This is a genomic window from Nocardia sp. NPDC005978, assembly GCF_040614455.1.
Taxonomy (GTDB): domain Bacteria; phylum Actinomycetota; class Actinomycetes; order Mycobacteriales; family Mycobacteriaceae; genus Nocardia.
The window spans coordinates 1-57671 of record NZ_JBEXUS010000002.1 but is presented as its reverse complement, the minus strand read 5'-3'; the positions used below and the strand labels follow the sequence as shown (position 1 = coordinate 57671).

General features: G+C 66.5%; 41 protein-coding genes (1 of these 41 running past the window's edge). 25 read left to right on the top strand and 16 right to left on the bottom strand.

Annotated elements, in window-relative coordinates:
* The 5 genes from ABZ319_RS01315 to ABZ319_RS01295 form a co-directional block, all read right to left on the bottom strand.
* Positions 1-370: the 5' end (the start) of a long-chain fatty acid--CoA ligase gene (locus ABZ319_RS01315; RefSeq protein ID WP_354984281.1), read on the bottom strand. The gene continues 1514 nt to the left of window position 1, outside the view; 370 of the gene's 1884 nt are visible here — the first part of the coding sequence; the start codon lies at positions 368-370; its stop codon lies beyond the left edge, outside the window.
* A 169-nt stretch (positions 371-539) separates the two neighbouring features.
* The gene (locus tag ABZ319_RS01310; RefSeq protein ID WP_354984280.1) at positions 540-1229 is read right to left on the bottom strand and encodes a TetR/AcrR family transcriptional regulator C-terminal domain-containing protein; all 690 of its coding nucleotides are present in this window, start codon (positions 1227-1229) and stop codon (positions 540-542) included.
* A 6-nt stretch (positions 1230-1235) separates the two neighbouring features.
* Complete coding sequence (locus ABZ319_RS01305) at positions 1236-2297, bottom strand: dihydrodipicolinate reductase (protein ID WP_354984279.1); 1062 nt, start codon at positions 2295-2297, stop codon at positions 1236-1238.
* A gap of 87 nt (positions 2298-2384) precedes the next feature.
* Entirely contained in the window at positions 2385-3074 is a 690-nt protein-coding gene (locus tag ABZ319_RS01300; RefSeq protein ID WP_354984278.1) for a TetR/AcrR family transcriptional regulator, read from the bottom strand.
* A gap of 195 nt (positions 3075-3269) precedes the next feature.
* The gene (locus ABZ319_RS01295; RefSeq protein ID WP_354984277.1) at positions 3270-3920 is read right to left on the bottom strand and encodes a helix-turn-helix domain-containing protein; all 651 of its coding nucleotides are present in this window, start codon (positions 3918-3920) and stop codon (positions 3270-3272) included.
* Positions 3921-4060: 140 nt separating this feature from the next.
* Between ABZ319_RS01295 and ABZ319_RS01290 the strand changes: the two genes are divergently transcribed.
* Positions 4061-4990, top strand: coding sequence for a zinc-binding dehydrogenase (locus ABZ319_RS01290; protein WP_354984276.1), 930 nt, complete (start codon positions 4061-4063; stop codon positions 4988-4990).
* A 462-nt stretch (positions 4991-5452) separates the two neighbouring features.
* Here the strand turns inward: ABZ319_RS01290 and ABZ319_RS01285 are convergent, their stop codons facing one another.
* The gene (locus tag ABZ319_RS01285) at positions 5453-6109 is read right to left on the bottom strand and encodes a helix-turn-helix domain-containing protein (RefSeq protein WP_354984275.1); all 657 of its coding nucleotides are present in this window, start codon (positions 6107-6109) and stop codon (positions 5453-5455) included.
* Between the two features lie 127 nt (positions 6110-6236).
* Here ABZ319_RS01285 and ABZ319_RS01280 point away from each other — a divergent pair, with 127 nt between their 5' ends.
* Positions 6237-7262 (top strand): hypothetical protein, encoded by a 1026-nt coding sequence (locus ABZ319_RS01280; RefSeq protein WP_354984274.1) that lies wholly within the window; start codon positions 6237-6239, stop codon positions 7260-7262.
* Positions 7263-7305: 43 nt separating this feature from the next.
* On the opposite strand, the gene ABZ319_RS01275 is transcribed toward ABZ319_RS01280, so the two are convergent.
* Positions 7306-7797: a dethiobiotin synthetase gene (locus tag ABZ319_RS01275; RefSeq protein WP_354984273.1), complete on the bottom strand. Its 492-nt coding sequence runs from the start codon at positions 7795-7797 to the stop codon at positions 7306-7308.
* Positions 7798-7937: 140 nt separating this feature from the next.
* Between ABZ319_RS01275 and ABZ319_RS01270 the strand changes: the two genes are divergently transcribed.
* Positions 7938-8600 (top strand): DUF6585 family protein, encoded by a 663-nt coding sequence (locus ABZ319_RS01270; protein ID WP_354984272.1) that lies wholly within the window; start codon positions 7938-7940, stop codon positions 8598-8600.
* Between the two features lie 93 nt (positions 8601-8693).
* Positions 8694-9167 carry a GNAT family N-acetyltransferase gene (locus ABZ319_RS01265; protein ID WP_354984271.1) on the top strand — a complete coding sequence of 158 codons (474 nt, stop codon included), beginning with the start codon at positions 8694-8696 and terminating at the stop codon, positions 9165-9167.
* Positions 9168-9217: 50 nt separating this feature from the next.
* Here the strand turns inward: ABZ319_RS01265 and ABZ319_RS01260 are convergent, their stop codons facing one another.
* A complete protein-coding gene (locus tag ABZ319_RS01260) occupies positions 9218-10162 on the bottom strand; it encodes an SDR family NAD(P)-dependent oxidoreductase (protein ID WP_354984270.1) in 945 nt (314 codons plus the stop codon).
* A gap of 211 nt (positions 10163-10373) precedes the next feature.
* Between ABZ319_RS01260 and ABZ319_RS01255 the strand changes: the two genes are divergently transcribed.
* Positions 10374-11552: a PLP-dependent transferase gene (locus ABZ319_RS01255; protein WP_354984269.1), complete on the top strand. Its 1179-nt coding sequence runs from the start codon at positions 10374-10376 to the stop codon at positions 11550-11552.
* Between the two features lie 144 nt (positions 11553-11696).
* Here the strand turns inward: ABZ319_RS01255 and ABZ319_RS01250 are convergent, their stop codons facing one another.
* From ABZ319_RS01250 to ABZ319_RS01235, 4 genes are all read right to left on the bottom strand, one after another.
* Positions 11697-12818 (bottom strand): class I SAM-dependent methyltransferase, encoded by a 1122-nt coding sequence (locus ABZ319_RS01250; RefSeq protein WP_354984268.1) that lies wholly within the window; start codon positions 12816-12818, stop codon positions 11697-11699.
* Between the two features lie 1070 nt (positions 12819-13888).
* Positions 13889-15199 carry a TerD family protein gene (locus tag ABZ319_RS01245; RefSeq protein WP_354984267.1) on the bottom strand — a complete coding sequence of 437 codons (1311 nt, stop codon included), beginning with the start codon at positions 15197-15199 and terminating at the stop codon, positions 13889-13891.
* 145 nt (positions 15200-15344) lie between these two features.
* Positions 15345-16166: a mycofactocin-coupled SDR family oxidoreductase gene (locus ABZ319_RS01240; protein WP_354984266.1), complete on the bottom strand. Its 822-nt coding sequence runs from the start codon at positions 16164-16166 to the stop codon at positions 15345-15347.
* On the bottom strand, positions 16163-17203 hold the full coding sequence (locus ABZ319_RS01235; protein WP_354984265.1) for an NAD-dependent epimerase/dehydratase family protein: 1041 nt from the start codon (positions 17201-17203) through the stop codon (positions 16163-16165). The genes ABZ319_RS01240 and ABZ319_RS01235 overlap by 4 nt, the downstream gene beginning before the upstream one ends.
* A 226-nt stretch (positions 17204-17429) precedes the next feature.
* Here ABZ319_RS01235 and ABZ319_RS01230 point away from each other — a divergent pair, with 226 nt between their 5' ends.
* Positions 17430-18341 (top strand): MerR family transcriptional regulator, encoded by a 912-nt coding sequence (locus ABZ319_RS01230; protein ID WP_354984264.1) that lies wholly within the window; start codon positions 17430-17432, stop codon positions 18339-18341.
* A gap of 98 nt (positions 18342-18439) precedes the next feature.
* Positions 18440-18745 (top strand): hypothetical protein, encoded by a 306-nt coding sequence (locus tag ABZ319_RS01225; protein WP_354984263.1) that lies wholly within the window; start codon positions 18440-18442, stop codon positions 18743-18745.
* 78 nt (positions 18746-18823) lie between these two features.
* On the opposite strand, the gene ABZ319_RS01220 is transcribed toward ABZ319_RS01225, so the two are convergent.
* Positions 18824-19564, bottom strand: a complete 741-nt coding sequence (locus ABZ319_RS01220; RefSeq protein WP_354984262.1) for a TetR/AcrR family transcriptional regulator — start codon at positions 19562-19564, stop codon at positions 18824-18826.
* 60 nt (positions 19565-19624) lie between these two features.
* Positions 19625-21193, bottom strand: a complete 1569-nt coding sequence (locus ABZ319_RS01215; RefSeq protein WP_354984261.1) for an MFS transporter — start codon at positions 21191-21193, stop codon at positions 19625-19627.
* A gap of 147 nt (positions 21194-21340) precedes the next feature.
* On the opposite strand from ABZ319_RS01215, the gene ABZ319_RS01210 reads away from it, so the two are divergent.
* From ABZ319_RS01210 to ABZ319_RS01135, 16 genes are all read left to right on the top strand, one after another.
* Positions 21341-22489: an AraC family transcriptional regulator ligand-binding domain-containing protein gene (locus ABZ319_RS01210; protein WP_354984260.1), complete on the top strand. Its 1149-nt coding sequence runs from the start codon at positions 21341-21343 to the stop codon at positions 22487-22489.
* Positions 22490-22766: 277 nt separating this feature from the next.
* Entirely contained in the window at positions 22767-23699 is a 933-nt protein-coding gene (locus tag ABZ319_RS01205) for a hypothetical protein (protein WP_354984259.1), read from the top strand.
* Between the two features lie 460 nt (positions 23700-24159).
* A complete protein-coding gene (locus tag ABZ319_RS01200; protein WP_354984258.1) occupies positions 24160-25809 on the top strand; it encodes an aldehyde dehydrogenase family protein in 1650 nt (549 codons plus the stop codon).
* Between the two features lie 12 nt (positions 25810-25821).
* Positions 25822-26952, top strand: coding sequence for an acyl-CoA dehydrogenase family protein (locus ABZ319_RS01195; protein WP_354984257.1), 1131 nt, complete (start codon positions 25822-25824; stop codon positions 26950-26952).
* A gap of 19 nt (positions 26953-26971) precedes the next feature.
* Positions 26972-28255 (top strand): aminotransferase class III-fold pyridoxal phosphate-dependent enzyme, encoded by a 1284-nt coding sequence (locus tag ABZ319_RS01190; RefSeq protein WP_354984256.1) that lies wholly within the window; start codon positions 26972-26974, stop codon positions 28253-28255.
* A 3-nt stretch (positions 28256-28258) separates the two neighbouring features.
* Positions 28259-28735 carry an SRPBCC family protein gene (locus ABZ319_RS01185; protein ID WP_354984255.1) on the top strand — a complete coding sequence of 159 codons (477 nt, stop codon included), beginning with the start codon at positions 28259-28261 and terminating at the stop codon, positions 28733-28735.
* 9 nt (positions 28736-28744) lie between these two features.
* The gene (locus ABZ319_RS01180) at positions 28745-29341 is read left to right on the top strand and encodes a hypothetical protein (RefSeq protein WP_354984254.1); all 597 of its coding nucleotides are present in this window, start codon (positions 28745-28747) and stop codon (positions 29339-29341) included.
* Entirely contained in the window at positions 29331-35642 is a 6312-nt protein-coding gene (locus ABZ319_RS01175) for a type I polyketide synthase (RefSeq protein ID WP_354984253.1), read from the top strand. Before ABZ319_RS01180 ends, ABZ319_RS01175 begins: the two co-directional genes overlap by 11 nt.
* A gap of 94 nt (positions 35643-35736) precedes the next feature.
* Entirely contained in the window at positions 35737-40920 is a 5184-nt protein-coding gene (locus ABZ319_RS01170) for a type I polyketide synthase (RefSeq protein ID WP_354984252.1), read from the top strand.
* 124 nt (positions 40921-41044) lie between these two features.
* Positions 41045-47377, top strand: a complete 6333-nt coding sequence (locus ABZ319_RS01165) for a type I polyketide synthase (protein ID WP_354984251.1) — start codon at positions 41045-41047, stop codon at positions 47375-47377.
* A gap of 27 nt (positions 47378-47404) precedes the next feature.
* A complete protein-coding gene (locus ABZ319_RS01160; RefSeq protein ID WP_354984250.1) occupies positions 47405-47821 on the top strand; it encodes an SCP2 sterol-binding domain-containing protein in 417 nt (138 codons plus the stop codon).
* 27 nt (positions 47822-47848) lie between these two features.
* On the top strand, positions 47849-48442 hold the full coding sequence (locus ABZ319_RS01155; RefSeq protein WP_354984249.1) for a cytochrome c oxidase subunit 3: 594 nt from the start codon (positions 47849-47851) through the stop codon (positions 48440-48442).
* Between the two features lie 11 nt (positions 48443-48453).
* The gene (locus ABZ319_RS01150; RefSeq protein ID WP_354984248.1) at positions 48454-48747 is read left to right on the top strand and encodes a hypothetical protein; all 294 of its coding nucleotides are present in this window, start codon (positions 48454-48456) and stop codon (positions 48745-48747) included.
* A gap of 64 nt (positions 48748-48811) precedes the next feature.
* Positions 48812-49642 (top strand): hypothetical protein, encoded by an 831-nt coding sequence (locus tag ABZ319_RS01145; RefSeq protein WP_354984247.1) that lies wholly within the window; start codon positions 48812-48814, stop codon positions 49640-49642.
* Positions 49643-51049: a flavin monoamine oxidase family protein gene (locus ABZ319_RS01140; protein WP_354984246.1), complete on the top strand. Its 1407-nt coding sequence runs from the start codon at positions 49643-49645 to the stop codon at positions 51047-51049.
* A gap of 236 nt (positions 51050-51285) precedes the next feature.
* Positions 51286-53640, top strand: a complete 2355-nt coding sequence (locus tag ABZ319_RS01135) for an arylsulfatase (protein WP_354984245.1) — start codon at positions 51286-51288, stop codon at positions 53638-53640.
* Positions 53641-53680: 40 nt separating this feature from the next.
* Here the strand turns inward: ABZ319_RS01135 and ABZ319_RS01130 are convergent, their stop codons facing one another.
* Together ABZ319_RS01130 and ABZ319_RS01125 are read right to left on the bottom strand one after the other, a co-directional pair.
* Positions 53681-54688 carry a DUF2156 domain-containing protein gene (locus tag ABZ319_RS01130; RefSeq protein ID WP_354984244.1) on the bottom strand — a complete coding sequence of 336 codons (1008 nt, stop codon included), beginning with the start codon at positions 54686-54688 and terminating at the stop codon, positions 53681-53683.
* Between the two features lie 3 nt (positions 54689-54691).
* Complete coding sequence (locus ABZ319_RS01125; RefSeq protein ID WP_354984243.1) at positions 54692-55552, bottom strand: class I SAM-dependent methyltransferase; 861 nt, start codon at positions 55550-55552, stop codon at positions 54692-54694.
* A 194-nt stretch (positions 55553-55746) separates the two neighbouring features.
* Between ABZ319_RS01125 and ABZ319_RS01120 the strand changes: the two genes are divergently transcribed.
* Both ABZ319_RS01120 and ABZ319_RS01115 read left to right on the top strand, forming a co-directional pair.
* Positions 55747-57207: a SidA/IucD/PvdA family monooxygenase gene (locus ABZ319_RS01120; RefSeq protein WP_354984430.1), complete on the top strand. Its 1461-nt coding sequence runs from the start codon at positions 55747-55749 to the stop codon at positions 57205-57207.
* Positions 57208-57376: 169 nt separating this feature from the next.
* On the top strand, positions 57377-57538 hold the full coding sequence (locus ABZ319_RS01115; protein ID WP_354984242.1) for a hypothetical protein: 162 nt from the start codon (positions 57377-57379) through the stop codon (positions 57536-57538).
* Positions 57539-57671 lie beyond the last annotated feature (133 nt).

The following is a 57671-nucleotide window of genomic DNA, read 5'->3' as shown; positions in this document are numbered from 1 at the left end:
TGACGATGACCCTGTTCCCGGCGTTCGCGCAGACGTAGGCGATCTGCTCCGGCGGCAGGGTGTTGTAGATGGAGAAGGGGGTGGCTCCCACGTGCAGCGCGGCGGTGTCGATCAGATGGAACTCCGGGCGATTGGTCAGCATGATCGCCACCGTGTCGCCGAATCCGACACCGAGCGTTGACAATCCGGCGGCGATTCGCCGTACGCAATGTCCGTACTGCTGCCAGGTGAACTCGCGGCCACCGCCGGGGATGCGCAGTGCGACCGCCTCGGGCCGGATCGACAGTGTTGCCTGGAACGCGGCCGGGAGTGTCCACACGGTGTGTCCCCGCGCATGCTCGAACCCGAAGAATTCGCTGATGTGGTGCATCGATGCCCCTCGGTCCGCAACCTGCTCACTACAGAATCAACGGTAACGTGCTAGTTGCCACCGAGGTGCTGGAATGCGAGATTTCTAGGGCGATTACCAGCAAAGATGTGCGGGTTCCGTTCAGGTCGATGTGATCTCGCACATCTACATGCCGGGAATGCAGGATAACTTAGTTGTCCGCGTGCGACGGTTGGCTCCGGTCGCCACGGCCCAGCTCGGTTTCGAGGGCGGTGATGACCAGCGTCAGTTCGAAGTCGAATTGCCCGTCGGGGAGCGGCTGCGTGCTGCGGGTGTTCGCCACCCGGGACAGCAGCGAAAACTGTTCGTGCGCGGTGTCGTTCAAGGCTCGGAGAATGTCTCCGGCCTGCTGCGTGCCCGAGCCCGGGGCCGCGTTGTGCGTTTCGTGCGCTGCGGCCTGGGCCAGCCGGGCGACCAGTGTGATGGTTCGCCCGGCGTCGTCGACGGCGAGACCGGCGTCGACCAGCGCACGAAGGGTTTGCTCGATGATCCCCAGAGCCGCCATGTCGGTCATGCCCTCGAATCGGGCGTAGGAGATCAGGGCGCCGACGCTGAGGAAAGCCTCCCGCATCGCACGGGCACAGGATCGCAGCACGCCGCGCCAGTCGGGATCGGAGCGCAGATCCACTCGGCGGAAAGCGGATTCGAACGCGTCGAGGGCGACGAGTTCGAGCAGGCCGTGCCGATCGCTGACGTAGTAGTTCAGCGCCTTGCGGTCCACCCCGAGCGCGTTCGCGACCGCCTGCATGGTGACGGCTTCCGGCGCCAGCCCGCGCGCGGCCGCGAGAATCCGCTCGCGGTCGATCTTGTTCGGGCGTCCCCTACCGCGGGATTCGGTCACGAACGGTCATTGTGCCCGCACTATCCCGCGCGGCAGGGGCAGGGGTAGATCGACGTAGGTGACGATGCCCGGTTCGGCCCGCACGACCGCGGGGATCGCGTGGATGGGCGGCATCGCCGTCATGATGTGCCCGAGAACCATGAAGTCGGCGATGGTTTCGGCCTCGAAGTCCGCGGGCGGCAGGAATCCGACGGTCATGTTCACGGTGGGGCGGCCGTCGACGGTGATCTTCCAGCCGTCGCCGTCGAGTTTCCAGTCGGGGTCCAGGGTCTGGCCCTTGCGCCAGCGCACGGTGAGCTCGACGACGGTCGCGTCACCGACGCGTCCCTGCCAGTTCACGAATACCCCGGCGACGCAGCCCTTCTCGATGGTCCACGAGCCGAGGTCCAGATCCGCTGTGGTCTGGGCGTATTCGGCGACGCAGCGCACCTCGTCGAGCTCGGTGCCGAGCGCGGCGGCGACCAGACGCACGGCTTCACCGAAGATCGCCGTCCCGTGTTCGGCGGCGGCGGCGAGGCTGGGATCGTCCATCCGACGGCCGAATCCGACGGGCCGCTCGGTCGCGGGGGAGTCGTAGAAGGTGGTGTCCGCGGACTCGGCGATGGTTATCTTGTCGATCCGGTCGCAGGCGGTGCCCGCGACGATGGCGAGCAGTTGGGCGAACCCCGGGCTGACTCCGGAGCCGAACATCGTCGACCCGCCCTGTTCGCAGGCCCGCTCGATGCGCTCGCGGTCGGCCGCCAGGTTGTGCCCGGTGATGAACGAGGCCGTCGACACCACGTTCACGCCCGCCGACAGGATCGACACCAGCTCCTCGGTGTCGGACCACATCGGGTTGTAGACAACGCAATCGGGTTTCAGCGCGAGCAGCGCGTCGACGTCGTCGGTGACGACCACGCCCGCGGTCGGCCCGCCGACGAGCTCGCCGACGTCGCGTCCCACCTTGTCGGGCGACCAGGCGAAGCAGCCGACGAGTTCGAGATCGGGGTGCGCGAGCAGCGCCCGCGCGGAACTGGTGCCGACATTTCCCGTCGTCCACTGGACGATCCGATAGGGAGTCGATGACATGGGGAACCTCATTCGCTCGGCGGCCGGGACCGCCGGCCGAACTCCTGCCTACACCCGAATCGAACTCGCCCGCAGGCTTTTCGGCGATTATTCCCCCATAGGGAAAAATACCTCCGCCTGCGCGGACTCCTCGCCGGCCCGCAACGGCACCGCCGCCAACCCGCCCCAGCACAGGGTGACGACACCGGCCACGGCATCGGCTTTGGGCATGCTCCGCCCGGTGTCGAGCCAGTAGCGCGCCGCGAACTGGCTGGCCCCGACCAGCCCCGACGCCATCAGATGCGCCTGCACGGGGGAGAGGTCGGAGTCGTGCGCGATCGCGGCGGTCACCGCGTTGACGCACGCGTCCGTGGCTCGCCCGATCCGCCACTGCACGGACGGCTCGTTCGACAGGTCGGGATCGAGCACGAGCCGGAATCCGGCCGGTTGCTGGTCGGCGAAGTCGAAGTAGGCCTGCACGGCAGCCTGCACGCGGTACCGGTTGGTCGCGTTGGAGTACAGCGCCCGCTCCACCGACTGCGTCAGGTTGTCGATGTGTTCCTGCAGCACGACCAGATACAGCTCGAGCTTCCCCGAGAACTGCCGATACACAATGGGTTTGCTCCACCCCGCCAACGCCGCGATGTCGGTCATGGTGGCGGCGTGATACCCGGCGGAGTCGAAAAGCGTACTGGCTGCGCTGATCACCTGCTGCCTCCGCAACGCCCGCCGCATCCGGGCCGCGGTCCCCCGCGAAGGCGGCACTTCCTCGTGGTGGTCCACCAGCTCAGCCGTCATGTTTCGACCTCCGTCGCGAGATACCCGTTTCCGGGGAACGTTCCCCGAGGCGTAAGGAGGAGCGACGTTGATCTCGATCGCCGGTACGTGCGTTCTTCATTGTAGAAAGGCGAACAGTATTGGCAACGTGAGCGAAATCGCTTGAACTACAACCGTCTTTGAGGTTTGGCTGCGGGTGGCTTCAGTATGGGTGAATCACCGCGGGTTTGCTGGAGACCGTGGGTTGGGTGTCATGGTCAGTGCCTGCGGCACGGCTGTGAATGCGGCATCCAGTTCGGCCGCGAGGGTTGACGTGCCCGGCCGGGTGCTCCAGGTGTCGAGTGCGCGGTGGAAGGCCGCGACGAGGATATCGAGAGCCAGGCGGGGACGCTGGTCGGTGCCCGGGTCGAGGTCGTAGCGTTCGGTCAGGATCGTCAGGGCATCCCCGATGGTGCGGTCGCAGAATTGCAGGTTGTGTGCGGCCATGGCCGGGGTGGCCGCGGCGAGGAGGTGACTCCGGGCAGCGCGATCGGCCCAGTCGGCGGTGCTCACCCGGTCGAGTGCGGCGAGCAACGCGTCCTGTAGGGCCTGTAGCAGAGAGCCCGTGGCGGGTTCGCGGTCGGCGATTTCGGTCAGGAAGACGGCCCACAGGTCCTGCAGGGGCGCCATGGCGACGTCTTCTTTGCTGGTGAAGTTTCGGAAGAAGGTTCGCTTGGAAACCTCGACGGTGTCGCAGAGTTCGTCGAGGGTGGTGTTGTCGAAACCGCGGGCGGTGAACAACTCCAGCGCGGTGTCGATCAGTGCCTTCCGCGTGCGTAGTTTCTTGCGTTCGCGCAGCGGCAGCCGGTCGGTCGCAGCATCAGCCATGGTCACCAGCCTAGCCAACATCGGCCGGTTAGCGGCTATTGCCTATTGACAGCTTTTGCCACTGAGTGGCACATTGTGGTTCGTCGTCGCTCCCGACGGTGTCCGTCCACATCGTTCCGCTGTTCGAAAGGCGTTGTCGCATGCGCGCACTGGTTGTCGATCACTCTGCTGAGTCCGGTTTGCGGGTCGCGGAGGTACCCGACCCGGAGCCGGCGCCGAATCAGGCACTGGTGCGCGTCACCGCTACCTCGCTCAACGACGGTGAAATCCGCTTCGTGCTGGCCAATGCCCCGGCGGGGGCGGTGCTGGGCTGGGACGCGGCCGGGTTCGTCGAACGTGCCGCCGCCGATGGATCGGGCCCGGGTGTCGGGACGCCCGTGGTCACTATCGGTCCGGCGGGGGCGTGGGCGCAGCTGCGCGCGGTCGACACCGACCTGCTCGGGGTGGTCCCCGACGGCGCGGATCTGGGGGAGATGAGCACGATTCCCGTGGCGGGCGCGACCGCGCTGCGGGCGCTGCACCGCCTCGGCCCGATCCTGGGCAGGCGGGTACTGATCACCGGGGCGACCGGCGGGGTAGGTCGTTTCGCCGTGCAACTCGCCCGGCTCGGCGGGGCGTACGTGATCGCCACGACCGGCGACCCCGTCCGGCACGGCGATGCCCTGCGCGCGCTCGGCGCAGACGAGATCCTGTCGGGCCCCGCCGATGTGGCGGCTCCGGTCGACGGGGTGCTGGATCTGGTCGGCGGCGACCAACTCGTGGACTCCTACCGGCATTTGACCCAGGACGGCACGGTGGTCGCGATCGGTCACGCGGCCGGTCAGGACGAAACCTTCAGGTTCGGAACGTTTTTCGGCGATCAGGGCCGCCACAACCGCTCCATCACCTCGTTCTTCCTGCTGTCGTGCACGAACCTGTCCCCGGATCTGAGCTGGCTGGCCCACCGGGTCGCCGCCGGAACCCTGGATGCGGGCATCTCCTGGCGCGGGGACTGGACGCGGGTAGGTGAGGCGGCCGAGGCGCTGCTGTCCCGCCGGCTACATGGCAAAGCGGTCCTCGACCTGAGCTGACCGGTAGGTCACGCCCCACCCACTCACCTGCCTGCCCGGCCGCTGTGCCAACACGATGGCGCCCGGATCGTCACGTGGCGCTTTGTCCGACGTGTTGGACATGGGCCGAAGTCGTTGGGATCGGGCATGACAAACGGCCCGCCACATATCGTTTCGTTTAATACGTCATTCCAACACGTAACAAACGAAACGAAAGTCAGGAAAGTGCGAAATGATCAGGCGGTCTCTGACCGCCGATAACCAAACGTTATCGGCGGTCAGAGGTGTGGCGTGCCGGTGTCCCGCAGCCGGGTTTCAGCGAGGGGCGGAGTGCCTTTCAAAGATGGCTCGCTCGTGCAGAACCCTCGGCGCCACAGCGCGTTTGAGCTGCGGATGCCGGGCGCGGTAGGGCCTCCGCCTATGCGGCCGACATCCAGCCGTTCCCGGCGAGTGATTCCCTGCGGCCGTGTGTGCGGCCGCGGATCAGTCCCGGTGAGAGACCTCTTCCTGGCATCTGGATTGTCGTGGCGCCGCCTTCTCGGCCGCGTCGAGTGCTGGCACGAGTGGGGCGAGCGCGGCGCGAAGCAGGTCGGGCAGCGAGCCGGACACGACGACGAAGCCCACGGTGGCGGGCATGCGTGCCGGCGGCTGTAGCCATTGTTCGAGTGCGACACGGATGGCGGCGGTAACGCTGGCTGCGAGCACGCAGGCGGTGAGTTCGTCGAGAGCGCCGAGACGCGCGCCGATCGCGGCGGTGAGGGGTTTCGCGATCGTATCGGTGGCGCTGAGGAATACCGCGCGCAGTGCCGAGTGTGTGGTGATCAGCAGTAGAGCGTCGCGACGCTCGTCGCCCGGGTCGGCGTAGTGCGAGACGATCGCCTCGATGACGGTGTCCGCGAGGCGGATCTGCGTGGGCTGAGCCGCTACCGCCGAGGCGACTCGCGCCTCTCGCTCAGCGGTGACGGCGGCGACGATCGCCTGCTCGCGGCTCGAGAAGTAGTTGTTGTAGGTCCGAGGTGAGACCCCTGCCGCCTCGGCGATGTCCTCGACCCGCACGTTGTCCGGCCCGTGTTCCAGGGCCAACCGCAGCGCTGCCTCCCGCAGCGCCTCGCGAGTGGCCTGCTTCTTGCGCTCGCGCAATCCCGCCGATCTCGTCGTCACGATCCGATCGTGCCACAGAAAATGCGTCTACGAAAAATTGCGTGCACGCAAGTTTGTGGCCTAGTGTGGCGTCGACCGAACCTGATCGACGGAAGGGACCACGCGTATGCGCGGCAAGGGGATGACCTATGACACCGGCTTTCTCTCGAACGGCCAGGCGTCACGGAAGGAATTCGACCTCGAGATCGTCCGGCGGGAGCTGGCCATCATTCGAGATGATCTGCACTGCAATGCCGTTCAGATCGTCGGCGGTGATGCCGACCGGCTGGAACTGGCAGCCCGGTGCGCTGCGGAATTGGGACTCGAGGTGTGGTTCTCGCCCTACCCCCTGGAACTGTCGAATGCGCAGATCCTGTCCCTGTTCGCCGACTGTGCGCGGCGGGCCGAGCGGTTGCGGCTGACCGGGGCCGAGGTTGTGTTCGTCACCGGCGTCGAACTGAGCCTGATGAACCCGGAGTTCCTGCCCGGGGACACCGTCTGGGAGCGGCTGGAGTCCCTGCTCGGCAATCCGTATGCCCGCAACGAGCGACTCGGCGAGCTGGTCGCTCGGCTCGACGACTTCCTCGGTGAGGCCGTCAGAATGGTGCGTGAGCACTTCGGAGGCCGAATCACCTATTGCGCCATACCGTTCGAGCGGATCGATTGGACACCGTTCGACATCATGTCGATCGAGCTCATCCGCTCCGCCGAGGTCGCCGATCAGTTCGGAGCGGGCGTGCGCGAGCTGGTCGCGCAGGGAAAACCGCTGGCGATCACTGGATTCGGCACGGCCACCTGGCAAGGCGCCGCCGATGTGGCCCCACGCAGCAACGAGATCGTCGAATACGACCCCGCGACCGGTGCCGCGGTCCGGTTGAGCGGCGACTACACCCGCGACGAGGCCGGGCAGGCCGCCTACCTGAGCGAGCTGCTGGAGATATTCGACAACGAAGGCGTCGACAGCACTTTCGTGTTCCTGTTCGCGTTGCACAGTCACCCCCACCGCCCCGACGGCGATCCCCGCGACGACCTCGACCGCGCCAGTCTGGGCATCGTCAAGGTGCTCGAAGACCGCCGCGGCACCACCTACCCGGATATGAGTTGGGAACCCAAAGAGGCATTCGCCGCCGTCGCCTCCTGCTACGCCGGCTAGCCGCGCTCGGGGTTCGGTGCTCCGCCGTCGCCTGAGGGCGGGATCAGAGGCGACGGCCCGCGCGTGTGAGCGCTTCGGTGACAGCTGCTTCCGGGGAGTCCGCCACCACGGCGGCCTCCATCGGATTGCCGTCGGCGTCGAGGATCTGCCAGCCGCCGATGGTCACGATCGGTATGCCGCCGCGCCGGTTCGCCAGCGCGAGTTCGGACAGTGTTCCCCAACTGCCGCCGACGACTATGACCGCGTCACCGGAGTTGACGATGATCGCGTTGCGGGCCTCACCGATGCCCGTGTACAGGACCGCGGACAGGCCGGCGCAGATGCTGCCGGAGTCGGTGTCGGGGCGGATCCCGATCACCAATCCACCGGCGGCGAAAGCGCCTTCGGCGACCGCGGCCATCACACCTCGGCCGCCTCCGCACAGGACGGTGACGCCGTGTTCGGTCAGTAGCCGGCCGATCTCGCGGGCGTTCTCGGCGTCGGCGGGTGTGCAGTCACGCGGGCCGCACACGGCAACCTGGATCGGCATTGTCATCTGGTCGGTCTCGCTTTCTCCCGGCGTACACAACGCTCCGGCTCACCTCCGGTGTCGGGCGCCGGCGAACGAGGTTGTGCCAATACGATGGCATTTCGAGTCGAGGGAGGGGACCTTATATGCCACGCCTACCTGAACCTGTGCCGGCGGAAGTGGCCGAGTTGGCCGAGCAGCACCGGCTGGGGCTGCTCATCGACGCTTTCGTCGTCGCGCGCGACCGAAAGTCGTTGGGGCGGGACAAGGACCTGGGGAACCGGGTGTACGCCTACGGGCCGGGGTTGATTCGGAAGATGGCGGGGCAGCCGCTGTACGTGATGCGCTGGGCGGAATTCAACCGGGTCGAGCAGAGCGTCACCCATCACCACACCAACTCGGCGTACAACGGGACCTCCTTTCGCTATGTCCTGCACAGTCCCGGCGGGGGATACGCGAACTTCAGCGACTGGTACAAGGATCCACAGCACAGCTCGATCGACCCGTTCCACAACGATGTGCGGTACGTGACGTATCTGCGGGAGGGGATCGCGGGCATCTGGCGTCAGCAGATCATGGATTCGCTGAGCGCGATCGAGCGTGGACAGACCCTGACATTCGGCGCCGTGAGCCTGGACTCGGGTGGAATCCGCACCCAGAAGAAGGGGAAGCTGGCGTGGTCCGACTTCAGGGACATCTCCCTGGACAAGGCCTACGTGGTGATCGAGAAGCGCGGCAAACTGCTGCCGTGGGCGATGGTTCCGTACGCGCTGGCGCCCGAGGCCACGCTGATCGTCACCCTGGCAAAGCATTTGGCCCCGAACCGCTGACGCCGTGACCATGTCACCCGAAGCCCGCTTCGCTCTCCCCGCCGGCGGGGAGAGCCCGACCGGTCACACCAACGACGTGCAGGTCGTGCCATCGTGATCATCGAACCGCTGTCCGTCGACCGCATCGGCCAGGTCATCGACCTCATGGGAACCGGTGCGCCCTACATCACGCCCCGTACCTATTCCGACTATTGGCTGTACGCGACATTGTTCTCGGCCACCTGCCCGGTCGCCGTCGCCGAGAACACGATCGCCGGCGCGATCATCGCGTTCCGCAGCCAAGACGATCCCGCCGACATCTACCTCCAAGACGTCATCACCCACCCCGGCCACCGCCGCCGCGGCGTCACCCGCCTCCTGCTCGAAACCGTTCGCGCCCAAGGCAAGAAGTGGGGCTGCCGCCGCCTCTTCCTGACGTCCGACCCCGGCAACATCACCGCCCACGCCACGTGGACCACGCTCGGGTTCACCAACGTCCCCGGCGACCACGTCATGAACGGGATCTCGGTCGTCACCGACTACAAGGGGCCGGGCAGGTCCCGCGCGGTCTACGAGTCACCGGTGTAGCCACGACCCCGAAAAGCGGTGCCGGTGCCCCTATCCAATTGAGCCCGACCTCATCCCTTCAGCACATCGCCGTCGCGGTCGTTACCACCAAAGGTGAACTGGTCGACAGCAACCCAAAGCTCGGCCTCGCGCTCTCGGTTGTACGACTCGTCGGACGATCGGGCCACGCGATCGCGATCGATGTAGGAACCGGTGGCCGCCTCGACCTTGCCCAGGACGACGTCGGCGAGGTGGCGGCCCGCGGTCTTCGGGCTGTTGGCCAAGGGGGTGAGCGTCAGGGCCGGTAGAACCCGGCGCATGGCGAACCGGGAGAACGGGTCTGCGTCGCGTGCCAGATCGGTGCCGGGGACGAACCCGGGGTTGAACGCCAGGACGTCTACTCCGGCGGGGAGGCGGCGCGCGTACTCGTGCACGAGATGGATCGCGGCCAGCTTGCTGGTGGAATAGGCGATCCGGCCTGCGGCGGTGGTTTCCGGCCGGGGGTGAGCGCCCACGCGGGCGAGGCGTGCCGGTGTTTGCCAGACCGGACCGGGGACCATCCCCAAATTGTGTTTGAAGTCCCCGAAGTGGGTGTCGCTCACGGTGATGACAATCCGCCCCGGCGCCCGCAAGCGTGGCTCGAGCAGACGAATGAGCAGGTGATTGGCCAGCACGTTGACCGCGAACGTCGACTCGAACCCGTCGGGTGTCTCGGTGAGCACGTTCGTGTATTGAATTCCCGCGTTGGCGACGATCCCGATCAACGGCGGAAGCTCGCCACCATCGAGTCGCGCTTCGATCTCATGGACTGCGAGCCGAATACTGTCGAGCGACTCGAGGTCGGCCGTGATGTGGGTGACCGAACCTCGCCCCGCTGCTAGTTCTGCGACTTGGGACTGTGAACTCGCTCGGGCGAGAACCACCAGGTGCACACCGGGTCGCTCGGCGAGAATCCGCTCGGCAGCGACCCTTCCGATCCCGCGACTGGCACCCGTCATCACGATGGTCGACTGCACGATCTACTCCTTCGCGGCAGGCAAGATCAGTTGGGGTCGACTCGAACTATCAACTCGCACTTCATGACAACGGGTCGCGAAACTGCTCGGTTCCGCGATCGCGAAGACAGATGCCGTCGGCCGCGCCGGGCGAACCGCACGTCTTCGTCCGCGTAGCAATCGACCTAGGTGATGCGGAGGACGGTGTTGCGACCGCCGTATTCTCGCCGTCATGAGCAACACGCCTGAGCATCCCGAGCTGTCCGCGCTCGCGCCTGCCACCGTCGTCGTCGCAGCGGGCCGGCCCGACCGTGAACAGGGCGGGCACGTCAACGCCTCCATCCCGATGAACTCCACGTACGTGTCGCGGGGTGTGATCACCTCGGGCGAATTGTCGTACGCGCGTGGGGACAACGACGCGTGGCACCCGTTCGAGGAGGCGCTCGCGGCGCTCGAGTGCGGCGGGGGAGAGCCGGGGGCGGGGATCGTGTTCTCGTCCGGGATGGCGGCGATCGCGGCCGTGTTCTCGCTGGTGCCCGACGGCGGCACGCTCGTGTTGCCGAGGCACGCGTATCAGGCCGGGATGGTGCTCGCGCGGCAGATGTCCGAGCGGCACGGGGTGACGTTGCGGTACGTCGACATCGCCGATACCGACGCCATTCTCGCGGCGCTCGACGGGGCCGATCTGCTGCTCGTGGAGTCGCCCACCAACCCGATGCTGGAGGTCGCGGACCTGCCGGCCGTGCTGGGTGCGGCCCGCGACGCGGGTGTGCGCTCGGTGGTCGACAACACGTTCGCGACGCCGCTGGGGCAGCGGCCGCTCGAGTACGGGGCCGACATCGTGCTGCACTCGGTGACGAAGTACCTTGCGGGACACTCCGATGTCGTGCTGGGTGCGCTGGTGACGCGGGACGCCGAGCTCGCCGCGACCCTGCGCGAGCATCGCACGCTGCACGGCGCGATCGCGGGACCGTTCGAAGTGTGGCTGGCGCTGCGCGGCCTGCGGACCCTGGCGCTTCGGTTCGATCGCGCGCAGGCAAATGCGGCCGAGCTCGCCCGCCGGCTCGTGGATCACCCCGAGGTCGCCGAGGTGCGGCACCCCTCGCTGCCCGGCGACCCGGGGCACGCGCGTGCGAAGGCGCAGATGAACGGGTTCGGGGCGATCATCGGCGTTCGGCCGAAGGCGCGGGCCGGGTCCGGCGACCAGGTGCGGCGGGCGGACGCCGTCGTCGACGCCGTGCGCCTGTGGCTTCCCGCGACCTCCCTCGGCGGGGTGGATTCGACCCTCGAGCGCCGCCGCCGGTGGGGCACCGAAGCGACGACGGTGCCCGAGGACCTGCTGCGGCTGTCGGTGGGCATCGAGGACGTCGAGGATCTCTGGGCGGATCTGGATCTGGCACTGCGTGCGTGATTGCCCGAAGTCCGGTAAACGCCCTGTGCGGCAGCGACTGTCACGTGACGCCTTCGTGCTCGGCCCCAGTGTATGGGTAACTGACGTTCTTCCCCGCTGCCGGAAACCGTTTCGCGCGAACCGGTTTCCGGCACGGGGTGGCTCCTAGCCCGTGAGGCGCCAGAGCGAGGTGACCTCCGCCGCGCGTGCGACGTGGAGGGGATCGGTGGTGTCGCTGGCCCGAGGGTGCCGCGGCCTGGTGTCGATTCTGTCCACGACGTGCAGTCCTGCCGTGCGGATGCGGGACAGTAGATCCTCGCGGGTTCTGAGGCCGAGATGCTCGGCCAGATCCGAGAGTACGAGCCAGCCTTCGCCGCCGGGTTCGAGATGCGTGGTGAGGCCAGCGAGGAAGTCGCGGAGCATCGCGCCGTCGGGGTCATAGACGCCCTGTTCCACCGCCGAGGTGGGCCGGGCCGGAATCCAGGGTGGATTGCAGACGATGAGATCCGCGCTGCCATCGGGAAACAGCCAGGGCCCGGTTACTTCGATGCGCCGGTTGTAGTCCAGGCGGCCAATGTTCTCGCGCGCGCACGCCAGGGCGCGCGGGCTGATGTCGGTGGCCACGATGTGCTCGATGCCCCGGCGAGCCAGGACGGCGGCCAGCACTCCCGTCCCGGTTCCGAGGTCGAACGCGGTGCGGCGCCGGCCGCCGAGCTCAGGGAGCGGGGCTCGGGCAACGAGGTCGACGTATTCGCCTCGGACAGGGGAGAATACGCCGTAGTGCGGATGAATGCGGGCTCCGAGGGCCGGCACCGCCACCCCTGTCACCCGCCACCGATGTGCTCCCATCACGCCCAGGAGTTCGGTGAGCGCGAGCGCCATCGGCTGCGCCGGCGGACCGTACGCCTCGATGCACGCCGCGCGCACGTCGGGAGCCCGGCGCAGGTTCACACGGTAGTCGTTGTCCAGCAGGACGATAAGTCTGCCGAGCACCCGGGCACGGTGACCACGGGCCCGGCGGTGCAGATGAAAGGACTCCGCGGAATCGGCACCGTGCCGGACCGGCTTGCGGTCGCAGCGTCTGCGCATCGCCTGCAGTAGTTGGCGTGCGTTGTGGAAGTCGCCGCGCCACAACAGGGCGGTGCCTTCGCAGGCCAGCCGGTAGGCGGTGTCGGCCTTCATCCGGTCGTCCGCTTCGATGACCCGGCCGGGCGGCGGAGTCGCGCTCTCGGAATGCCACTGGGCGGAAAAGGGCGTGCTTGTCTCGGTCCGGTGATCGGTGGACACCGAGTACTCCTCGTGATCGAACGTGCAGGGGCACGAAGAGCACTTCGAACGGGAGCGGAGAAACGGCCTGTGTCAGGGCACAGGCGCGAGTGTCAGGGCAGGCAGGGCTGCCGCTCCCGCGTCGAAGCGCGAGAGGGGAAATCACCGAGAACCATGCCGAGTGTCACGATCGGACCTTTCAGAGAACTGACCTCGAAAGGCTCGCACAGCTGGGCCTCCGGGGGCAAACCGTGTGATGAGCATGCGGACAGCCGGATCAGCGTCGCGTCGGCATCCTTGCCGAGACCGAGATCCCCGTACCCGCCGATGTCCACCCTGGCGTGCGGGTGCCGACTATCGCGTGAATTCTGTGCAGAGGAATCGACCCACAAGGGTAATGTCTTGCCACCCAGCGTTGCTCATCGCATCGGGCATCGCGGATACTGTCATCTCGACCTCGTACAGAACTCCCCCCGCGACCGAGGTTTCGCGAACCGGTGCCGCGTTCTCGCGGCTGCTACCGATTATGTCGGGCCACTCGGCTGGAAATTTCGATCCTGACAGCATGAAGATGCTCATGATCGGTCCGGGTTCCTGTGTGGCTGACGCAGGCAGGATCTTGCCTCCTGCAGTCAGTCTCCCGTAGAGGTCATTCGCCGAGTCCTCCAAGTTGACATCGACGATCGATCCTCGGGTGCCGCGGCAGTGCGTGGTGAAGCTCGCCGGTAGGGCCCTACCATCAATCACCAGCGAAGAACCCACCCCCGTGACAGGCGATTGTGGCAGGTCGGTCCGAGTGCTCGAGGGCGGCACTCCGGGCGCGCTTGTTGTTGGTGTGCTGACAGGCGGCACAGGTTGGTGATCATTTCCATTGCTGTCGCAGCCGCTCAGCAAAAGGGCTACGGCAATGCAGGTGACATGAAAAGCCCTCACACTACGATGATTTCAGACCATATCCAGCGCCGTGCCCATAACGTCATCTTTCACGCGGCTTTCAAGGTTCGCTCTGACACTGTTGCCAATTCGCCGCTTCGATGAGGTCGGACGTGCAGGCATAGGGGGCACGTCAGTAGTGCGAACTGAGCACAGCACTACGTGCCAGGCTTCGCGCACGCGCCGTGGTAGCAATCGAGTCCCAGCCCGTCGCCTTCCTTCTTGCTTTTTCCGACAGGGCCGCCGACAGGCTCGCGGACCCATTTTCCGCGTGTGTTCAGACCGGGCATCCGCTCACTGTGCGGATGGCTGTAGCGAGTACGGCCGTCGACCGTGAGGATTCCGTCGCGCACGTCGATGTGAGCGACGGTCGCCCAATAGGAGTTCCTGCCGTTGCCCACGTGAACGATGATCTCGTCAGCGTCGGGAGCGGGAAGGCCGTCGCTGCCCGGTCGGCCGTAGCGGATCACGACGCGAGGGCGGCCGAATTTGTTGATGGCGCCGGTCCCGTTGTCGATGGCTTGGTAAACGTTGACCAAGAGGTCTCCGTTTTCCTGCGGAAGTACCCGAACTTGTTCAACGGCCGGTAGATTGCCCGCGCCGGGTCCGCGGCTGTCGCCGTAGTGATGAATGAAAGGCCATTGTGTGAGACCGCCTTGGTGTCCTGGCTCACCACTGATCACAATGTAGTCATTGCTGTACTCGTTGCGGCAGAAGAAGTACACGTCGAGGTCTCCCTCTCCGAACGTGCGTACTCGTCCGTCGGGAAAGTACTTCGCGCCGCGACCGTCCCACCACAGGCCGACGGTCAAGATCCAACTGGTGTCGCCGTTGTTTTTTCGTAAGTCGATACTGGCGGTCTTCGACGGTGAATCCTTGGTGATCGTCACCGCGACCTTCGAAAAGTTGATAGGTCCGTCCGAGCCGGTCGATGGTGTCGGTTGCGCCAGTGGTGGTGCGGTTGCTTCCGAACCTGTGCCCGGATCGTCCACAACTATGCCGTGATCGTCGGCGAATGCGGCCAGGCCTGCTTGATATCCCTGGCCGACGGCGTCGAGTCGCCACCGTCCGTTGCGGCGGTAGAACCCGACCAGTTGCAGCACGGTCTCCGTGGTGAGTCCGTGAGAGATGAACGAGAGCGACTGTCCGCTACCGGCAATGATGGTCCGGATCGCGGGGAGAGCTCCGAAATTGGTGCCTTGAGACTCAGCACTCCCAGCGATCACAACTCGGTCGATGTGGGCGGGCATTGTGGACAGATCGACCACGATTTGTCCCTCGGAAACCAGTTCGACGCCGTGGCGCACAGGGTTGTTGAAGAAGACGAGATCCTCGTCGCTACGAACCTTCCCGGTCACTCCGACCAGGACCGCGAGGATATCCACGCTCTCGGGGTGTATGGAGATCGCGTAGCGTCCATCGCTGAGATCTGTCTTCGACCCCTTGACCACTTCGACTACCGAGTTCATGCAGTTCCTCCACCGTCGGCGACGACCGGGGCCATCCCTCTCGCGCGTCCAGCGACATTCAACACACCACCTCCGGGCCGATCCGCGTGTTCGCCGAAGCCGCGAAAGTCGTAACGAGCGGTATCGAGTCACTTCGCTTCGCAATTCAGTACTGCGTCGACCCCTGGTCGATGGACATCGCGGTTGCGGTGATCAGCCGGGACTCGTCGCCCGCCAGCCAGCAGACCGCGTTCGCGACATCCTCCGGTTCGGCGATCCAGACCGGGAGGAAGGGGGTGTTCATGTTCGCCAGTTGGGGGTTCGTTTCGAGCGTGCGGCCGATCGCGGAGATCATGTCGCCGGAGCCCATGGGGGTGTTCACCGCGCCAGGGTGGACGCTGTTGACGCGGATCGCGTGTTTGCCGAGTTCGGCCGCCAGGGCGCGGGCCATGCCCGTGACCACATGTTTGCTCGCGGTGTAATGAACCATGAAGGGCTGCAGCTTGATACCGGCGGCCGAGCTGATCAGGATGATCGAACCGCCGCGGCCGCCGTCGATGATCCGTTGTGCGCCCGCCACGACCGTGTTCCAGGTTCCGGTGACGTTGGTGTCCATGACGTCGCGGAACGACTCGGGGGTGATCTCGTTCCACGCCTGCGGCGGGCTGATACCGGCGTTCGCGACGATCACATCCAAGCGCCCGAATTCGTTGAATCCTTCGTCGACAGCCGCGGTGAGGGCTTCGAGGTCCCGGATATCGGCAACCGAGGCGACGATGCGACCGCCGGCGGAACGGACGAGGCGGACGGTCTCGTCGAGGTCTTCCTTGGTGGCGGAGTCGTAGGGCACCGCGGGCGGGAGGGGCCCGCACAGGTCGACGGTGATGATGTCGGCGCCTTCGGCGGCCAGGCGCACCGCGTGGGCGCGGCCCTGACCGCGAGCCGCTCCGGTGATGAATGCTGTTCTGCCGGTCAGTGAACCACTCACGCGGGATGCCTTCTCTCGTTGATCGCAGACGATGACCTGCGGTTTCTATGACGCTGAAGAAAGAATTCGGCCCCGGCGCGCACCGCGTCCGCGGTCGGCGACGGGATCCAGTTCAGCTCACGCGTGGCTTTGCCGTGGTCGAGTTCGGAGGTGGCGCGCAGCAGCTCGACGGCGGTGCGATTGAGCTGGAAGTCCCGTCGCAGCAGCCGGCCCGCCGCGCTGACGACGTATCCGAGAGCGACCAGGACCGGCAGCGGGATTCCGAATCGCGGGGGTCGCGCACCGCCGGTCCGTGCCGCGAGCGCGTAGAGATCCCGTGCCGTCATGAAACTCTCGGTGACTACGTAGCGTTCGCCGTCGCGGCCGTTCTCGGCGGCCAGCAGCAGCGCCCGCGCGGCGTCCTCGATACCGACGACCATCGCCCCGACCCCGCGGAAGTACGCCGGGAGCCGGCCCAGCGCGGCCAGCGCGACCAGCGAGCCGTGGGGAGTCGGCTGCCAATCGCCGGGCCCGTAGGTATTGCCGACACACAGTGCGACAGCGGGCAATCCGCGATCGCGGACGTACTCGAAGACCAGCTCTTCGGCCGCACGGCGCGAGGCGATATAGGCCCCGCCCCGGTTCGACCAGTTGTGCGGTGAGTTCTCGTCGGCAGGCACACCGTCTACGGCCAACCCGATCGTTCCGATGGTGCTGGTGAACACGAACCGCTCGAGATCGGCCTTCGCGGCGATCTCGAGCACTCCCCGCAGCCCCTCGACGTTGGTCCGGAACAGCGGGGCCGGATCACGGAGCCACGCACGGGTATCCACGACGCAGTAGAAGACGACGTCGCGGCCCGCCATGGCCGTGTGGACGGCCTCGGTGTCGAAGATGTCCCCGTAGTGACGCTCGACGGCGAGACCGTCGATATTGCGCGTCCGGCTCCCGGCGCGCAGCAGCACTCGGACGTCGTCGCCCCGATCCACCAGCTGCCGCGTCACCGCGGACCCCAGAAATCCGCTCGCACCCATGACGAGTACTTTTCGCTTGCTCATCGTCGTCCTTCGCCGTATGCCACCTGTCGGAGGTTAAGGGACACGGAATGCGCACACTCGCTAGAGGGGCCGGACCTGTTGTGCGACAGCAGGTCCGAACCAGAGATTGCCGGGGAAGAGGTTGAAGCGGTCTGACAGACGTCGGCTCCGGCTTCGAAGGCCGTTTTCGTGGCGCGCGTCCGGTCGTGCTGCGGAGCCTCCGGTACGCCATCTCGGAGCCGTCGCGTTGACGATTCGAGCATTTACTAGAACAGTATTGACTAGCAACGTTTATGCCGCGCATGCTCGACCGGTGCGAACGACACACACCGACCTTACGGTCGAGGAGCTGGCCACGCGAGTCGGTGTGCCCACCAGTACCGTGCGGATGTATCAGTCGAAGGGGCTGTTGCATGCGCCGCGCCGGGTCGGGCGCACCGCTCGCTACGACAGCTCCCACCTGAACCGTCTCGAACTGGTGCAGCGACTGCAGGACCGAGGCTTTTCGCTCGGCTCGATCGCCGAGTTGCTGACCGCACGCGAGCAGGGGGCGACAGTCGCCGACCTACTCGCGTTGCCGGGCGGACCCGAGGATTGGGTACCGCTCACCCTGGGCGACATCCGGCAGATGATCAAGCCGAAGGGCCTGCGACCTGCCCTGCTGCGCAAGGCAACTCGGCTCGGATTGATCCGGTGGCGGCGCGGCCGTCCGCAGACCCGGCGCTGGGTGCTCGGCAGTGGCCTGCGGGTCGCCGAGCTGGACCTGCCGCCGGGCGATGTGCTCGATCAGATTGCCCGGCTGCGGGCGCATACCGACCAGATCGCAGCAGATTTCGGCGACATCTTCGAGCGCACGCTGTGGCCCCGCATCCATGCCGGCGGCACCGAATCCGATCAACTCGACCGGACTCGCGAGCTGTTGCGGGAGCTGACCGGCTTGGCCGAGGGAGTCGTTCTCGGCGCACTGCGGGAATCGGTCCGGCACCTCGCCGAACAATTCGTCGAACGGCACGAGCTGCTGCCCGTCGGCGGCGAACGGCCCGATTGGCTGGACCACTCGATCCCGGTGCTCAACGAGCGCCTGCTCGAAGCCCATGACGACGACAGCGACGACGTGGACCAATTCCTCGCCGCCGATGATGACCGGGAGCAGAGTTGACAACATACCCGTGCCTCCGAATGGCAAGAGCAGAGCGAGAACTCGGCGAGCCCGCGCTATCGGGCAGGTCGGGGACATACGTCGTCATTGGAACACTGATGACCTGGTTGCGGTACTGCTGGCACCTGATCGCGGGCACCCTGACCGGGCTCGCGCTGTTCGTCTTCTGTGTGCTGGCGCTGATGGACGTGCTGTACTTCTGGGCTATCCCGGCCGGAGCGATCCTCGCAGCGGTGATTTGGGCGATGACCGTGACCATCTGCGCCGTGCGCACGCACCGCCGAGGCTGGAACGCCTCGGTGATTCGCTTCCTGATCGGGTTCGGAATCATCCCCTGCTACGCCGGCGCACTGGCAATCATCGGCGGATTTTTCGAGGGGTGGGGCAACCCCATCATCGGCTGATCCGGCACGCGGCGACCGCGATGCCGCGCGATCGACCGGAGCCGGGATCAACCGGTCATTCGGAGGAACTCGGCAGATCTACGTGTTGTCGGCACCGGTGGGTGTCGATGCTCCGGCGCGGCCGTGTGCCTCCGCCAGCTGCCGCCAGTAGGCGGCCAGGAACTCGACGAGGCTGTCGACCAACGCTTCCGTGTCACTGGCCGTGGTGCCGTTGAACCAGGAAGACACAATCTGCCCGACGCCGCCGACGAGGAACTGGGCAGCCAGTGGTACCGGGGTGTATTCGCCGGCCGGTGTGGCTTCGCGAATGTGTTCGTCCAGGAGTTCGATGAATCCCTGGGTCGATCCATATCGTTTGTGCAGCAGTGCCGGATTGATCTGGTTGGGGCTGAACAGCAGCCGCCCGAGCCGGTAGTCGGCTTCGATCCCGCGCACGAGTTCGCCGATTCCGGCCCGCAGCTTCTCCTTGCGCGGTGCGTTCGCGACCGCGAGTTGAATGGAGGCCGTCAGTTCCTGCACCGACCACTCGTAGATATCGGCGGCGAATTCATCCTTGTCGGCGAAACTCTCGTAAAAGTAGCGCTGTGAGAGACCGGCCTGTTGGCACACGTTGCGCAGGGTCAGCTCACCGGGGCTGTCCCGGGCCCCGAGGATATCGAGGCCCACCTCGAGTAGCTTCTCGCGCCTTTTGGCAACCCGCTCCTCCGCGGAAAGGCCGTTGTACGGGTGGCTGGTTGTCGGCGTCACGTTTCGATTTTGGCAGATGCCGGTCCGTGGTATCGGAAACCCCCCGGAATTGTGGACGACGCGTCCGGTCATAAGGCAATGCACCTGGTGTGAGATTTGTTGTGCTGCTCGATATTTCGTGTACCGATGGTGTCAGGTCACCGGCGCCGCCGGCTCCGGCTCCGATACGTGTGCGATGTCGTCCCCGCTCGCCCGCCGATCTCCGCTCGGCTCGAGTAGGAGCCATCCGGCGACAGCGGCGACTACCGCAATACCTCCGGCGGTAAGGGAGGCGGTATGAAAGCCGTCGAGAAAGGCGCCTTTGACGAGACCGCTGAGTTGGGCGCCGATCGGGTCCGGAATTGAGCCGGCGGCTTGAACCCCGGTCAGCATGGAGTTCGCCGCCGCGTCGCGCGCCGCCTGGGGCAACGGTATGTCGGCCAGATCGGTTGCTATTTTCCCGGAGTAGACCGAGGCGAGAATCGAGCCGAGTACGGCGACTCCCAGCGTTCCGCCGAGTTCGCGACTCGTATCGTTGACCGCCGATCCCGCGCCGACCTGCCCGGTGGACAGCTCGTTGAGCACCATCAGGGTCGCCGGCCCCGCGACGAGCGCCACGCCCGCGGCCAGCGTGATCATGACGGGCGCGATCACGCCCCAGTACGAGGTGAGCGCGTCGTACCGTATGGTCAGCACGAAGGCCAGGGCCATGACCAGCGATCCGAGCACGGCGGTCCGGCCCGCTCCGATCTTCGACCCCAGCCACATGCTCGGCCCGGCGAAGACCGTCATCGCGATGGCGAAAGGCAGTGTGCGGGTGCCTGTTTCCAGGGGCGAGAATTCTTTGACGCCCTGGAAGTATTGGGTCATCAGGAATACGAATCCCATGAGCGCGAACATGCCGAATGTCAGCAGCAGTGCCGCCGCGGCGAAGTTGCGGTCGCGGAAGAGACGAATATCGAACAGCGGCGACGAGAATCGGCTCTCCCACACCGCGTACGCCGCGATGACCGCCGCGCCGATCACGATCCCGCCAATGGTCCGCAGGGTCAGCCAACCGTGGTTCGGGGCCTCGATCACGCTGTAGACGACGATCGTGATGCCGACCATCGACAGCACCATGCCGCCGATATCGAAGCGTCCGGCTTCGGGATTTCTGCTGGGCGGTATGAGAGCGGCAACGGCTATCAGTGCGATGGCGCCGGCGGGAACATTGATCCAGAAGATGGAACTCCACGAGTAGTGATGCAGCAGCCAGCCGCCGACCACCGGCCCGATCGCGGCCGCGACTCCGGCAACCGCCGCCCACGTCGCCACCGCGATAGCGCGTTCGCGAAGGTCGTCGAACAGAATCACCACGAGGGCGAGGGTGGCCGGAAATACGAGAGCGGCGAAAAGGCCGAGGCCCGCTCGCGCGGCGATCAACTGACCCAGGTTCTGTGAAATGGCGGCGAGTGCGGAGATCGCCGCGAAACCGACGATTCCGATCAGCAGCACGGTCTTGCGGCCGAAACGATCACCCAGATACCCGCCCGTCAGGAGTAGGCCGGCGAATACGAGCGTGTACATGTCCACCACCATCTGCAAACCAGATGTGCCGGCGCCCAAATCGGTCGAAATCTTCGGCAACGCGACATTGACGATGGTGTTGTCCAGGAAGACCAGCAACTCGGCGAAGCACAGGGCCGCCAGTCCTAGCCATCGAATCACTATGGGACGCATCGGTTATGGCCCTCCTTGTCTCGGGCGGGCGGTACCGCGGCGGAGCTGGAAGCGAACCGCAGCCGGTGCGTGCCCCAGTGCACGGGCCGACTTCTGGACGACCCGATGTCACCGTACGAGCCGCCCGCGGGCGTTCGGAATGACTCGATGGGACAGAAGCGTGATACTTTCGGCGCGGTGGAGAGCAGGTCGTGGGACTTCAGACGCGGCATCATCGGGATCCGGCACATGGTCCAGCTCGGAATCGATCACGGAATCCCGGAGCGCCGACTGCTCGCCTCGACCGGGCTCCTGCTCCCGGATCTGGAAGCCGACGACCTGGAAGTCGAAGGCGTACAGGAGCTATCGGTCGCGCGGAACCTGGTGGAAACACTCGGAGACCGGCCGGGGCTCGGGACCGAGGTCGCGATGCGCTTCTCGCTCGCGAACTTCGGCCTGCTCGGCTTCGCCATGCTCAGCAGCCCCACCGCCGGCGAAGCCCTCCAGGTCGCACTCCGCACGCTGCGGATCGGCAACCGATTCATCGACATCACGGTCAACTTCACCCAGACGACGGGGCGGATAACGTTCGAGCACCGGAATCTGCCCGCCGACGTCCGCGCCTTCCTGCTCGAACGTGACATCGCCATCATCTTCGGGGTGATCGTGTTGCGTTGTCTCAGTCCGCAACTCGTGGATCGTCTCGGCGATACCCGCTTGGAGCTGGCGCTTCCCGACGAGCGGGCGGCGCGGGTGATCGATGGCATGACACGGATGCTCGCCGACCTCGCGCACGATCCGATGCGGCGGTTCCGGATAGTCGCCGACCGCCCGACCACAGCGCTGACGTTTCCGCTCGATCTGCTCGCCGAGCCGATGTCGATGCCGGATCCGGCGACCGCCGCCCTGTGCGAGCAGCACTGCCTGGACCTGCTGCAGAATCGCCTCGAGCGCGGGCAGCTCGCGGCCAGAACCCGCGCGATACTGCTGCAGCAGATCCACACCGCGCCCACCGCGAGCGAGATCGCGGCCAGGCTGAACATGGACCGCCGCACCCTGCATCGACGGCTCGCCGAGGAGGGCACCAACTTCCGGATCCTCCAGGAGGAGACCCGCTGCGCGCTCGCCATCGACATGCTCGATGTCCTCGACCTCACCGTCAAGGAGACCGCGGCCCGCCTCGGCTACGCCAGCGCCGCGGCGTTCAGCAGATCGTTCACTCGATGGACCGGCAGTCCGCCCAGTGCCTACCGCCCGCGCCCGCAGCCCGCGCGGCGCGAGGCGGGCCGTGCCGAAACCTCAATGCCCGCAAGCTGAATCGACCTCCTGCCACGTCGCGGGCCCGCGTGGAACCCCACGCCGGGCCGAACCGCACGGCCACGCCGGCGTCACCTCGACTTAATTTGACTGCACCTGTATCCAGATGTAGCTTGGTAGCAAGATCGCAACCATGAGAAGTGCAAGGGCATTACCGCGGACGGTCATCACCCGGACCTGGGCTTGGTGGCGTTTTGCTACGGGGGTCAGTGTGGGGTTATCGATACCGGCGGAGTGGTCGGCACAAAGTGGACTTCCGAGTCGAAAATCGCTGCCCGTGAGCGTTGTCAAGGTCAGCGACCTACTGGCGGAAGGCTCGCCGCGCTCGAGTGGTCTCAACAACGCGCATATCGAGCGTATGGTGGCGGCCGATTGGCCACTGCCCCCGATCATCGTTCATGAGCCGACAATGCGAATTCTCGACGGCCTGCATCGCGTAGCCGCGGCAGTGTGCAAGGGAATTGATCAACTGGACGCCCATCTCATATCCGGACCCATCGACGCTGCGTTCGTAATCGCGGTTCAAGCGAACATCAGTAACGGATTGCCGCTCACATTCGCGGAGCGCCGGGCGGCCGCCGCTAAAATCCTTGTGACCCATCCCGAATGGTCGGATCGAACGATCGGATCTACGACCGGTCTGTCCGCGAAGGTTATCAGTCGCCTGCGGTGTTCAACCGATGCCGATACGCAGTCGAACACTCGATTGGGCAAAGACGGACGGTTCCGGCCCGTTGACCCCTCCGACGGTCGCAGGCGCGTGGCGGAACTGCTCGAACAGATGCCCAGCGCCTCGCTGCGTACGATCGCGCGCGCGGCCGGGGTTTCTCCCGGGACGGTGCGAAACGTTCGTGGTCGCATGACCCGCTACGGTTTTCCCGAGTCCCCGACCGGCGGCGCCGAGGCCGATGTTTCCCATGGCGGTTCCGGTGAAATGCAGTTCGCCACCGGGGCGGTGGCCGAAAAATCGGTGGATGCCACCGCGGTACTCGCGGTTCTGTCGCGCGACCCCGCGCTGCGGATGAGCGAATCCGGACGTGACTTTCTGCGCTGGCTGCACGCGCACACCGTCAGGTTCGACGACGGCACGATGATTGCGACCGCGGTGCCCGACCACTGCGTTTCACACGTCATCGAATTGGCGAGGCATTGCTCGGTCAGCTGGGCCACCATTGCGCACGACCTGCAACAGCGCAACGAAGCGTCGTAATCCTTTTCGCCGTATTCCGGTGAATCCGTACCGCACATAGATCGCTCCTGCGACCCCGCCGGCGTCGCGCCGTGGGGTACGTGCGGCTGTGCGGTGGCTGCCCGCAAGGGCTCCGGCCGGATGCGCGCCCGCCCGAACCACTGTTCAAGTCTGGGTTGCACAAGGTAGGCGACCTATTCGCGGCCGGTCATGGTTCGCTGCGGCGTGCACTGCCGACCCGCCCGCAGCGCCACTCGAGCGCGCTTCGTGTATCTCCCGCAACCGCCCCCCGGCTGTGTCGCGGCCCGGTGTATCGAACAGTGCGGCAGCGCGATTCCCGCGTGGCTGGAGCGGCAGACGGACGCGTTGACGCGAATACGCCGCTGTCATAGCTTTTTCCGGAGCGCTGGTGCTCGGAGCGATCCGCCGCGGAATTCCGGTCTACGCCGGACTGCAATGCGTTCGAAAGGACCTATCCGCTATGAAGAGTTACCCGTCGTTGATCGACGGCCGGGACGCGGATCACAGTAGGTGGCTACACGCAATTCGTGCGAGTGCACTGCTGCGAGACGAAATATCCGCGTTGAAATTGAAGCGCAGCCTCGATCGAGGAATCATCGCCGATTGCGACGACGAGCGCGTCGTGGGCCGCGTGGGTCTGAGTTCCATGGAACAGGTGCGCGATGCCGCCGCGGCCGCGAAGGCGGCATTCTCGGAATGGTCGAATTGGTCTGCCGAGGAACGTCTCGCAGTGGCGTCGGCGGTGGGCGATCGTATTCGTGCGCGCGCCGATGAATTCACGGAAATGCTTGTAGCGGAGGGCCACCCCCGGCAGTTGGCCGTCTGGGAAGTAGGCAGCGCCGTCGAGATGACATCGGAGGCGAATCTGTGGCGCGCCCGCAAACAACTGGCCGAAGTCAGCACCGCGGGCGGCCGGGAGCTCAGATTGGTGCGCAAACCGGATGGCGTCGTCGCCGTGCATCCACCGCACAATGCGCCCGCGGCGAATTCCCTGATCGCTCTCGGCGCATTGATTGTCGGCAATACCGTTGTCGTCAAAGCGCCGCGCAGCGCACCGCTGGCGACGGCGTGGTTCTGGCGTGAGATCGTCGATCCGGTGCTGCGCGAGATGAAAGCGCCGGCGGGCACGGCCAACGTGATCTGTGCCGCGCCGAACGAGGTGCTCGACAGTTGGCTCGAGTCCGATGATATCGACGATCTGATGTACTTCGGCGACTCCATTCGCGGCATCGAGATCGGAAATCGCTGGCATACGCGCGGCAAGAAGGCGATCCTGGAGCTCGCCGGGAACGACGGCGTCCTGGTCTGGTCGGACGCCGAGATAGATCTGGCGGTCACCGCGCTGTCGGAGTGTTTCTACGGCTCCACTCAGATTTGCATGGTGCCCAAGTACGTGATCGTCCACGAGGCAATTGCGGATACGTTGCTGGACAAACTCATTCAGGTGGTTCGCCGAATCCGTCCGGGCTATCCCGAGGACGAGGGTTCGCTGCTGTCGCCGGTGATGAAGTCGCTCGAGTTCGATTCGATGCTCGCCGGAGCCATGGATGCCGGCGCTCGTCTGCTGTGTGGCGGCGGTCGTCTCGAAATAGACGGAACACCAAGCCCGACCGGATATTTCATCGACCCGACGGTGTTGCGGATCGAGGGCTTGAAGCTGGCCGACACGCTGGATGTCGTGCGCGAGGAGACCTTCTTCCCGCTGCTGCCCATTGTCGTCGTCGGCGCGGACACCGACGCCGACGGTACGCAGCAGGGGCTGTTCGAAGCCTGCGTCGACTTCATGAACGCGAACCGATTCGGGCTCCGGAACTCCGCGTGGATCCGGGACCCCGATCTCATCGAAACCTTCTGTCGCCGACTGCGTAACGGCGGCTTCTTGAAGATCAACGACAGCCACATCTCGCAGGCGCCCGGACTACCCACCCACGGCGGCACCGGACTGACCGGCGGCCCGTTCGGTGAAGCTCACTTCCCCATCCTGCGAACCAGCCATCTACAGGCGATCAGCATCGCGTCGGCGGTTGAACCGAGGGAATCGGTTTTCGTGCGGCTGAGTACCTCGGAAAGCACACCGGACAGCCGAGTCTCGGCCCCGGCGAATCGATAAGGAGCACGGTCAGTGGTCAGCACCCGTGAGTCCCTGCAGATCCTCGAAGATGTGGTGCCCGGTCTGGGCAAAAGCCTCGCCGGAACCGATTTCAACAGCCTGGAAGCCGACAGCTCGATAGGACTCGGGATCTATCGCGAGTCCGGCGCGACCGGCCTGCTGGTCGCCGGCCGCCACGGCGGACTGGGGGCCTCGGCGTATCAAGCGCTGCATTGCACGCGTGCGATCGGATCCATCGCGCCGTCCCTGGCGGTCGCGGCCACGATGCACAATTTCTCGGTCGCGGCGCTGAACTCCATCGAAGAGCATTTCGACGGTGTGGAATGGATGGTCCTCGACGCGGTGGCCAATGACGGCCTGTTCATGTCGTCGGGGTTCGCCGAGGGGCGGTCCGGGCAGGGTTTTCTGTCGCCCACGATGACCGCTCGCCGCGAGGGCGCGCACTGGGTCGTCAACGGGTCGAAGAAGCCGTGCAGCCTTTCTCGATCGATGGACCTCATGTCGGCGAGCGTGTCGTTGCTCAGCGAGGACGGCGAACCGGAGATCGGCGTCCTGGTCATTCCATCGACCATGGACGGCATCTCGGTGCGGCCGTTCTGGAATTCCCCGGTGCTGCGGGCGGCCGAGAGCGACGAGGTGATCCTCACCGACGTCGAGGTGCCGGACGAACTGGTCATGAAGCCGGCCGAAGGCATCGGCGTCACCATCGAAGAGCTGGAGGCCACCGGCCTGACCTGGTTCACCCTGCTGATCACCGCCGCCTACGTGGGTATGGCGAGCACGCTGGTGGATCGCCTCCTGGAAACCGGCAAAGGAACCGCGCACGCGCGGACGGCGGCCGCGGGCGCGATGGCGGCGACCATGCTGTCGCTGGAAAGCGTCGCCTGTGCGATCGACGATCCCGAGGATCGGTCGGATCGGCTGGGACGAGCGCTCATCGCGCGATACGCCGCCCAGGACGCGATCGTTCGCACGGTCGGCAGCGTCGTGGAGAACCTCGGCGGCATCGAATACATCACCAATCCCGCCATCAGCTACCTGGCCGCCGCGACGCACGCCCTGGCCTTGCATCCGCCGTCCCGGAACTCGATGGTGAGCGAACTCGAGGGTTCGTTTCTGGGCCGGCCCATTTCGATCACGTAATCAGCAGTGGGGAATTCGCATGCAGCGCAACACCGACAACTCGTCGCCGGTCAGTGGAACAGGCGTGCGCGAAACTTATTCGCGCTACCTCGGGAGCAAACTCGTCGCACTGTCCCGAATCTTCGGCGGGCAGGTGGAGCGGCGTTCGCACGGGGCGCTGGTCTTCGACGAGTCCGACACCCCGTACGTGAACTGCTCCGGGTACGGCGTCTTTCTGCTGGGCGCCACGAACCCGCACGTGGTGGCGGCCGTGGTCGAACAGGTGCAGCGGCATCCGCTGTCGGCTCGGCTCTTCATCGAGGGCCGGGTGGCCCAGGCCGCCGAGGCGCTCGTCGACATCGCCCCGCCGGGGTTGAGCAAGGTCTACTTCACGTGTTCCGGCGCCGAGGCGACCGAAACCGCCCTCAAACTCGCACGCATCCATGGGTTTCGGCGCGTCGTCACGATGACCAACGGCTACCACGGGCGCACGATCGGCGCCCTCAGCGTCAGCGCCAGGCCGGTGTATCAGAAGCCGTTCACCCCACTGCTGGCCGATGTCGAGGTGGTGCCGTTCGATGACGTCGAGGCACTGCGCGCCGCGTTGCGTGACGGTCCGCCCGCCTGCGTCATCCTCGAACCCATTCAGGGCGAAGCCGGCGTGATCATCCCGAGCCCCGGATTTCTCGACGGGGTTCAGGCCGCGTGCACGGAGTTCGGTGCGTTCCTCGTCGTCGACGAAATCCTCACGGGCATGGGCAGAGTGGGCAAATCGTGGGCGATCGAGGGCACGTCCGTGCGACCCGATGTGTTGCTCGTCGGCAAGACACTGTCCGGCGGCGTGATCCCGGTGGCGGCGGTCGTAGCGACCGAGCACGCCTACGCACCCTTCGAAAAGGATCCGTTCCTCCATCAGTCGACGTTCAGTGGCGCGCCCGTCACCGCGGCGGCCGCCTTGGCGGCGATCGAAGCCCTGTCGATCTACAACGTGGTCGATGAAGCGGCCAGGATCGGCAAACGACTGCTGGAAAGCTTCCGGGCCGCAGCGCGTTTCGCACCCGAAGGTGTGGTGCGCGAGATCCGGGGCGCGGGGCTGCTGATCGGGATCGAGTTCGCCGATGGCGGATACGCGGGCGAAATGGTGCTCGGGCTGGTCGAGAACGGGGTCATCGTCAATCACTCCATCAACTGTCCGACGGTCATTCGCTTCACCCCGCCGGCGGTGATCACAGACTCGGAGATCACGCAGATCGAACGGGCGGTGGAGCGCAGCTTCGCGTCACTGACGCCGGCGACATTCCAACTCGACAATGGGCAGGTGTAATCCATGCAGGCGGTGCAGGTGCGGTCGGCGGTGTCCGGCTGGACGCGGCGAGAGGTCTACGAGCGACTCAAAGACGGTGAGGTCTACGTCAAATACGCTCCGGAGCAAGTGAAGTCGGTGCGGACGGAAATCGGCTCCCGGCCGAATTCGGCGCTCACCCACTGGGAGATCTACTTCCGCAACGGAATTCTGAGCTGGAGTGAGGAAGACTCCTACGACGACGACACCTGCACCATCGAGTTCACCCAGATCGACGGCGACTTCGATGTTTTCGACGGTGCGTGGCGCGTCGACGAGGACGAGAACGGCCTGATCCTCACCTTCACGGCCGAGTTCGACTTCGGAGTTCCGAGCATGGAGTCGATCGTGAATCCGGTCGCGCTGCGGGTGCTCCGATACGCCATGTCCGAGATCGTGTCGAAACTGTTCGGCGGCACCGTGATCGAGGGCGACCCGGCGACCGCGAACCCGCGCGGCTGAGGGCCCGCGATGGATACGGCCAATCACTTCTTCACCCCCGCGACCGTGTTGCACGCGCGCCTCGAATACGGTCTCGGCTTCGTCGCGTGCGCGCTTCTGATGCTGGTCAACTGGAGCGACCTCGATGTGTGGCACGCCCTGGCGTTCTTCTGGTACATCGACCTCGTGGGCACGGCCCCGGGGATGTGGGCCTACCGCCGCAGCGCGGATGGCAACATCCACCGCGCGTACTTCGTGCTGTACAACGTCATGCACAGCGCCGTCACGCAGGGCCTGGTGATCACCGCCTACATCCTCGTCTTCGGCTGGGAATGGGCGCTGCTCGGCATTGCGGCGCACATCTGCGCCGATCGCTCGATCTTCAACAACTACCCCAAGCCGTACGGGCTGGCTTTCGAGCCGGTATTGCATCCCGCGTTCGAGCGGTTCGAGGCCGACTACCGCGGCTATCGGGACACCGCGATGAATTGGAAGTCGACAGCGCACGCGGCGCCGGGATCCGCAGCGGGGCGCGAGCCCATCCCCACGCGGTCGGCCCTGGCCGATCCGTCACGAAATCCGTCAGAGTCGAATCCCGAATCAGTGAGGGCCACCGATGGCAACTGAAGAACGTCTCACCGAAGCACTGCGCAAGTCGCTGTTCGAAGCGCAGTCGTTGCGATCGCAGTTGGCCGAGGTCGAAGCCGGACTGTCCGAGCCGATCGCGGTGGTGGGCATGGGATGTCGTTTTCCGGGCGGCGTAACGAGCCCGGCGGACCTGTGGGACGTCGTATCCCAGGGCCGGGACGTGGTGTCGGGGTTCCCCGAGGACCGGGGCCTGGAATTCGAGGGGTTGTTCGATCCCGAGGTGGGGGTGGCCGGCAAGACATATGTGCGCGGGGGCGGATTTGTCAGTGGGGCCGCGGATTTCGATGCCGGGTTCTTCGGTATCAGTCCACGTGAGGCGTCGGCGATGGATCCGCAGCAGCGGTTGCTGCTGGAGGTGTCGTGGGAAGCGCTCGAGCACGCGGGGATCGACCCGCGGTCGCTGCGCGGGTCGACCACCGGGGTGTACACGGGAATCGCGGGTACCGACTACGCCGCGCGGTTCGGATACCGGGCTCCCGCCGGGTTCGGCGGGTTCGTGGGCGAGGGGAACGCGCTGAGTGTGGCCTCGGGCCGGGTGGCATACGTTTTGGGCCTGGAGGGCCCGGCGGTTTCGGTGGATACCGCGTGCTCGTCGTCGCTGGTGGCATTGCACATGGCGGTGCAGGGCTTGCGGCTGGGGGAGTGCTCGCTGGCGTTGGTCGGTGGCGTGACCGTGTGGTCGTCGATGGCGATGGTGGTGGAGTTCTCGCAGTTGCGTGGTCTGGCCGCTGATGGCCGGTGCAAGGCGTTCGGCGCCGGGGCCGATGGTTTCGGCCCGGCCGAAGGAGCGTCGGTCATCGCGGTGGAACGGCTGTCGGACGCGATTCGGCTGGGTCATCGTGTGCTGGCCGTGGTGCGCGGGTCCGCGGTCAACCAGGACGGTGCGTCGAACGGTTTGACCGCACCGAGTGGTCCGGCCCAGCAGCGAGTAATTCGCCGGGCATGGGCCAATGCCGGTATCTCCGGTGGCGACGTGGATGTTGTCGAGGCGCACGGCACCGGGACGCCCCTTGGTGATCCCATCGAGGCCCAGGCGTTGCTGGCCACCTACGGTCAGGGCCGGGACGCCGAGCGGCCGCTGTGGCTGGGATCGGTGAAATCGAACATGGGACATACGCAGGCCGCTGCGGGGCTGGCCGGCGTGATCAAAATGGTCGAGGCGATGCGCCGGGGGGTGCTGCCGGCGACGTTGCATGCCGAGGAACCGAGTCGCGAGATCGATTGGGACGCGGGCACCGTGCGGTTGCTGAGCGCCAATCGTGACTGGCCCGTGTCGGGTCGTGCGCGTCGCGCAGGTGTCTCGTCGTTCGGTATCAGCGGTACGAACGCGCACGTCATCCTGGAACAGGCGCCGGAGCCGGTGGCCCCGCAGGACCGGCCGGCCGACGGTGGGGTGGTGCCGTGGGTGTTGTCGGCTCGTAGCGCGACGGCATTGATCGCTCAGGCAGTTCGGTTGCGGGAGTTCCTGGATCGGCATCCGGAGGTGGACGCACGGTCGGTGGCAACGACGCTGGCGCGGCGCACGGTGTTCGAGCATCGCGCGGTGCTGATCGGCGCCGATCGCAGCGAGCTGGAGACCCGATTGCAGGCGTTGATCGCGGGTGAGTCCGCGTCGGGCGTGCTGGTGGGGCGGGTGTCCGGTGAGGGCAAGACGGTGTTCATCTTCCCGGGCCAAGGCTCCCAGCAGCTCGGTATGGGCCGTGAACTCTACGACCGGTACCCGGTTTTCGCCGCCGCGTTCGACACGGTGGCGCAGGCGTGCGACGCGATGCTGGATCGCTCGTTGCGTGAGGTCGTGTGGGGCTCCGACGCCGAAGATCTGAACAGCACCCTGTACGCGCAGCCGGCCTTGTTCGCGGTCGAGGTGGGACTGTCCGCTCTGCTCGCGGAGTGGGGCGTGAAACCGGATGTGGTGCTGGGACATTCGCTGGGTGAGATCACCGCGGCCCACGTGGCCGGTGTGCTGGATCTGGCGGACGCGGTGGCCCTGGTGATGGGCCGCGCCCGGTTGATGTCGGAGTTGCCCGCGGGCGGGGCCATGGTGGCCGTGCAGGCGGATCCCGCCGATGTCGAGCCGTTCCTGGCGGGCAGCGACGTCGATCTCGCGGCGGTGAACGGTCCCGGCGCGGTGGTCATCTCCGGGCCCGGGGACGCGGTCACCGATATCGCGGCGCGGCTCGGCGAGCAAGGGCACAAGACCACGAAACTCGCTGTCTCGCACGCGTTTCACTCGATCCTGATGGAACCCGTGCTCGAGCAGTTCGCCGGAATCGCCGCGCGGGTGTCGATTTCCCCGCCCGGGATCGCGATCGTGTCGAATCGCGACGGTCACCTGCACGCCGAGAACTCGGAAGCTTATGGGGCGGGCGACTATTGGGTTCGCCACGTGCGTGAGACGGTCCGGTTCGCCGAATCGATACAGACCCTGGCCGCGCACGATCCCGCCGCGCGGGTGCTCGAGGTCGGACCGGCCGCGCTGAGCGCGCTGATCAGTGCGGCGACCACCGCGCCGGTAACGGTGTCCCTGTTGCGCCGGAATCGTGACGCGGTGAGCAGTGCGCTGGAGTCCGTTGCCGCCGCGTTCGTCGCGGGTGTGGCCGTGGACTGGTCCGTGGTGGTGGGCGGGGGTGAGTTGGCGGAACTGCCCCCGTACGCATTCGAGCGCAGGCGGTATTGGCTGGACGCTGTTTCTGCCGGTGACGTGCGCGGTTTGGGCGTAAGTGGTTGTGACCACGCGTTTCTGGGTGCGGTGGTGGAGTCGCCGTCTTCGGGTGAGGTGGTGTTCACCGGTCGGGTCGGTGTGGGCAGTCACGGCTGGGTGAAGGACCACCGGGTGGGTTCGGTGGTGCTGGTGCCGGGTGCGGCGTTGGCGGAGTGGGCGTTGTTCGCCGGTGACCGCTTCGGGTGCGGAGTCGTGCGCGAGTTGGTGTTGCAGGCGCCGCTGGTCGTCCCCGAACGAGGCGGGGTCGATATCCGGGTGGTCGTCGGAGCCCCGGGCGAGGAGGACGGCAGTCGTGGCGTGGAGGTGTTCTCCCGGCTCGAGCACGGGCAGGGCGCATGGGCATCACACGCGATCGGCGTGGTGGAACCCGACGGAGCCGGTGGGGGCCACGGCGTGGTCGACGGTGCCGGGGTCTGGCCGCCGGCGGATGCCGAGCCCGTTCCGGTCGACGACTTCTATGAAGTGTGTGCCGAGCGCGGGTATCTGTACGGTCCGGTGTTCCAGGGCCTGCGATCGGTATGGCGCAGTGCGGGTGCGGTTTTCGCCGAAGTAACCCTGCCGGAGGCAGTGGCGGGTGTCGAAGAGTTCGTGATCCATCCGGCGCTGCTCGACGCGGTGATGCAGGCGGTCGGCTTCCTCGACCTTCCGGTTCCCGACGGGCAGATCCTGTTGCCGTTCACCTGGGAACAGGTGCGGGTGCACGCCGTGGGTGCGCGTAGCGTGCGGGCACGGCTGCGGGTCGCCGGTGATCACCGGGTACAGATCCAGGTGGACGACAGTGCGGGACGACCGGTCACCGAGGCGATGCTGACGGTGCGGGGAGTCCGCGCGAGCGATCTGCACGGCGTCGCGGAGGAAGAGGTCCTCTACACCGTCGACTGGAAACCCCTGGATGTCGGTGCGATCGATCCGGCAACGGCTGCGGATGTGACCGTACTGCGAGCTGCGGGCGGCGTGTGGTCCGTGGTGGAGCAGGTTCAGGGGTGGCTGGCCGAGGAGAACCGGGCGGGTGGCCGCTGTGTGGTGGTGACCTCGGGTGCGGTGGCCGTGGACGGCTGCGATCCGCTGTCGGGTCTGGTCGATGCCGGTGTGTGGGGCCTGTTGCGGTCGGTACAGAACGAGTATCCCGATCGTGTCGTGCTGGTGGACACCGACAACCCGCACGAGATCGACCGGGCGGTAGCGGCGGTACTCGCCAGTGCGGAGCCGCAGGCGGCCGTGCGCAGAAACGCGGTGCTGGTGCCGCGGCTGGTGCGCCTGGAAGCCTCCTCGCGGATCGGGATCGGTTCGGGTGGTTGGCGATTGCGTACCGCCGGTGCGGGAACGCTCACCGCGGACAACTTCGTCGCCGAACCGGTGGCCGTCGACGCCGAACTCGAGGACACGCAGGTGCGGATCGCCGTGCGCGCCGTGGGTGTGAACTTCCGAGATGTGCTGGTGGCGTTGGGAATGTACCCGGATCCGGACGCGGTCATCGGTGGTGAAGGGGCCGGGGTCGTGGTTGCCGTGGGCTCCGGGGTCACGAACGTGGCCGTGGGCGACCGGGTGATGGGTGTGTTCGACGGGGTCGGTTCGATCGCGGTCGCGGATTGCCGTGTGGTGGCGCCGATTCCGGCGGACTGGTCGTTCGCCGCGGCCGCGGGTGTACCGGCGGTGTTCCTGACCGCGTACTACGGGCTGCGTGATCTGGCCCGGGTCCAGCGGGGACAGCGGGTGCTGATCCATGCCGGGACCGGCGGGGTCGGCATGGCGGCGATCGCGTTGGCGCGGTTGTGGGGTCTGGAGGTGTTCGCGACCGCGAGTCCGGCCAAATGGCCGGTGCTGCGGTCGATGGGTATCGACGACGACCACATCGCCAGCTCACGGAATGCGCGGTTCGAGGAGGTGTTCCTGAACGCCACCCGCGGTGCGGGTGTGGATGTGGTGGTGAATTCGCTGGCAGGCGAGCTCACCGATGCCTCACTGCGGCTGTTGCCGCGCGGGGGCAGTTTCATCGAGTTGGGTCGCACCGATGTCCGCGATCGGGATGAAGTTGCCCGGTCGCATCCGGGGGTGAACTACCAGGCGTTCGTGTTGATCGACGTCTGTGCCGACCACCTGGGTGAGATGCTGCGCGAGCTGTTGGCGCTGTTCGCCGCCGGGGACATTCGACCGGTCGAAACCTCCGCGTGGGATGTCCACCGGCTGCCCGAGACCTACCGCTACCTCAGCCAGGCCCGGCATGTGGGCAAGACCGTCATCTCGGTTCCCCGCCGGCTCGACGAGCAGGGCACGGTGCTGATCACCGGTGGTACCGGGGCGCTGGGAGCGGTGTTCGCGCGGCATCTGGTCCAGGAGTACGGGGTACGGCGTCTGCTGCTGCTCAGTCGCAGTGGAGATGCGGCGCCCGGCGCCTTGGATCTGGTGCGCGAGTTGGCCGAACTCGGTGCACATGCCGACGTGGTGGCCTGCGATGTCTCCGATCGTGACGCACTGGCCGAGGTGTTGTCGCAAGTGCCGCAACAACATCCGCTGACCGGCGTCGTGCACACGGCGGGTGTCCTGCGCGACGGTATGTTCGCGTCGTTGACCGCCGACAAGTGGGAACCGGTATCGGCGGCCAAGGCCGATGCGGCGTGGCATCTGCACGAATTGACCGCCGGCGGTGATCTGGCGATGTTCGTGATGTTCTCTTCGGCGGCAGGGATTCTCGGGTCCCCGGGTCAGGCGAACTACGCGGCGGCGAACACATTCCTCGACGCGCTCGCTCATCACCGCCAGCGCAGTGGTTTGGCGGGTACGTCGTTGGCGTGGGGTCTCTGGGCGCAGAAGACCGGTTTGACTGGCCATCTGGGTGATCAGGACGCGGCCCGGATGGCGCGCAGCGGCTTTCTGCCGATGACCACCGAGCAGGGCCTGGCGATGTTCGACGCGGCGATCGAGTCCGGTCACCCGCTGGTGGTTCCCGCGCGGATCGATACCGCGGCGTTGGCCGAATCGGGTGCGGTGCCGGCGATCGCGGGTCTGATCGCGAGATCCCGCCGCCGAGCCAGCAACGAGGACAGCACCCAGCAGTCCACGCTCTCCGCGTTGCTGCAGGGGCGCAGCGACACCGAACAGGATCGAATCACCCTGGAGTTCGTCCGTGATCAAGCGGCGGTCGTGCTGGGACATGACACCTCGCACATGATTCCCCCGGAAGAGCCGTTCAAGAGTCTGGGTTTCGACTCGCTCAGCGCGGTCGAGTTCCGCAACCGTCTGCAAACCGCGACCGGGTTGAAGATTCCCGCGACGATCGTGTTCGACCGCCCCACTCCCCGCGCACTCGCGACACATCTCCGCACCCAGATCTCGGCCCCGACCTCCGAAAACGACAACCACACAGCAGAACTGATGGAGCTGCTGAGTCGCATCGAGGAACGATTCGCCACGGCGGAACTCGAAGAATCGGACAGGGGAACGGTGCTCCGCCGGATCCGGGACATCGAACGCAGATTCAACGACGGTCTGCCCGACCAGGTCGCCGATCTCGACGAGGTCGACGACGCCTCCCTCTTCAGCCTGATCGACGGAGCCTGACCGCCGCCGGTGCTCTCGAGCACCGGCACGGGTTCGTTTTCCAGCGCCGTGCGCTGTGTTCAGCCATGTGATTTTCGATCGAGGAAGTGTCGTCATGTCGAATGAGAATGACCTCCGGGTCTATCTGAAACGGGCTGCGGGGGAGCTGCAGTCGCTGCGGTCGCGATTGGCCGAGGTCGAAGGCGGGTTGTCCGAGCCGATCGCGGTGGTGGGCATGGGCTGTCGCTTTCCGGGCGGGGTGACCAGCCCGGCGGACCTGTGGGACGTCGTATCCCAGGGCCGGGACGTGGTGTCGGGCTTCCCCGACGACCGGGGCTGGGATGTGGAAGGGCTGTTCGACCCCGAGGTCGGGGTGGCAGGCAAGACGTATGTCCGAGAGGGCGGATTCGTCAGTGGGGCAACGGAATTCGACGCCGGATTCTTCGGCATCAGCCCGCGTGAGGCTGCCGTGATGGATCCCCAGCAACGGTTGCTGCTCGAGGTGTCGTGGGAAGCGCTCGAGCACGCGGGGATCGACCCACGGTCGCTGCGCGGCTCGGCCACCGGCGTGTACACCGGGATCGCGGGAACCGACTACGCGGCACGGTTCGCGGAGCGGGTTCCCGCCGGGTACGGGGGGTCTGTTCTGGAAGGGAACGCCCTGAGCGTGGCCTCGGGCCGGGTGGCATACGTCCTGGGCCTGGGGGGCCCGGCGGTCTCGGTCGATACCGCGTGCTCGTCGTCGCTGGTGGCATTGCACATGGCGGTGCAGGCGTTGCGGCTGGACGAGTGCTCCCTGGCGTTGGTCGGCGGTGTGACCGTGTGGTCCTCCATGGCGACGGTGGTGGAGTTCTCGCAGTTGCGCGGGCTTGCCGCCGACGGCCGGTGCAAGGCGTTCGGGGCCGGGGCCGACGGTTTCGGCCCGGCCGAAGGAGCGTCGGTCATCGCGGTGGAACGGCTGTCGGACGCGGTGCGGCTGGGCCACCGTGTGCTGGCCGTGGTGCGCGGGTCCGCGGTCAACCAGGACGGGGCCTCCAACGGTTTGACCGCACCGAGTGGTCCGGCCCAGCAGCGGGTGATTCGCCGGGCATGGGCGAACGCGGGTGTTTCCGCCGGTGACGTGGATGCTGTCGAGGCGCACGGCACCGGGACCGCGCTGGGTGATCCGATCGAGGCGCAGGCGTTGCTGGCCACCTACGGTCAGGGCCGGGATTCCGAGCGGCCGTTGTGGCTGGGGTCGGTCAAGTCGAACATGGGTCATACGCAGGCCGCGTCGGGTTTGGCCGGGGTGATCAAGATGGTGGAGTCGATGCGCCGCGGGGTGCTGCCCGCGACGTTGCACGCCGAGAAACCGAGTCGCGAGATCGACTGGGATGCAGGCACTGTGCGATTGCTGAGCACTGGTCGTGACTGGCCGACTGCGGGTCGTGCGCGTCGTGCGGGGGTGTCCTCGTTCGGAATCAGTGGAACGAACGCGCATGTCATCCTCGAACAAGCGGCGTCACCTGCGCGGGAAGAGCTGCCGACCGGTGAGGACACGGCCCCGATGCCGTGGGTGTTGTCGGCGCGCACTGCCGCGGCGTTGACCGGTCAGGCAGTTCGGTTGCGGGAGTTCCTGGATCGGCATCCGGAGGTGGATGTGCGGTCGGTGGCGGCGACGCTGGCGCGGCGCACGGTGTTCGAGCATCGCGCGGTGCTGATCGGCGCTGATCGCGGCGAGCTGGAGACCCGGTTGCAGGCGCTGATCGCCGGTGAGCCGACACCCGGCGTGGTGGTCGGGCGCGCGGCCGGTGAGGGGAAAACGGTCTTCGTCTTCCCCGGCCAGGGCTCGCAGTGGCTCGGTATGGGCCGCGAACTCTACGACCGGTACCCGGTTTTCGCCGCCGCGTTCGACTCCGTGGCGCAGGCGTGCGACGCCATGCTGGATCGGCCACTGCGTGAAGTCGTGTGGGGTCCCGACGCCGAGGACTTGAACAGCACCCTGTACGCGCAGCCGGCCCTGTTCGCCGTGGAAGTGAGTTCGTGTGCTCTGCTCGCGGCGTGGGGGGTCGAACCCGATGTGGTGCTGGGGCATTCGCTTGGCGAGATCACCGCGGCCCACGTGTCCGGTGTGCTGGATCTGGCGGACGCGGTGGCCCTGGTGATGGGCCGTGCCCGGTTGATGTCGGAGTTGCCCGCGGGCGGGGCCATGGTGGCCGTGCAGGCGAGCCCGGAGGATGTGCTGCCGTTGCTGGAGAACAGCGACGTCGGTCTCGCGGCGGTGAACGGTGCTGACGCAGTGGTGATCTCGGGACCGGCGGCCGCGGTCGCGGATGTCGCGGCGCGGCTGGTCGAGCAGGGCCGCAAGACCACGAATCTTGCTGTGTCACACGCGTTTCACTCGGTGCTGATGGAGCCCATGCTCGACCGGTTCGCCGCGATCACGTCCGGGGTGTCCGCCTCGCCGCCGAGAGTCGCGATCGTGTCGAATCTGGACGGACGCCTGCACACCGAGGCATCGGAAGGCTATGGGGCGGACGACTATTGGGTTCGCCACGTGCGCGGGACGGTTCGGTTCGCCGAATCGGTACTGACCGTGGCCGACCACGATCCCGGCGCGCGGTTTCTGGAGGTCGGGCCGGGCGCGCTGACCGCACTGATCGGCGAGGCGACCACCGCGCCGGTGGCGGTGTCGTTGCTGCGCCGGCGGCGCGACGCGGTGAGCAGTGCGCTGGAGTCCGTGGCTGCCGCGTTCGTCGCGGGTGTGGCCGTCGACTGGTCGACGGTGATCGGCGGCGGTGAGCTGGTCGACCTGCCCACCTACGCGTTCGAGCGCAAGCGGTATTGGCTGGATGCTGTGTCCACGGGCGACGCGCGCGGCCTGGGCGTGCGTGGTTGCGATCACGCGGTTCTGGGTGCGGTGGTGGAGTCGCCGTCCGCGGGTGAGGTGATCTTCACCGGCCGGCTGAGCTCTAACGGCTGGGTGCGTGATCACGCGGTCGGTTCGGTGGTGCTGGTACCGGGTGCGGCACTTGCGGAGTGGGTGTTGTTCGCCGGTGATCGGTTCGAGTGCGGGGCTGTTCGGGAGCTGGTGTTGCAGGCGCCGCTGGTGGTTCCCGCCCCGGTCGGGGTCGACATCCGGGTCGTTGTCGGCGCCGCGGGGGAACTGGACGGCAGTCGCCGGGTGGAGGTGTTCTCCCGGCCCGAACATGCCGAGGGGGACTGGACTTCCCACGCCCTGGGTGTGGTGGAGCCCGACTCCGGGCAGCCCGCCGGCGCCGCCGTGCCCGGGGCGTGGCCGCCGGTCGCCGCCGAGCCGGTCTCGATCGGCGACTTCTACGCGGAATGCGCGGAGCGGGGGTACGGGTACGGACCGGCCTTCCAAGGCTTGAAGTCGGTATGGCGCTGCGGGGGTGAAGTTTTCGCCGAGGCCGTCCTGCCCGAGACGGCAGCGGACGGTGCGGATCGGTTCATGATTCATCCCGCGTTGCTCGATGCGGTGATGCAGGCGGCGGGTTTCCTCGACGTTCCGGTTCCCGACGGGCAGATCCTGCTGCCGTTCGCGTGGGAACGGATTCGAGTCCACGCGCTGGGAGCCCGTGCCGTGCGGGCGCGGCTGCGCGCCGCCGGTGATCATCGGGTCGAGATCGTGGTGGAGGACGGTGCGGGCCGGTCGGTCGCCGAAGCGACGCTGACCGTGCGTGCCGTCGATCCGAGCGACCTGCCCGGCGTCGGCGCGGACGACGTGGTCTACACCGTCGGCTGGAAACCCACGACGCTGCTACCCGACTCGGGCGAGGGCCAGACGCGACACCTCCTGCGCTGCGAATGGCGATGGGACAGCGACCCGGATGGTCTGCGCGAGGGGTTGCATTCCATCGTCGAAGACCTCCGCTCCCGGCTACGGTCCGCGGACCCGCAGGACACGATCGTGGTCGTCACCCGGCAGCTGATTCACGTCATCGACTCCGATGCAGTGCATCCCGGGGGCGAAGCGACGTGGGGTCTGCTGCGATCGGTGCAGAACGAATACCCGGGCCGAATCGTGCTCGTAGACACCGACGATGGCGACGACACCGTCATCTCGAAGGCGATCCGTGCGCGCGGCGGCACGCAGGTGGCGATCCGCGAAGGTCGCCACCTCACCCCCCGAATCCAGCGCGCCGGCGCGAGCAGACCGACTCCGCCGAGTCCGTTGCGCACCGGTGTACGGGGGACGGTGCTGATCACCGGCGGCACCGGCGTCGTCGGTGCGGCCCTGGCCCGCCACCTCGTCGAGCAGCAGGGCGCATCGCACATTCTGCTGGTGAGCAGAACGGGTTCGACCTCCACCGCCTCGATGTCACTGTGCGAGGAGCTGCACTCGCACGGGGCCGTCGTCGACTCGGTCGCCTGCGATGTGAGCGACCGGGCGAGTCTGCGCCGGGTGCTGGACACGATTCCCGGCGACGCTCCCCTGGTCGGGATCGTGCACGCGGCCGGAGTTCTCGCGGACTCGTCGTTCGATGAACTCACGGCACAGGACCTCGACGGTGTCCTCGGCGCGAAGGCGGGCGGCGCGTGGAATCTGCACGAACTGACCGCCGGCGACGAACTCGAGTTCTTCATCCTGTGTTCCTCGCTCAGCGCCGCCATCGGCACACCGGGACAGGCAGGTTACGCGGCCGCGAACGGGTTCCTCGACGGTCTCGCCGAATACCGCCGGGCTCTCGGACTGCCGGCCACCTCGATCGCCTGGGGCCTCTGGGAATCCGAGACCGGAATGGGCGGTGCCCTGGTGGCGGCCGACAACGGCCGGCTCGGCAGATGGGGAATCGGCTCGATCTCCCCCGCGCACGCACTAGCGGGACTCGACCGGGCCCTCGCCGGCCACCGGGCACGGACCATCGTCGCGAGCCTGGACCTGGACCGCCTTCGGACATCGAGCGCCAAATCGGGCATGTTCGAGATGTTCGGGCACTCGCCGGGCGGCACGCGGACCCGCCTGCCCGACGGCCGCGAAGCGACCGGGGAACAAGACGATCTGCTGGCCGAGGTGGCGGCGATGAGTCCGGAACAGCGATTGGAAAAGATCCGCGACGTGGTCCTGGACGAACTGTCGGTGGCACTCGGTTATGCCGACCCCGGCGAGATCGATCCGAGCCGGAGTTTCCAAGACCTCGGGGTGGATTCGCTCAGCGCGATGGAGTTCCGGAACGGCATCTCCGCGGTGACCGGAATTCGCGTATCGCCCGGTGCCATCTTCGATTACGAGACGCCGGACGATCTCATCAACTACATCAGCGAACTGCTGCCGACCCTCGCCGGCGGCGTCCCGTAGGACGCCCTGATCGCCGGTCCCGCCGACGCGGCCGGGTGATCGAAGCCGGCACGTATTCATCGTCGTTTTCCAGCGCCGGGCGCGCTGGGTTCAGTCACGTGATTTCGATCCAGGAAGTGCTGTCATGTCGAATGAGAATGATCTCCGGGTTTATCTGAAACGGGCTGCGGGGGAGCTGCAGTCGTTGCGGTCGCGGCTGGCCGAGGTCGAGGGCGGGTTGTCCGAGCCGATCGCGGTGGTGGGCATGGGCTGTCGTTTTCCGGGCGGGGTGACGAGCCCGGCGGATCTGTGGGACGTGGTGTTCCAGGGCCGGGATGTGGTGTCGGGCTTCCCCGACGACCGGGGCTGGGATATGGAGGGTTTGTTCGATCCCGAAGTGGGTGTGCCCGGCAAGTTCTATGTGCGCGAGGGCAGTTTCATCAGCGGGGCAGCGGATTTCGACGCCGGGTTCTTCGGCATCAGTCCGCGTGAGGCCGCCGCGATGGATCCGCAGCAGCGGTTGCTGCTCGAGGTGTCCTGGGAAGCGCTCGAGCACGCCGGGATCGACCCCCGATCACTGCGCGGCTCGGCCACCGGGGTGTACACCGGGATCGTCGATGGCGACTACGGACCGCGCGTGTTCCAGGACCGAGAAGGCTATTCGGGCCATCTGATGACCGGGAAGACCCTGAGCGTGGCCTCGGGGCGGGTGGCGTACGCGCTGGGATTCGAAGGCCCGGCGGTATCGGTGGATACCGCGTGCTCGTCGTCGCTGGTCGCGTTGCATCTGGCGCTGCAGAGCCTGCGACTGGGGGAGTGCTCGCTCGCCCTGGTGGGCGGTGTGACCGTGATGTCCAACCCCGATGTCTACGTGGGCTTTTCGCAGCTGCGCGGACTGGCCGCCGACGGCCGGTGCAAGGCGTTCGGTACCGGTGCGGATGGTTTCGGCCCGGCCGAGGGAGCCGCGGTGCTCGCGGTGGAACGGCTGTCGGACGCGGTGCGGCTGGGCCATCGGGTGCTGGCGGTGGTGCGCGGTTCGGCGGTCAATCAGGACGGCGCGTCCAACGGTCTGACCGCGCCCAGTGGTCCGGCCCAGCAGCAGGTCATTCGCCAGGCGTGGGCCAACGCCGGTATTTCCGGTGGCGACGTGGACGTGGTGGAGGCACACGGCACCGGTACGCCACTCGGCGACTCGATCGAGGCGCAGGCGCTGCTCGCCACCTACGGACAGAGCCGGGACGCGGAACGGCCGCTGTGGCTGGGGTCCGTCAAATCGAACATGGGCCACACGCAGGCGGCCGCGGGGCTGGCCGGGGTGATCAAGATGGTGGAGGCGATGCGCCGCGGTGTACTGCCGGCGACCCTGCACGCCGAGGAGCCCAGCCCCGAAATCGATTGGGACGCCGGGGGTGTGCGGTTGCTGTCGGCTCGTCGTGACTGGCCGGCGGTGGGCCGCGCGCGGCGCGCGGCGCTGTCGTCGTTCGGGATCAGCGGCACCAACGCGCACGTCATCCTGGAACAGGCGCCGGAGCCGGCGGCCGTACAGGATCGGCCGGTCGACGGTGGGGCGCTGCCGTGGGTGCTGTCGGCGCGCAGTGCCACGGCGTTGACCGCCCAGGCGATTCGCCTGCGAGAGTTCCTCGGTCGGCATCCGGACGTGGACGCGCGGTCGGTGGCGGCGACGCTGGCACGGCGCACGGTGTTCGAGCATCGCGCGGTGGTCATCGGCGCCGATCGTGCCGAGCTTCGGACCCGGTTGCAGGCGTTGATCGCCGGTGAACCGACACCCGGCGTGGTGGTCGGGCGTGCGGCCGGTGAAGGCAAGACGGCGTTCGTCTTCCCCGGTCAGGGCTCCCAGTGGCTCGGTATGGGTCGCGAGCTCTACGAGCGCTACCCGGTTTTCGCCGCCGCGTTCGACACCGCGGCCGGCGCACTCGCGGAGTTCGTCGACTGGAGTCCGCATGACGTGCTGCGAACGGCTCCGACGGCGCCGAGCCTGGACGCGGTCGACGTCGTGCAACCGATGCTGTTCGCCGTATCGGTCGCGCTGGCCGAGGTCTGGCGCGCGGCCGGAGTGCATCCCGACGCGGTGATGGGTCACTCCCAGGGGGAGATCACCGCCGCGGCCGTCGCCGGCGCGCTGCCGCTGGCCGAAGCCGCGCGCATCATCGTGCTGCGCAGCCGCTGCGTGGCAAAGCTTTCCGGGCGCGGCGGCATGGCCTCGGTGCAGTTGCCGGCCGAACAATTGCTGCCCCGGCTGGGCACATGGAACGGCCGGCTCGACATCGCCGTCGTCAACAGTCCGCGGAAAACCGTTGTGTCCGGCGAGCATTCCGCGCTCGACGAACTGGTCGCCGAGTTGGACGCCGAGGGCGTCGACATCAAGCGGTTGCCGGTCGACTACGCCTCGCACTCGCGACAGATCGACGACATCGAAGACGACGTTCGCTCCGATCTCGGCGATGTCAGCCCGATCGACGGCTCCACGGCCGACTTCATCTCCGCGGTCCACGGCGGCAAGATCGACCCGGCGACCCTGGACGGTGACTACTGGTACTCGAACCTGCGCGAACCGGTGCGATTCGACAGGGCCGTGCGCGCGGCGATACACGACGGCTGCCGGACCTTCATCGAAGTCAGCCCGCACCCCATCCTCACGGTGCCGGTCGAAGAGAACTACGACGACGCCGGCGTCGATGACACTGCGGTAGCCGTCGTCGAGACGTTGCGCCGCGACGATGGCGCCCTCGACCGGTTCACCCACTCCATGGCCCTGGCGTTCGTGTCGGGTGTCGGTGTGCGGTGGTCCGCGGTGGTCGGCGGGGGTGAGTTGGTGGATGTGCCACCGTACGCGTTCGAGCGAAAGCGGTACTGGCTCGACGCCGTATCCGGTGGTGACGTACGCGGTCTCGGCGTAAGTGGTTGTGACCACGCGGTTCTGGGTGCGGTGGTGGAGTCGCCGTCCTCGGGTGAGGTGGTGTTCACCGGCCGGGTCGGTGTGGGGACCCATGGCTGGGTGAAGGACCACGGGGTGGGCTCGGTGGTCCTCGTGCCCGGGGCGGCGTTGGCCGAATGGGCGTTGTTCGCCGGTGACCGCTTCGGGTGCGGAGTCGTGCGCGAGTTGATTCTGCAGGCGCCGCTGGTGGTTCCCGAACGAGGCGGGGTTGACATCCGGGTGGTCGTCGGAGCCCTGGGCGAGGAGGACGGTAGTCGCGGGGTGGAGGTGTTCTCGCGGCTCGAACATGGGCAGGGCGCGTGGACCTCGCACGCGGTGGGCGTGGTCGAACCGGATTCGGGTCCGGTCGGTGCGGGCGTGGGGATGTGGCCGCCGGCGGCTGCCGAGCGGGTTCCGGTCGACGACTTCTACGAGGTATGTGCCGAGCGGGGTTATCGGTACGGTCCGGTGTTCCGGGGGCTGCGGTCGGTATGGCGCAGTGCCGGTGCGGTTTTCGCTGAGGTGGTGCTGCCGGAGGCGGCGTCGGCGAGTGCCGACGAGTTCATTGTGCATCCGGCGCTGCTCGATGCGGTGATGCAGGCGCTCGGTTTCCTCGATATCCCGGTGCCCGAGGGGCAGATCCTGTTGCCGTTCGCGTGGGAGCGGGTGCGGGTGCACGCGGTCGGTGCGCGCAGTGTGCGGGCGCGGTTGCGCGCGGCCGCTGATCACCGGGTGCAGATCGTGGTGGACGACAGTGCGGGGCGGCCGGTTCTCGAGGCCGTATTGAGCGTGCGCGGTGTGCGTCCGAGCGATCTGCACGGCGCCGGGACGGGCGACCCGCTCTACACCGTCGACTGGAAACCCCTGGACGTCGGCGCGATCGATCCGACGGTGTGTGCGGACGTGACCGTCCTGCGGGGCTCGGGCACCGGTGTGTGGGGCGTGGCGGAGCAATTGCAGGGATGGCTGGCCGAGGAGAACCAGGCCGGTGGCCGCTGCGTCGTGGTGACCTCGAATGCGGTGGCCGTCGACGGCTGCGATCCACTGTCGGGCCTGGTCGATGCCGGCGTGTGGGGCCTGTTGCGGTCGGTGCAGAACGAATACCCCGACCGCGTCGTGCTCGTGGACACCGACGACCCGGACAACATCGAGTGGGCGGTAGCGGCGGTGCTCGCCGGTGCGGAGCCGCAGGCGGCGGTGCGCAGGGATGTGGTGCTGGTGCCGCGGCTCGTGAGCATGGAGGGGCCGTCCGGAATCGAGATCGGTTCCGGCGAGTGGCGATTGCGCACGGCGGGTGCGGGAACGCTGACAGCCGACAATTTTGTCGCCGAACCGGTGGCCGTCGACGCCGAACTCGAGGACACGCAGGTACGGATCGCCGTGCGCGCGGTCGGCGTGAATTTCCGGGACGTGCTGGTTGCGCTCGGAATGTACCCGGATCCCGACGCGATCATCGGCGGTGAAGGGGCCGGGGTCGTGGTCGCCCTGGGAGCCGGGGTCACGAACGTGGCCGTGGGCGACCGGGTCATGGGTGTGTTCGAGGGTGTGGGTTCGGTCGCGGTCGCGGATTGCCGTGTGGTGGTGCCCATTCCGGCGGACTGGTCGTTCGCCGCGGCCGCGGGTGTACCGGCGGTGTTCCTGACCGCCTACTACGCGCTGCGTGACCTGGCTCGCGTCCAGCGCGGACAGCGGGTGCTGATCCATGCCGGAACCGGCGGGGTCGGCATGGCCGCGATCGCGTTGGCCCGCCTGTGGGGTCTGGAGGTGTTCGCGACCGCGAGCCCGGCCAAATGGCCGGTGCTGCGGGCGATGGGAGTGGCGGCGGACCACATCGGGAGCTCGCGGTCCGCGGAGTTCGAGGAGCGGTTCTCCCGTATCACCCGGGGTCTCGGCGTGGATGTCGTCGTGAATTCGCTGGCCGGGGAGCTCACCGACGCATCACTGCGGCTGATGCCCGGGGGTGGGAGCTTCATCGAGTTGGGGCGCACCGATGTTCGTGATCCGAGCGAGGTCGCCCGCGCTCATCCGGGGGTGAGCTATCAGCCCTTCGTGCTGTTCGAGGTCGGCCCCGACCGCCTGGGCGAGATGCTGCGGGAACTCATGGTGATGTTCGCCGGCGGGGACATCGCCCCGGTTCGGACATCCGCGTGGGACGTTCGCCGGCTTCCGGAGACCTATCGCTACCTCAGCCAGGCCCGGCACGTGGGCAAGACCGTCATCTCGGTTCCCCGCCGGCTCGATCCGGACGGCACCGTGCTGATCACCGGTGGTACCGGGGTGCTGGGAGCGGTGTTCGCCCGGCACCTGGTCCAGAAGTACGGGGTCCGGCGGCTGCTGCTGCTCAGCCGCAGCGGGGCCGCGGCGCCGGGTGCCCAGGACCTGGTCGATGAGCTCGGCGCCCTGGGCGCGCATGCCGACGTGGTGGCCTGCGATGTCTCCGATCGAGACGCACTGGCCGAGGTGTTGTCGCAAGTGCCGCAACAGCATCCGCTGACCGGCGTGGTGCACACGGCGGGCGTGCTGCGCGACGGCGTGTTCGCGTCGTTGACCGCCGCCAGGTGGGAACCGGTACTGGCGGCCAAGGCCGATGCCGCATGGCATCTGCACGAGCTGACCGCCGCCAGTGATCCGGCGTTGTTCGTGCTGTTCTCTTCCGCGGCAGGGATTCTCGGCTCCCCGGGTCAGGCCAACTACGCGGCGGCCAATACCTTTCTCGACGCCCTGGCTCACTACCGTCAGCGCAGTGGTTCGGCCGGTACGTCGTTGGCCTGGGGCTTCTGGGAGCAGAAGACCGGTCTCACCGGGCATCTGGGCGATCAGGACTCGGCCCGGATGGCGCGCAGCGGTTTCCTGCCGATGACCACCGAGCAAGGTCTGGCGATGTTCGACGCCGCGATCGAATCGGGTCAACCACTGGTGGTTCCCGCGCGGATCGACACCGCCGCGCTCTCCGAATCGGGTGCGGTCCCCGCTATCGCCGGTCTGATCGCGCGATCCCGCCGCCGGGCCAGCAACGAGGACAGCGCTCAACAATCGACGCTCTCCGCGTTGTTGCAGGGGCGCAGCGACACCGAACAGGATCGAATCACCCTGGAGTTCGTCCGTGATCAAGCGGCGGTCGTGCTGGGACATGACACCTCGCACATGATTCCCCCGGAAGAGCCGTTCAAGAGTCTGGGTTTCGACTCGCTCAGCGCGGTCGAGTTCCGCAACCGCCTGCAAACCGCGACCGGGTTGAAGATTCCCGCGACGATCGTCTTCGACCACCCCACCCCCCGATCACTCGCAACTCACCTCCGCACCCAGATCACCCCGCCGGCCACCGACAACCAGTCGACCGAACTCTCCGAATCGGATCTGCGGAATCTGTTGAACCGGTTGCCGATCGACATCATTCGCGCCTCCGGCATCGCCGAGATCGCCCGCGGACTCGCCGTCGGACATCCGGGTTCCGGGGCAATCGCGTCGCCCAGCGGCGAGTCCGGCAGATCCATCGAGGAACTCGACGCGAACGAATTGATCGACCTGGCCATGGGACATTGATCCCGCCATCGAGAGAGAACCTGAATCATGGCAATCTTCGGCTCGACAGAAGAGCTCTACGGCACTGCCACACCGTTCCTGGAACGGGTGATGGAGACCGGCCTCAAGGACAAATTGGTGCCGATCGGCAGTTTTCGCATCGTGTACTCCAACCCGGCCGGGTACTTCCTGCTCGACCCGACGATGGACGACGCCCTGCAGGTCACGGTCGGAGACACCGCCGCGGCCGGTGACGTCGACGTTCAGTTGACGATGTCGGCCGACGACGGCCACCGCCTCCTACTCGGAACGCTGAACATCAAGAAGTCGCTCGCGCTGCGCAAAGTCAAGGTTTCCGGTCCATTGATCAAGCTGCTGAGTCTGCTCCCGGCGTTCGAGCCCATCTACGCCGAGTACCGAAAGTATTTGACAGACATAGGTCGTCCGGAACTCCTGGACTACTGACCCGCGTGTGCGACGAGAAGAGTCACCATGACAACCCAGACGAAAGATCCGGTCTCCGGAACCAGAGCTGCGATCACACCGCGGACGGTTCCGGGTGAACCCGGGCTATGGCTGATCATCTTTGCTGAACTCGTTCTTTTCGGGGTGTACTTCGGGTGCATCACCTACTACCGCATCGAACATCCGGACATGTTCCGCGAGTCGAAGGAAATCCTGAATCCGGCGGTGGGCATCGCCTACACCGCCCTGCTCCTGACCGGATCGCTCTTCGTCGTTCTCGGGATCAACGCGGTGCAGCGACTCGCGGCTCGCGATGCCACCCGCTGGTTCAGGTACGCATCCTGGACGGGCGTCGCCTTCTTCGTCGCGAAATGCGTGGAGTACGGCACGAAGGCGTCCGACGGTATCTTTCCGAACACCAACGACTTCTTCATGATGTATTTCGTCCTGACGGCACTTCACCTTTGCCATGTCATCGCGGCGACCATCCTGTTCCTGGTGATCGGCTACGGGCCCGACTCGGTTCGCCTGCGCCTGAATTTCATCGAAGGGTCCGGTAGTTACTGGCATTTCGTGGACGCGGTCTGGGTGTTCCTGTTCGCGCTTTTCTATCTGGTTTAGGAGGAGGATCTGTGGACGGCGGAAATGCCGGTGCAGCGCCGGTGCAAGCGTGGAAGGCGGATCGGGTAGCCGTGTACGCGTGGTCGATCCTCATGGTGATCACCGTGGTGTCGGTCATGACGAGTAGCTACACACGCGGCTGGAACTACGAGCCGGCGGTAGTTGTGTTGTTCGCCGGCATCAAATTCTGGATCATCGCATTCCAGTTCATGACCAATCGCGGGTCGGCAGCTTGGCTGCGCGCCGCGCTCGGCGTATACGCCGTGCTGCTCGTGGCCGGGCTCTCCGTACCGTATTTTGTCTAGATCATCGTGTGCCGTGCGTTCTCGGGCGGCGGGATCTTAATAGCGAAGAGGCATATTCATCGCGATGAGCACTCTCATTAGCTTCAAGTATCAGAAACGTTTGGCCCTTACGTCTTTCGTCTTGTACGTCCTGTTCACGAGCGGGCTCTTCTGGGGGCGGTTGTTCACCGCGGAATGGAAGTCCCCTATCACCGACCCCAACTGGACGGCAGAGCAGGCTTCGGCCTTCTACACCGACCACCGCGGACTCATCCAACTGGGCGTCTTCTCCTACATGATCGGCACCTCGTTCCTCATCCCCCTGGCCGTGCTCGTGGCCGCCCGAACCCGGATGCTGGAGAAGCGCTTCGCGTTCTTCAGCATGGGGCAGCTCGTCGCGTTCACGGGCTGCTACATGGTCATCGTTCTCATGGGCATCATGTGGACGATGGCGGCGTTCCGGGCCGGCAGCGTGAGTCCCGAACTGACGCAGGCCTTCAACGATCTGGCCTGGCTCGTCACCATCTACGGCTGGCCGCCCTTCGCGGCCTGGATTCTGCTCATGGCGCTGCCCGTCTTCCTGGCCCCGCCGGGATCTCCCACCCTGCCCCGGTGGTGGGGGTACTTCAGCATCCTCGAAACCATCGCGGGCGGCACCGTGATCAACGGACTGGTCGGGTTCTTCAAGACCGGGCCCTTCGCCTACAACGGGATCATCTCCACCTACCTGCCGCTGGGATTCTTCGCGGTGTATCTCGTAGTGACCTCGGTGATGCTGGCGTTCTTCGACCGCAATCATCCGGATTACCACGGTGATTCGGGCCGCGCCGCCGCGGTGGGCGACGCGGATCCGCACCCGGTCGTGTCCGAGCCGGACCGTCCGCTGGACGTCCCATTGCCCGAAAGGATCGGTTGAGTGACCGAGAGCAGAGATATGTCGCCCGAATACGACGTGGTGGTCATCGGCGCCGGTGTCGCCGGGCTGACGGCAGCCAGAGAACTCGTGGCAGCCGGCCACACCGTCACCGTCCTGGAAGCCAGAGATCGGGTCGGGGGTCGCCTGCACAACGGGATCCTGCCCGACGGCGCGCCCATCGAACTCGGTGGCCAGTGGGTGGGCCCCGGGCAAACCCATGTGCTGTCGCTCATCTCCGAGCTCGGGCTTTCACTGTTTCCGACCTACGATTCGGGACGTCACGTCGTCGAACTCGACGGTAAGCGGGTCACATACAGCGGCCGCATTCCGCGAGCGAGTCCGGTGCTCCTTGCCGATCTCGCCTACGGACTCTGGCAACTGGACCACGGTGGCCAGCCGCTGCCGGCACCCGGAATCCCGCTGTCGGCCAAGGCCGCCGAGCTCGATCGGCAGACGTTCGCGGAATGGATCGGCAAGCATATGCGCACCGAGCGCGGGCGACGCTACATGCGGTACATCACCGGGGCGATCTTCGCCGCCGAACCCGAAGAGCTCTCCGCCCTCTGGGTGTCGGCGTTCCTGGCCGCCAATGGCGGAACGGACAAGCTCATCAGCACCAAAGGCGGCGCTCAGCAGGACCGGATCGTCGGTGGATCACAGCAGATCGCGCTGAAACTCGCGGAGCGACTAGGGGATCGAGTCCGGCTCAGCAGCCCCGTGAGCGGGATCGACTGGGACGAGCGGGGGGTTCGCGTCGAACTGGCGGATGCCTCGACAGTGACGGCCCGGCGAGCGATCGTGGCGATTCCCCCGGTGCTGTGCGGGCGACTTCGGTACACGCCCGATCTGCCCGGGGACCGTGTCCGGCTCACCGAGCAGATGCCGATGGGGCGCGTCATCAAGATCAACGTGGTCTACGGCGAACCCTTCTGGCGCACTACGGGACTCAGTGGTCAGGCCAACAGCACAACGCGAGCCGTCGGCACGGTGTTCGACAACACCCCGCCGGGCAGCGAACTGGGAGTGCTGCTCGGTTTCATCGACGGACGGCACGCGGATCAGGTCGCACGACTGTCCACGCGGGAACGGTACCGGCAGAACGTGGACGATCTGGTCGCCTACTTCGGCCCGGCCGCTGGCGACCCGATCGACTACATCGAAACCGACTGGGCCGCAGAGCAATACACCGGAGGTTGCTTCGGCGCCTTCACCGGACCGTCGACACTGACCCGATTCGGAACGGCACTGCGCACTCCGGTCGGACCGCTGCACTGGGCGGGCGCGGAGACCTCCCGGACCTCGGTCGGCTACATGGACGGCGCGATCGAATCCGGACAGCGCGCTGCGCGCGAGGTATCCGAACTTCTCGCACGGATTCCCGTCGGGACGAACGACGGGGCGGCCTGAAGACAAGCCGGAGCACAGCCTGCTGTGTCGAAGCCGGATCTGGTGGATGAGGCGGCGCTTGCGCTCGTGGCGCCGGCAGGGTCCCGGCGTGGCTATTGCTCAGCCTGACCGATAGGCATGATTCCCTTGTCGGTAGCAGGTCAGAAGAGTGCGCTGAAGCGGTTGTCGCTGGTCGAGTGTGTCGAGCGTTGTCGGCTCGGTTGAGCGAGTCGGATGGAATCGTCGAGGAGCTGCGAATGACGAATTCTTCGAATTATGACCCGCAGGGTCTGGATCGGTCGCGTCTGCCGATTCCGGATCCGCCGTTCCGGGGAACGATCGGCACGACGTACGAGGATTCGGTTCCGGATTGGCCGGATCCGCCGTCAGCTCCGGCGGGCGCTCCCAACGTGGTCATCATGATGCTCGACGATGTCGGCTTCGGGCAGGTCGGGACATTCGGTGGTCCGGTCCCGACCCCAGCTCTCGACAAGCTCGCCGGCGCGGGTCTGCGATACAACCGCTTTCACACGACGGCGATCTGCGGGCCTTCCAGGGCCGCGCTGTTGACCGGGCGCAACCACCACAACTGCGGCGCGGGTTTCCTCGCGGAATGGGCGACGGGATTTCCGAGCTACACCAGCCTGATCCCGAAGTCGACCGCGACGATCGGACGGACGCTTCGGGAGAACGGCTACAACACCGCCTGGTTCGGCAAGAACCACAACACGCCCGATTGGCTGACCAGCGTGGTCGGCCCGTTCGATCGCTGGCCCACCGGACTGGGTTTCGACTATTTCTTCGGTTTCAACGCGGGCGAGACGAACTCCTTCTACCCGGCGCTGTTCGAGAACACGCGCGCGGTGGAGCCCGATCGTGGGCCCGAGGAGGGCTACCACTTCATGACCGACATCACCGATCGGGCGATCGAGTGGCTGCGCTACGGCAAATCGGTGAACCCGGACAAGCCCGCTTTCCTCTACTTCGCCCCGGGAGCCATGCACGCTCCTCACCAGGTGACCCAGGAGTGGCGCGACCGATTCCGCGGTCAGTTCGACAAAGGCTGGGACGTCGTTCGTGACGAGACCTTCCAGCGTCAACTCGCGCTCGGAGTGATCCCGCCGGGGACGGTCAACACCCCGCGGCCGGACTGGGTGGACCCGTGGGATTCGCTCTCGGAGGACGAGAAACGTGTGTGCGCCCGCTTCATGGAGAACTATGCCGGGTATCTCGCCTTCGTCGATCAGGAGTGCGGGCGTCTGATCGACGCCGTCAACGGGCTTCCCGACGCGGACAACACCCTGCTCTGCTTCATCGTCGGAGACAACGGCGCCAGCTCCGAAGGCGGTCCGCGCGGGACCGTGAACGAGATCATGAACCTCAACGGCATTCAGTCCGACGTCAGCGAAATCCTCGCGCGCATCGACGATATCGGCACTCCGAACAGCGAGTCTCATTACCCGATGGGCTGGGCGTGGGCAGGCAATGCCCCCTTCCAATGGGTCAAACAGGTCGCCAGCCACCTCGGCGGCACCCGCAACCCCATGATCGTCACATGGCCCTCCCGCATCACCGAGGCCGGCGGCATCCGGTCCCAGTTCACCCATTTGATCGACATCGTCCCGACCATCCTCGACATCGCCGGAATCCCCGCGCCGGACACGGTCGACGGCATCGACCAGAAGCCGATGGACGGGGTATCGATCGCCTCGACCTTCGACTCGGCGGACGCACGCCCGACGCGATCGCGACAGTACTTCGAGGTCCTGGGCAACCGTGCGATCTATGACGACGGCTGGATCGCATGCGCCCAGCACACCCGCCCGTGGCGAATGGACATCGCACCCGGGAACTGGGACGCCGACCGTTGGGAGCTCTACAACCTCGACGAGGATTTCAGCGAGAGCCTCGACCTTGCCGACCAGCACCCCGCCAAACTCGCGGAACTGAAAGAGATCTTCGACCGCGAGTGCGTCGCCTACGGCGTCTACCCGCTCGATGATCGTGGCTCGGCGCGGCTCAGCGTCCCCAAGCCAGCCCCGGGGGGAGCAGACCCGAACCGCACGCGGTTCACCTACTACCCGGGTACGTTGCGGTTGCCCGAGACCGCCGCACCCAATACCAAAAACCGTTCTCACGCAATCGAGGTGACACTCGACGGAACGGGCGACGGCATTCTGGTCGCCGCGCGTGGATCCTCTGCGGGGTATGTGCTGTACGTGCACGACGGCCGACCTGTCTACCACTACAACTACTTCGGGTCCGAGCGCACGATCATCGAATCCGATCTGCCCTTGCCGGACGGCCCCTCGATCGTTCGCCTCGAGTTCGTCTATGACGGGGGCGGCTTGGGCAAAGGCGGCGAGGCAACACTGTTCGTCAATGACCGAGTCGGTGCTCGCGACCGGATCGAGCGCACCGTGCCCGGACGATTCGGGATCGATACCTTCAACATCGGCCGCGACACCGGTTCGCCCGTGAGCCCGCAGTACCCCATGCCGTTCGCCTTCACCGGAACGATCCGGCAGGTGGATATCGTCATCGCCGAGCCCGGAGTCAGCACGGACGAGGCACGGCTGCACGCCATGTTCGACGCGGGAAAAGACTACTGACAGCGACTGTCCGGCGACCCTGAGACGCTACTCCGAACCGTCACAGTGCGTTCGTCACACGCGCCAGGTGCCATACATCGCTGGGCCGGATCCCGCCCGGAAACGCGAGGTACTCGGGGGTCACCTGGTGCGGACGCCATTTGGATTTGAAGGCCAGCTGAGTTTCCGCGGGATACAGCGCCCGGCCGTGTTTGCGGACCTGAGCAGCGGCCAGCGTCAGCATACGGCTGGCGGCCCCGGGGATTTCATGCTCGGGCTCGATGCCGACGAAGGGCGTGAAGCCCAGATGAATCCAGCCGGCGTCGTCGGCGCGCAACGATTCCGCGGCAACCGCGAAAATATGCTCGACGACGCCGGGCGGTGCGCTGGGCACGCGACGCGTCAGGTCGTACAGCCATCCGTGCTGGGCGCCGTAGACCGGAGCGAACGACACGTAGGCGACCACACGCCCCGCGACCTCGGCCACGAAGAGCCTGCGCTCACGCTGCAGTGCGCCGCCGCGCTCCCCGATCATGAACCGAAGTTCCTTCACGTGGCGGCCCTTGCCGCGCAGCCAGGCCGAATCGATGGCATCCAGCTGCGTCATGCGGTCGGTGTCCGCCGCGCTGTTCGCCGAGACCTCGCTGACCACCACGCCTTCCCGCTTGGACCGCGAGATCATGTTCCGCGTCTTGACGAACTTCTGCCCGCGCAGCGTGAACGCGGAAAGGTCGATGCTGTAGGACGAGCCGAGCTGATTGACCACCCACCCGGCCTCGGCGGCGCGCTCGGCGTCGGGCCTGGACAACTGCACGGCGATCACGCGTTTGCCCTGCCCGGCCGCCGCCGCGTGGAACGCGGCGTCGAGCTCACGGCGTGCGTTCTCGTCCGCGCCGAAGGCGCCGGTGAACTGAATCCAGCAGCGTCCCTGCGGGCGATAGGCGATCACGCCGTGCACGCCTGCGACGGTGAAGAATTCGTTGTCCGCGTTCAGCGCGAGAAATGCCGACGAGTGATGCCCCAGATCCGCCAGGATCGGCAACGCCTCGACATTGGAACACCTCTGCATCGTTCAGTCTCCCCGGGTCCTGCCGCGGAATCGCACTTCGGTGACAGCGAAGCGCAGGGCGTCCGGCAGGGCCGGATTATGGTAGGCGGCCTGGATGATGCGGCCCTGCAATCCACGTCCGGCGGGGGGCCGGATGTGCCGAGTCGACGCGACACCGGCCAGCTGCCGGGGAAACCGCCTGATCCTGGCCGGCGTCATTCCGAACGGCATCGGCGGGAACACGTAGCCTTCGGTGCCGACCGAGGATCCCGTCACCGCCGAGCCCACGCCGAATGCCTTGTTGCGCCGTCCGGCCCACCAGGGTGGAACACTGTCGAAGACGATTCGCCCGCCGGGGAAACGGCGCGCGCAGTCCTCGATCAAACCGAGCGCGGCCTGCTCGTCGAGGTAGTACAGCAGCCCCTCCGCGGTGATGAGAACCGGCTCGTCCGGTGGTATGTGCTCTGCCCAGCCGAGATCGAGGGCCGAAGCACCGACCGACACGATGTTCGGCTCGGCCGGAAGAAGTCGGCTGCGGATCGAAACGATCTCGGGCAGATCCACACTGAGCCAGCGGCAATCGGCCGAGCCGAGTCGCCAGTAGCTGGTCTGCAATCCCTCGGCGAGGGCGACCACCGTGCCGTTCGGGTGCTCGTCGAGGAATTCGCGCACCACACCGTCGAAGGTCAGCGCACGAATCGCGTAGATCTGATTCGGGTCACCGAATTTCCGGCGGAACGGGTAGTCGAGGTCCTCCAGTAATCGAACCGCGTGCGGATCGGTGATGATCGCGTCCGGACGCGACGCTTCACTTCCGCGGAACCAGAGCGTGAACAGCGCTGTCTCGGCGACGCCTTCGAGGACCGCCGCATTCAACTTGACCAAGATTTCCTCGCTGCCGACTGTCGTACCTGCTGCGTTGACTCGGCGAGATTACGTTGACGTATTTCGGGTGGGAAGTGTTGTGCTGCACGGGCTTACCGCTGTGCACGTCGACGATTGACCGCACAGGACCGCGCGGTGATCATGAACCGGCGCACTGGCCAGGACGTTGTCATCGGGAGAGGGATGTGGCCGAAATGAATCCGTCGGCGGTCGAAGTCGAGCGGTGTGAGGTGTGCATCGTGGGCGCCGGAATGGCCGGGATCAATGCTCTAGCGGTCGCCACCGAGTACCTCGGCCGGCAGCAGAAGGTCGTTCTTCTCGACCGGCGACCTCGACCCGGTGGAATGTGGGTCGATACGTATCCGTATGTGCGCCTGCACCAACCGTACCGGTTCTTCACCGCCGGCAATCTCCGGTGGCAGCTCGACGCGGATCCCGCATACCTCGCGAACCGAGCGGAAGTGCAGGACCACCTCGCCCACTGTCTGGACACGCTGAGCCGGCGTGTTCGGCTCGTGACGCGTTTCGGCGTCGAATTCGAAAGCTGCACCGAAGAGTCGGGGATCGTTCGAGTGGTCACTCGGTCGGCGGATGGGACGACCCGCGTCATCGAGGCCAAGAGATTGATCAAAGCCTATGGCTGCCAGATCGTTCCGAACGACCCGTTGCCGCTGTCGAGCACACGGATCAATTCCATCTCACCCGATTACCACGACCTGCGACAGGGCGAGCTGAAGAACAGTTCCACGCCCGTCTGGGTCGTCGGTGGCGGCAAGACCGCCATGGATACCGTCCAGGTGCTCGTCTCGGAGTACCCCGATCGCGAGATCAACCTCGTCACGGGTTCCGGGACGTACTTCATGCGACGTGACGAGATGTTCCCCGAAGGAATGCGGAAATGGTGGTCCGGCTACGAGCCGATCAGCATGTTCTCGCGATTGGCCACACGGTTCGACGGGGTCAACGAGAAGGACATGGACGCCCTGTTCCGGGACGGCTACTGCACGCGCCTGACCCCCGACCCGGGTAACTTCCTGTTCGGCTACCTCTCCGACGCGGAAGCCGCGACGATTTCCGCGGGACTGACCTCGATCGTGCTGGAGCGTCTGGTCGATGCGGTCGATCGGGGCAGCGCAACGGAATTGGTGTTCCGAGACGGAACGACGAGAACGATTCCGCCCGGGAGCTGGGTGGTCAACTGCACCGGGTATCTGCTGGCGCGCGAGCATCCGTATGAGCCGTACACGTCCGAGAGCGGGTCGGTGCTGTCGATTCAGCAGCGTTCGGCGACCCTGCAACCGGTCACGGTGCAGTCGTATTTCATGACGCATTTGATGTTTCGCGATCGCCTGCGGGATGCGCCGCTGTACGAAATCGACGTCGAAGAACTCCGGCGCAAAGCGAGCAGGGTACTGCCCTACGCGTTGATCGCGCTCAACCAGCACAACTTCAGCGTTCTCGCCGACAACGTTCCGATCAAGACGTTCCTGGACTGTGGCGCCGACGTCAGTCGCTGGTACCCGATTCCGCGCCGCGTGCGGAGCGGCGCCCGGTTCCTGTGGACGCATCGCCGGGATCGCGACCACCACCGCAGGACGTTGGAGACCGTGCGCGAACGGTTCGATGTTCGATGCGGCCGGCTGGGGGCGAGTTGAGCGACGCGAAAGATTATGCGCGACAACGCACTCGAGTTGCTCGGCTTGAAAGTTCCACACGAATCCCGATAGCCGATTCGCATGGGCCCGGACGGTATACCGCGCGCACACCCCGCGCTGCAGCTCCGCTATGGTCCGAGGTGAACGAGCATTCGAAGGAGTACGAACAATGGCATCAGCGCAGGAACTGACATTCGGCCAGAAGGCCCGGCTGGGACTTCAGGCGGCGGGCGCGTTCGCCCGGAATCCGAAGGCCTTGGTAGCGGTGGTGAAGTACCAACTCGCCGAACGGAAGAAGAACAAGACCTCGGGTCCCGCCACCGGAGTGTGATCGCAGCGCTGCTGGAAACAGGAATTCGCGCGACCGGCCGGCAATTGCCGGCGCGGGGCGCGGAATTTGCGGCGACCTGAGCAAAACTCCCCGGCGCCCCTTCGGCCCCCCGTGGTGGTTTTTTATGCGACCG

Excerpts from the sequence above, each read along its gene's own strand:
- ABZ319_RS01305 (WP_354984279.1), bottom strand. The coding sequence starts at position 2,297 with ATGTCATCGACTCCCTATCGGATCGTCCAGTGGACGACGGGAAATGTC.
- ABZ319_RS01300 (WP_354984278.1), bottom strand. The coding sequence starts at position 3,074 with ATGACGGCTGAGCTGGTGGACCACCACGAGGAAGTGCCGCCTTCGCGG.
- ABZ319_RS01295 (WP_354984277.1), bottom strand. The coding sequence starts at position 3,920 with ATGGCTGATGCTGCGACCGACCGGCTGCCGCTGCGCGAACGCAAGAAA.
- ABZ319_RS01290 (WP_354984276.1), top strand. The coding sequence starts at position 4,061 with ATGCGCGCACTGGTTGTCGATCACTCTGCTGAGTCCGGTTTGCGGGTC.
- ABZ319_RS01280 (WP_354984274.1), top strand. The coding sequence starts at position 6,237 with ATGCGCGGCAAGGGGATGACCTATGACACCGGCTTTCTCTCGAACGGC.
- ABZ319_RS01275 (WP_354984273.1), bottom strand. The coding sequence starts at position 7,797 with ATGACAATGCCGATCCAGGTTGCCGTGTGCGGCCCGCGTGACTGCACA.
- ABZ319_RS01255 (WP_354984269.1), top strand. The coding sequence starts at position 10,374 with ATGAGCAACACGCCTGAGCATCCCGAGCTGTCCGCGCTCGCGCCTGCC.
- ABZ319_RS01245 (WP_354984267.1), bottom strand. The coding sequence starts at position 15,199 with ATGAACTCGGTAGTCGAAGTGGTCAAGGGGTCGAAGACAGATCTCAGC.
- ABZ319_RS01235 (WP_354984265.1), bottom strand. The coding sequence starts at position 17,203 with ATGAGCAAGCGAAAAGTACTCGTCATGGGTGCGAGCGGATTTCTGGGG.
- ABZ319_RS01225 (WP_354984263.1), top strand. The coding sequence starts at position 18,440 with ATGACCTGGTTGCGGTACTGCTGGCACCTGATCGCGGGCACCCTGACC.
- ABZ319_RS01220 (WP_354984262.1), bottom strand. The coding sequence starts at position 19,564 with ATGACCGGACGCGTCGTCCACAATTCCGGGGGGTTTCCGATACCACGG.
- ABZ319_RS01215 (WP_354984261.1), bottom strand. The coding sequence starts at position 21,193 with ATGCGTCCCATAGTGATTCGATGGCTAGGACTGGCGGCCCTGTGCTTC.
- ABZ319_RS01210 (WP_354984260.1), top strand. The coding sequence starts at position 21,341 with ATGGGACAGAAGCGTGATACTTTCGGCGCGGTGGAGAGCAGGTCGTGG.
- ABZ319_RS01200 (WP_354984258.1), top strand. The coding sequence starts at position 24,160 with ATGAAGAGTTACCCGTCGTTGATCGACGGCCGGGACGCGGATCACAGT.
- ABZ319_RS01190 (WP_354984256.1), top strand. The coding sequence starts at position 26,972 with ATGCAGCGCAACACCGACAACTCGTCGCCGGTCAGTGGAACAGGCGTG.
- ABZ319_RS01185 (WP_354984255.1), top strand. The coding sequence starts at position 28,259 with ATGCAGGCGGTGCAGGTGCGGTCGGCGGTGTCCGGCTGGACGCGGCGA.
- ABZ319_RS01180 (WP_354984254.1), top strand. The coding sequence starts at position 28,745 with ATGGATACGGCCAATCACTTCTTCACCCCCGCGACCGTGTTGCACGCG.
- ABZ319_RS01175 (WP_354984253.1), top strand. The coding sequence starts at position 29,331 with ATGGCAACTGAAGAACGTCTCACCGAAGCACTGCGCAAGTCGCTGTTC.
- ABZ319_RS01170 (WP_354984252.1), top strand. The coding sequence starts at position 35,737 with ATGTCGAATGAGAATGACCTCCGGGTCTATCTGAAACGGGCTGCGGGG.
- ABZ319_RS01165 (WP_354984251.1), top strand. The coding sequence starts at position 41,045 with ATGTCGAATGAGAATGATCTCCGGGTTTATCTGAAACGGGCTGCGGGG.
- ABZ319_RS01160 (WP_354984250.1), top strand. The coding sequence starts at position 47,405 with ATGGCAATCTTCGGCTCGACAGAAGAGCTCTACGGCACTGCCACACCG.
- ABZ319_RS01155 (WP_354984249.1), top strand. The coding sequence starts at position 47,849 with ATGACAACCCAGACGAAAGATCCGGTCTCCGGAACCAGAGCTGCGATC.
- ABZ319_RS01145 (WP_354984247.1), top strand. The coding sequence starts at position 48,812 with ATGAGCACTCTCATTAGCTTCAAGTATCAGAAACGTTTGGCCCTTACG.
- ABZ319_RS01135 (WP_354984245.1), top strand. The coding sequence starts at position 51,286 with ATGACGAATTCTTCGAATTATGACCCGCAGGGTCTGGATCGGTCGCGT.
- ABZ319_RS01130 (WP_354984244.1), bottom strand. The coding sequence starts at position 54,688 with ATGCAGAGGTGTTCCAATGTCGAGGCGTTGCCGATCCTGGCGGATCTG.
- ABZ319_RS01120 (WP_354984430.1), top strand. The coding sequence starts at position 55,747 with ATGAATCCGTCGGCGGTCGAAGTCGAGCGGTGTGAGGTGTGCATCGTG.
- ABZ319_RS01115 (WP_354984242.1), top strand. The coding sequence starts at position 57,377 with ATGGCATCAGCGCAGGAACTGACATTCGGCCAGAAGGCCCGGCTGGGA.